The 57,671-nt window shown below is 53.3% G+C and carries 49 protein-coding genes (2 of these 49 cut by a window edge); 31 read left to right on the top strand and 18 right to left on the bottom strand.

Annotated features, from left to right (window positions below; translation table 11 throughout):
* Nucleotides 1-991: the 3' portion of a hypothetical protein gene (locus tag KOR42_RS12515; protein ID WP_231740898.1), read on the top strand. It extends 62 nt beyond the left edge of the window; 991 of the gene's 1,053 nt are visible here — the last part of the coding sequence; its start codon lies beyond the left edge, outside the window; the stop codon is at nucleotides 989-991.
* Between the two features lie 16 nt (nucleotides 992-1,007).
* On the opposite strand, the gene KOR42_RS12510 is transcribed toward KOR42_RS12515, so the two are convergent.
* Nucleotides 1,008-1,781 (bottom strand): VIT1/CCC1 transporter family protein, encoded by a 774-nt coding sequence (locus KOR42_RS12510; RefSeq protein WP_146510163.1) that lies wholly within the window; start codon nucleotides 1,779-1,781, stop codon nucleotides 1,008-1,010.
* Between the two features lie 197 nt (nucleotides 1,782-1,978).
* Here KOR42_RS12510 and KOR42_RS12505 point away from each other — a divergent pair, with 197 nt between their 5' ends.
* From KOR42_RS12505 to KOR42_RS12480, 6 genes are all read left to right on the top strand, one after another.
* Nucleotides 1,979-2,326 (top strand): ArsC family (seleno)protein, encoded by a 348-nt coding sequence (locus KOR42_RS12505; protein ID WP_146510162.1) that lies wholly within the window; start codon nucleotides 1,979-1,981, stop codon nucleotides 2,324-2,326.
* Nucleotides 2,327-2,455: 129 nt separating this feature from the next.
* Nucleotides 2,456-3,865 (top strand): MATE family efflux transporter, encoded by a 1,410-nt coding sequence (locus KOR42_RS12500; RefSeq protein ID WP_146510161.1) that lies wholly within the window; start codon nucleotides 2,456-2,458, stop codon nucleotides 3,863-3,865.
* Nucleotides 3,866-4,093: 228 nt separating this feature from the next.
* Nucleotides 4,094-4,765, top strand: a complete 672-nt coding sequence (locus KOR42_RS12495) for an ABC transporter ATP-binding protein (RefSeq protein ID WP_146510160.1) — start codon at nucleotides 4,094-4,096, stop codon at nucleotides 4,763-4,765.
* The gene (locus KOR42_RS12490; RefSeq protein ID WP_146510159.1) at nucleotides 4,762-6,123 is read left to right on the top strand and encodes an ABC transporter permease; all 1,362 of its coding nucleotides are present in this window, start codon (nucleotides 4,762-4,764) and stop codon (nucleotides 6,121-6,123) included. The genes KOR42_RS12495 and KOR42_RS12490 overlap by 4 nt, the downstream gene beginning before the upstream one ends.
* Nucleotides 6,124-6,262: 139 nt before the next feature.
* A complete protein-coding gene (locus tag KOR42_RS12485; protein ID WP_197441123.1) occupies nucleotides 6,263-7,117 on the top strand; it encodes an alpha/beta hydrolase in 855 nt (284 codons plus the stop codon).
* The gene (locus KOR42_RS12480) at nucleotides 7,114-8,067 is read left to right on the top strand and encodes a phytoene/squalene synthase family protein (RefSeq protein ID WP_146510158.1); all 954 of its coding nucleotides are present in this window, start codon (nucleotides 7,114-7,116) and stop codon (nucleotides 8,065-8,067) included. Before KOR42_RS12485 ends, KOR42_RS12480 begins: the two co-directional genes overlap by 4 nt.
* Here KOR42_RS12480 and KOR42_RS12475 read toward each other — a convergent pair.
* The 3 genes from KOR42_RS12475 to KOR42_RS12465 all read right to left on the bottom strand — a co-directional run bounded on the left by KOR42_RS12475 (nucleotide 8,015) and on the right by KOR42_RS12465 (nucleotide 11,924).
* The gene (locus KOR42_RS12475; protein ID WP_146510157.1) at nucleotides 8,015-9,367 is read right to left on the bottom strand and encodes a sulfatase family protein; all 1,353 of its coding nucleotides are present in this window, start codon (nucleotides 9,365-9,367) and stop codon (nucleotides 8,015-8,017) included. The two genes, KOR42_RS12480 and KOR42_RS12475, sit on opposite strands and share 53 nt — an antisense overlap.
* A 131-nt stretch (nucleotides 9,368-9,498) precedes the next feature.
* The gene (locus KOR42_RS12470; protein ID WP_146510156.1) at nucleotides 9,499-10,371 is read right to left on the bottom strand and encodes a hypothetical protein; all 873 of its coding nucleotides are present in this window, start codon (nucleotides 10,369-10,371) and stop codon (nucleotides 9,499-9,501) included.
* A gap of 173 nt (nucleotides 10,372-10,544) precedes the next feature.
* Nucleotides 10,545-11,924 carry a reverse transcriptase family protein gene (locus KOR42_RS12465; RefSeq protein ID WP_146510155.1) on the bottom strand — a complete coding sequence of 460 codons (1,380 nt, stop codon included), beginning with the start codon at nucleotides 11,922-11,924 and terminating at the stop codon, nucleotides 10,545-10,547.
* Between the two features lie 467 nt (nucleotides 11,925-12,391).
* Here KOR42_RS12465 and KOR42_RS12460 point away from each other — a divergent pair, with 467 nt between their 5' ends.
* Nucleotides 12,392-12,970: an RNA polymerase sigma factor gene (locus tag KOR42_RS12460; RefSeq protein ID WP_231740897.1), complete on the top strand. Its 579-nt coding sequence runs from the start codon at nucleotides 12,392-12,394 to the stop codon at nucleotides 12,968-12,970.
* Between the two features lie 69 nt (nucleotides 12,971-13,039).
* On the opposite strand, the gene KOR42_RS12455 is transcribed toward KOR42_RS12460, so the two are convergent.
* A complete protein-coding gene (locus tag KOR42_RS12455) occupies nucleotides 13,040-13,960 on the bottom strand; it encodes an aminotransferase class IV (protein ID WP_146510154.1) in 921 nt (306 codons plus the stop codon).
* A 197-nt stretch (nucleotides 13,961-14,157) separates the two neighbouring features.
* On the opposite strand from KOR42_RS12455, the gene KOR42_RS12450 reads away from it, so the two are divergent.
* The 5 genes from KOR42_RS12450 to KOR42_RS27655 all read left to right on the top strand — a co-directional run bounded on the left by KOR42_RS12450 (nucleotide 14,158) and on the right by KOR42_RS27655 (nucleotide 17,476).
* Complete coding sequence (locus KOR42_RS12450) at nucleotides 14,158-14,676, top strand: hypothetical protein (RefSeq protein ID WP_146510153.1); 519 nt, start codon at nucleotides 14,158-14,160, stop codon at nucleotides 14,674-14,676.
* 83 nt (nucleotides 14,677-14,759) lie between these two features.
* On the top strand, nucleotides 14,760-15,101 hold the full coding sequence (yidD, locus tag KOR42_RS12445) for a membrane protein insertion efficiency factor YidD (protein ID WP_146510152.1): 342 nt from the start codon (nucleotides 14,760-14,762) through the stop codon (nucleotides 15,099-15,101).
* Between the two features lie 417 nt (nucleotides 15,102-15,518).
* Nucleotides 15,519-16,184 (top strand): coiled-coil domain-containing protein, encoded by a 666-nt coding sequence (locus tag KOR42_RS12440; protein WP_146510151.1) that lies wholly within the window; start codon nucleotides 15,519-15,521, stop codon nucleotides 16,182-16,184.
* Nucleotides 16,185-16,239: 55 nt separating this feature from the next.
* Entirely contained in the window at nucleotides 16,240-17,112 is an 873-nt protein-coding gene (locus KOR42_RS12435) for a hypothetical protein (protein ID WP_146510150.1), read from the top strand.
* Between the two features lie 238 nt (nucleotides 17,113-17,350).
* The gene (locus tag KOR42_RS27655; protein WP_261342051.1) at nucleotides 17,351-17,476 is read left to right on the top strand and encodes a hypothetical protein; all 126 of its coding nucleotides are present in this window, start codon (nucleotides 17,351-17,353) and stop codon (nucleotides 17,474-17,476) included.
* A gap of 89 nt (nucleotides 17,477-17,565) precedes the next feature.
* Here the strand turns inward: KOR42_RS27655 and KOR42_RS12430 are convergent, their stop codons facing one another.
* Nucleotides 17,566-17,865: a MazG nucleotide pyrophosphohydrolase domain-containing protein gene (locus KOR42_RS12430; protein ID WP_231740896.1), complete on the bottom strand. Its 300-nt coding sequence runs from the start codon at nucleotides 17,863-17,865 to the stop codon at nucleotides 17,566-17,568.
* A 182-nt stretch (nucleotides 17,866-18,047) separates the two neighbouring features.
* Nucleotides 18,048-19,433 (bottom strand): asparagine--tRNA ligase, encoded by a 1,386-nt coding sequence (gene asnS, locus KOR42_RS12425; protein ID WP_146510148.1) that lies wholly within the window; start codon nucleotides 19,431-19,433, stop codon nucleotides 18,048-18,050.
* Between the two features lie 282 nt (nucleotides 19,434-19,715).
* On the opposite strand from asnS, the gene KOR42_RS12420 reads away from it, so the two are divergent.
* Nucleotides 19,716-22,916 carry a PVC-type heme-binding CxxCH protein gene (locus KOR42_RS12420; protein WP_197441122.1) on the top strand — a complete coding sequence of 1,067 codons (3,201 nt, stop codon included), beginning with the start codon at nucleotides 19,716-19,718 and terminating at the stop codon, nucleotides 22,914-22,916.
* Between the two features lie 451 nt (nucleotides 22,917-23,367).
* On the top strand, nucleotides 23,368-24,693 hold the full coding sequence (locus KOR42_RS12415) for a hypothetical protein (RefSeq protein ID WP_146510147.1): 1,326 nt from the start codon (nucleotides 23,368-23,370) through the stop codon (nucleotides 24,691-24,693).
* 48 nt (nucleotides 24,694-24,741) lie between these two features.
* Here the strand turns inward: KOR42_RS12415 and KOR42_RS12410 are convergent, their stop codons facing one another.
* Together KOR42_RS12410 and KOR42_RS12405 are read right to left on the bottom strand one after the other, a co-directional pair.
* Nucleotides 24,742-25,323 carry a class I SAM-dependent methyltransferase gene (locus KOR42_RS12410; RefSeq protein WP_146510146.1) on the bottom strand — a complete coding sequence of 194 codons (582 nt, stop codon included), beginning with the start codon at nucleotides 25,321-25,323 and terminating at the stop codon, nucleotides 24,742-24,744.
* On the bottom strand, nucleotides 25,311-26,366 hold the full coding sequence (locus tag KOR42_RS12405) for an NAD(P)/FAD-dependent oxidoreductase (RefSeq protein ID WP_146510145.1): 1,056 nt from the start codon (nucleotides 26,364-26,366) through the stop codon (nucleotides 25,311-25,313). The genes KOR42_RS12410 and KOR42_RS12405 overlap by 13 nt, the downstream gene beginning before the upstream one ends.
* Before the next feature lie 133 nt (nucleotides 26,367-26,499).
* Here KOR42_RS12405 and KOR42_RS12400 point away from each other — a divergent pair, with 133 nt between their 5' ends.
* Nucleotides 26,500-27,780 (top strand): tetratricopeptide repeat protein, encoded by a 1,281-nt coding sequence (locus KOR42_RS12400; RefSeq protein ID WP_146510144.1) that lies wholly within the window; start codon nucleotides 26,500-26,502, stop codon nucleotides 27,778-27,780.
* Nucleotides 27,781-27,946: 166 nt separating this feature from the next.
* On the opposite strand, the gene xylA is transcribed toward KOR42_RS12400, so the two are convergent.
* Nucleotides 27,947-29,260 carry a xylose isomerase gene (xylA, locus tag KOR42_RS12395; protein WP_146510143.1) on the bottom strand — a complete coding sequence of 438 codons (1,314 nt, stop codon included), beginning with the start codon at nucleotides 29,258-29,260 and terminating at the stop codon, nucleotides 27,947-27,949.
* A 252-nt stretch (nucleotides 29,261-29,512) separates the two neighbouring features.
* On the opposite strand from xylA, the gene KOR42_RS12390 reads away from it, so the two are divergent.
* The 3 genes from KOR42_RS12390 to KOR42_RS12385 all read left to right on the top strand — a co-directional run bounded on the left by KOR42_RS12390 (nucleotide 29,513) and on the right by KOR42_RS12385 (nucleotide 31,390).
* On the top strand, nucleotides 29,513-30,259 hold the full coding sequence (locus KOR42_RS12390) for an SDR family NAD(P)-dependent oxidoreductase (protein ID WP_146510142.1): 747 nt from the start codon (nucleotides 29,513-29,515) through the stop codon (nucleotides 30,257-30,259).
* 171 nt (nucleotides 30,260-30,430) lie between these two features.
* On the top strand, nucleotides 30,431-30,592 hold the full coding sequence (locus tag KOR42_RS27720) for a DUF6800 family protein (RefSeq protein WP_197441121.1): 162 nt from the start codon (nucleotides 30,431-30,433) through the stop codon (nucleotides 30,590-30,592).
* A gap of 51 nt (nucleotides 30,593-30,643) precedes the next feature.
* On the top strand, nucleotides 30,644-31,390 hold the full coding sequence (locus KOR42_RS12385; RefSeq protein WP_146510141.1) for an NIPSNAP family protein: 747 nt from the start codon (nucleotides 30,644-30,646) through the stop codon (nucleotides 31,388-31,390).
* A 14-nt stretch (nucleotides 31,391-31,404) separates the two neighbouring features.
* On the opposite strand, the gene KOR42_RS12380 is transcribed toward KOR42_RS12385, so the two are convergent.
* Entirely contained in the window at nucleotides 31,405-32,571 is a 1,167-nt protein-coding gene (locus tag KOR42_RS12380) for an N-acetylglucosamine-6-phosphate deacetylase (protein WP_146510140.1), read from the bottom strand.
* 230 nt (nucleotides 32,572-32,801) lie between these two features.
* Between KOR42_RS12380 and KOR42_RS12375 the strand changes: the two genes are divergently transcribed.
* Both KOR42_RS12375 and KOR42_RS12370 read left to right on the top strand, forming a co-directional pair.
* A complete protein-coding gene (locus KOR42_RS12375; RefSeq protein WP_146510139.1) occupies nucleotides 32,802-33,845 on the top strand; it encodes a DUF1559 domain-containing protein in 1,044 nt (347 codons plus the stop codon).
* A 68-nt stretch (nucleotides 33,846-33,913) separates the two neighbouring features.
* Complete coding sequence (locus KOR42_RS12370; RefSeq protein WP_231740895.1) at nucleotides 33,914-35,020, top strand: serine/threonine protein kinase; 1,107 nt, start codon at nucleotides 33,914-33,916, stop codon at nucleotides 35,018-35,020.
* Nucleotides 35,021-35,290: 270 nt separating this feature from the next.
* On the opposite strand, the gene KOR42_RS12365 is transcribed toward KOR42_RS12370, so the two are convergent.
* A complete protein-coding gene (locus KOR42_RS12365; RefSeq protein ID WP_146510138.1) occupies nucleotides 35,291-36,313 on the bottom strand; it encodes a glutamine synthetase beta-grasp domain-containing protein in 1,023 nt (340 codons plus the stop codon).
* A 557-nt stretch (nucleotides 36,314-36,870) separates the two neighbouring features.
* Here KOR42_RS12365 and KOR42_RS12360 point away from each other — a divergent pair.
* Complete coding sequence (locus KOR42_RS12360) at nucleotides 36,871-38,061, top strand: FG-GAP repeat domain-containing protein (RefSeq protein ID WP_197441119.1); 1,191 nt, start codon at nucleotides 36,871-36,873, stop codon at nucleotides 38,059-38,061.
* 140 nt (nucleotides 38,062-38,201) lie between these two features.
* Entirely contained in the window at nucleotides 38,202-38,804 is a 603-nt protein-coding gene (gene lexA, locus KOR42_RS12355) for a transcriptional repressor LexA (RefSeq protein ID WP_146510137.1), read from the top strand.
* On the opposite strand, the gene KOR42_RS26610 is transcribed toward lexA, so the two are convergent.
* Nucleotides 38,798-38,968 carry a hypothetical protein gene (locus KOR42_RS26610; protein WP_197441118.1) on the bottom strand — a complete coding sequence of 57 codons (171 nt, stop codon included), beginning with the start codon at nucleotides 38,966-38,968 and terminating at the stop codon, nucleotides 38,798-38,800. The two genes, lexA and KOR42_RS26610, sit on opposite strands and share 7 nt — an antisense overlap.
* A gap of 365 nt (nucleotides 38,969-39,333) precedes the next feature.
* Between KOR42_RS26610 and KOR42_RS12350 the strand changes: the two genes are divergently transcribed.
* Both KOR42_RS12350 and KOR42_RS12345 read left to right on the top strand, forming a co-directional pair.
* Complete coding sequence (locus KOR42_RS12350; RefSeq protein ID WP_146510136.1) at nucleotides 39,334-41,880, top strand: ATP-dependent Clp protease ATP-binding subunit; 2,547 nt, start codon at nucleotides 39,334-39,336, stop codon at nucleotides 41,878-41,880.
* A 261-nt stretch (nucleotides 41,881-42,141) separates the two neighbouring features.
* Complete coding sequence (locus tag KOR42_RS12345) at nucleotides 42,142-44,721, top strand: DEAD/DEAH box helicase (protein ID WP_146510135.1); 2,580 nt, start codon at nucleotides 42,142-42,144, stop codon at nucleotides 44,719-44,721.
* 1 nt (nucleotide 44,722) lies between these two features.
* Here the strand turns inward: KOR42_RS12345 and KOR42_RS12340 are convergent, their stop codons facing one another.
* Complete coding sequence (locus KOR42_RS12340; protein ID WP_146510134.1) at nucleotides 44,723-45,640, bottom strand: SMP-30/gluconolactonase/LRE family protein; 918 nt, start codon at nucleotides 45,638-45,640, stop codon at nucleotides 44,723-44,725.
* Between the two features lie 424 nt (nucleotides 45,641-46,064).
* Here KOR42_RS12340 and KOR42_RS12335 point away from each other — a divergent pair, with 424 nt between their 5' ends.
* The 6 genes from KOR42_RS12335 (at nucleotide 46,065) to KOR42_RS12310 (ending at nucleotide 54,736) form a co-directional block, all read left to right on the top strand.
* A complete protein-coding gene (locus KOR42_RS12335) occupies nucleotides 46,065-48,671 on the top strand; it encodes a sodium-translocating pyrophosphatase (RefSeq protein ID WP_231740894.1) in 2,607 nt (868 codons plus the stop codon).
* A 441-nt stretch (nucleotides 48,672-49,112) separates the two neighbouring features.
* Entirely contained in the window at nucleotides 49,113-49,562 is a 450-nt protein-coding gene (rsfS, locus tag KOR42_RS26605; RefSeq protein ID WP_231740893.1) for a ribosome silencing factor, read from the top strand.
* 202 nt (nucleotides 49,563-49,764) lie between these two features.
* On the top strand, nucleotides 49,765-50,886 hold the full coding sequence (locus KOR42_RS12325) for an esterase/lipase family protein (protein WP_146510132.1): 1,122 nt from the start codon (nucleotides 49,765-49,767) through the stop codon (nucleotides 50,884-50,886).
* A gap of 180 nt (nucleotides 50,887-51,066) precedes the next feature.
* A complete protein-coding gene (argS, locus tag KOR42_RS12320) occupies nucleotides 51,067-53,043 on the top strand; it encodes an arginine--tRNA ligase (protein WP_146510131.1) in 1,977 nt (658 codons plus the stop codon).
* Nucleotides 53,044-53,105: 62 nt separating this feature from the next.
* Nucleotides 53,106-53,603 carry a 5-(carboxyamino)imidazole ribonucleotide mutase gene (gene purE / locus KOR42_RS12315; protein WP_146510130.1) on the top strand — a complete coding sequence of 166 codons (498 nt, stop codon included), beginning with the start codon at nucleotides 53,106-53,108 and terminating at the stop codon, nucleotides 53,601-53,603.
* Nucleotides 53,597-54,736: a 5-(carboxyamino)imidazole ribonucleotide synthase gene (locus KOR42_RS12310; protein ID WP_146510129.1), complete on the top strand. Its 1,140-nt coding sequence runs from the start codon at nucleotides 53,597-53,599 to the stop codon at nucleotides 54,734-54,736. Before purE ends, KOR42_RS12310 begins: the two co-directional genes overlap by 7 nt.
* 49 nt (nucleotides 54,737-54,785) lie before the next feature.
* On the opposite strand, the gene dnaB is transcribed toward KOR42_RS12310, so the two are convergent.
* The 4 genes from dnaB to rpsF all read right to left on the bottom strand — a co-directional run.
* Nucleotides 54,786-56,165 carry a replicative DNA helicase gene (gene dnaB, locus KOR42_RS12305; protein WP_146510128.1) on the bottom strand — a complete coding sequence of 460 codons (1,380 nt, stop codon included), beginning with the start codon at nucleotides 56,163-56,165 and terminating at the stop codon, nucleotides 54,786-54,788.
* Between the two features lie 288 nt (nucleotides 56,166-56,453).
* Nucleotides 56,454-56,966: a 50S ribosomal protein L9 gene (gene rplI, locus KOR42_RS12300; RefSeq protein ID WP_146510127.1), complete on the bottom strand. Its 513-nt coding sequence runs from the start codon at nucleotides 56,964-56,966 to the stop codon at nucleotides 56,454-56,456.
* A 93-nt stretch (nucleotides 56,967-57,059) separates the two neighbouring features.
* Complete coding sequence (gene ssb, locus KOR42_RS12295; protein WP_146510126.1) at nucleotides 57,060-57,539, bottom strand: single-stranded DNA-binding protein; 480 nt, start codon at nucleotides 57,537-57,539, stop codon at nucleotides 57,060-57,062.
* Between the two features lie 38 nt (nucleotides 57,540-57,577).
* A protein-coding gene (gene rpsF / locus KOR42_RS12290; protein ID WP_146510125.1) for a 30S ribosomal protein S6 crosses the window boundary here: on the bottom strand, nucleotides 57,578-57,671 show its 3' portion. 296 nt of this gene lie beyond the right edge of the window; 94 of the gene's 390 nt are visible here — the last part of the coding sequence; its start codon lies off the right edge, out of view; it ends in the stop codon at nucleotides 57,578-57,580.

The raw sequence follows: 57,671 nt of genomic DNA, 5'->3' as shown, positions 1-57,671 counted from the left end.
GCTGACGGGATGCGTTTACGGACCAAACCCCTATTACGGCGGATATTCTCCCAGCCCATATGGCGGAGGTGCATACCCTGGGGGGCAGTATCAGGGTGGATATCCTGGATATCAGCCCGGAATGACTGTTCCGAATGGAACCGTTTCGCCCGGACTGGTCGTCCCGCAAGGGGGCTCCACGTACGAAGGATCTGGAGGAGGGCTACAGCCCATTCCAAACAATGGAACGGACGCCCCGCCTTACAATTCCGGGTCAAACGATCAGGTTCCCGTGCCTGGCCAGTACAATTCGAGCGGAACAAATTTCTACCCGAACAGTTCCGGTTCGTCGACGTATGAGTCCCCGATTTCGCCTGCCAACCATTCGCAGATTGACACAGCTCAGCCGGTCCAACCGGTTCAAATGCCTCTGCGCGAGAGCAATGCAGCATTCGGCAACACCGAGTTCCCACCGTACAGCCCGGCTCCGGAAGCCAGCCGTTCCTCTGTGAATAGTGCTCCCGTCCAAATGGACCCGATGTCGAATGCGGTTGAGATCAATAGCTTCCCCGCTGATGCTCCACAATTTATTCCTCCCGTCCAAGTATCGCCTCAAGGGGGATCGGTTCAGGAAGATCCGTTTGCCCAGCCGGCACCCAGTCAGTCAGGCGGGGGAACCGCACCGCAAGCACTTCCACTGGAGTTCAATGCTCAAAAGGTGCCTGACGCAGAGTTGGGAGTCTTTGATCACGAACAGAAGTTTCGCTGGATTCGGGGAGTGGCCAGTCTCGACGAGCCAACCGGAATCTGGGGTGTGACGTACTCGGAAAGGCCTGAGCAGAACGATCCGTTTTCAGGGCATTTGTCTCTCGCCAAAAGCCCAGCCCTGGAAAATCTTCAGGAGGGCGAGATCGTTCAGGTCTCCGGTGAAGTCGATCCGGTTATGAAAGATTCTCTCGGCAAGCCAATGTACTTTGTCACCTCGATCGACCGAGTCGGCTTGACCCGATAGTTGATTCGACGCACTCCTACTTCAGGCCTCCGAGAGCAAGCCCACAGAGATAAGCGAGCCCGGCGGCGAGTCCTCCCACGAGGAGTGTTTCAAGTCCCGCTCTCAACCAGTGTTGCTCGACAAATCGAGACTTGAAAGCGCCCACGGCGAAGAATGCGACTCCTGTCAGTGCGGTACTTGCCAGAAATGGCGTTTGGATGAGGCTGCTGCCCCCGAACGAGAACACGAATGGGATCAACGGGATCGCACCGACAAAAAGAAAAGCGACGAAAGTTGTCGTCGCTGCCCGCCAGGGAGATGTTCGAGTCAGAGAAACCCCGTGCTCTTCTTGAAGCATGGTTTCTATCCATCGGTGATCATCCGCAGTGATGACTTCCACAACGCGGTCGAGCAGTTCGCCTTCAAATCCCTTCTCGCGGAAAATCTGGCGAATCTCTTCTCGCTCCCCGTCCGGGACTTCGTTGATGTGTTGCTGTTCCATCTGACGAAGTTTGGACATCTGTTCGAGTTCTGCCTGTGTTCCCAGAAAATTTCCGGCCGCCATGCTGAAGCCGTCTCCAATGAGATTGGCGACACCGAGAATTAAGACAATGCTCGAGGACAGTCCGGCCCCCGCGACTCCTGAAACGACTGCGAATGTGGTCACCGCTCCGTCGATCGCTCCGTAAATGAAATCCTTGAGATAGGAAGGGTTCTTCTGAAGGCTGAGTCGAGTACGGATGTGTTTGGGGTGGTGTGCCGCAGCGAGAATCTCCGGGACGTTGGAGTCGTGTGCCGGTGGTCGGGCCATTCGGGGCGTTCCTGTCGAACAATTTTTCGCGAGTTCACTTCCTGACTGTTGCAGATTTCGACAGACCGAACAATCATTTCAGCGATACCGAGAACAAGAGATTCCGAATTGGCGATGGCTTCCTCATCCTGAAGGAAAAGAAGAGAGCGGCTTGCTCTCTCTGTCAGGATCGCCGCAACTCAGGACTGGAACAAGCGATGGCGAGCAAAGTCGACTGGTACTACCGTCGTTCGGGGTGTACGACGTGCAAGAAGATGGATGCGTTTCTCGAAGAGCACTCCATCGTTCCCAAAGAAACGTCGAGCGCCAACAAGGAACGACTCGGTCCCGAAGCAGCTTTTGAGATCGTCGAGACAGTCTCGAAAGTGATTGCGGCGCGCGGCAAATCGGTCGTCGAATTCAAAACGAAAGATGCGGACGAGGAACTGTTGAAAAAACATCTCCTCGGTCCCACTGGAAGTCTGAGATCGCCGATCGTCCGCAAGGGAAAAACGTTGTATGTCGGGTTTAATGACGAAGCGTTTGCAGACTCAATGGTAAAGTGATGTTTGGTGCTATTTGCGATTGTTTTGCGTCCGCAAGACGATTGTGTCGACGCTTTCAGGACTCTGAGCGTCCCTTCGATTCTTCTATGAACAGCGACTGGATCAAGTGATTCAGCGCTCCTCGATGTTATGGACACAGAGACCGCGAACAGTGACGGTGCCGCCGCGCCTGCAGGGTCTCTGCGGGAATTGCTATACGTTGCGTTTCCCCTCATTATCAGCGCCGGTTCGCTGTCGTTGATGAATGCTGTCGATCGCGCGTTCCTGGCAGTCCTCGATATCGATGCACTCGCTGCTTCGATGCCCGCTTCGATGATGCTTTGGACGTCTCTCAGTCTCCCGCTGGGGATTGCTGGATACACCAACGCTTTCGTCGCTCAGTACGAAGGGGCTCAAAGAAAAGATCGCGTTGCTTCCTCGATCTGGCAGGGACTTCTCGTCGCGACATTGGGAGCGGCTTTCATTTTGCCGTTTGTGATCTTTGCGAAAGATGTCTTCGCGTTCATGGAGCACGAGCCGAGGGTTCAGGTGCTCGAAGTGGAATACTTCTGCTACGTCGCCCCAGCTGCACTTCCGATGCTTGCCGCGACAGTCCTTTCGTCGTTCTTCGCAGCTCGAAAAGAGACGCTCGCAGTCATGTATGTGAACGTGGGGACATCAATCCTTAACGGAATTCTGGACTATCTCCTGATCTTTGGAGTCGCAGGTTTTCCGGCGCTTGGCATTCGCGGAGCCGCTGTTGGAACGGTCATCGCTCAGGTTGTGGCGGCGATCGTTTTCGCAGTCTTGTTGATTCGGACAGCCCGACGAGAATCGTATCCGTTCGGCGAGACGTTCGGATTCGATCCCCCTCTCTTGCGGCGTATGTTGTTCTATGGGTTTCCGAACGGCATTCAAATGGCGCTGGACGTCGGAGCATTCACCGCCTTTTTGGCACTAGTTGGTCGACTTGGCACACTCGAACAGGCAGCGACAAACCTTGCGTTCACACTAAATTCTCTCGCATTTGTTCCGATGCTCGGAATGGGAACCGCAGTGCTGACACTGGTCGGACGCCGCGTCGGTGAGCAACGGCCGGAACTTGCGACGAGAACAGTCTGGAGTGCGATGGCGATTTCCGGGCTGTATATGATCGGATTCGCAGCCATTTACCTGACAATCCCGGAAACGATTTTGTCTCCGTTTATGCACAGTCAGGAACGGGACATGTTCGCTGAAATTGAACCGATTGTGATTCATTTGCTGCGTTTCGTTGCGGTCTACACACTCTTCGATGCAATGGCGATTGTGTTTGGCTCTGCAATTCGCGGCGCCGGCGAGACGCGTTTCTCCATGATCTATACGGTGACCATGAGCTGGCTGTTGATGGTTCTCCCGACGTTGTGGATCGTGCAGACCAGTCAGAGTCTGTATTCCTGCTGGGTCGCAGCGACCATCTTCATCATCGTTCTGGGAATAGGATTTCTCGTCCGCTTTCTTCAGGGAAAATGGAAAACGATGAAGGTCATCGAGCATCAGGAAGAGTACACGCTCCCGTAAGACGAAGTGTCAGGACTTCAGTTCGATTCCCCATGTTGGGAGTGCCGAATCTCTCGTTTCAAACTGAAAGCCGGTCTTCAGGAGATCGTGTGATTCATTCTTTCCCCACCAGGAATCGATCCATACAATCCGCTACACTCACACACGAGAACCGATGTGCGCGATTCAAAGAATCATTATCAATCGTCACATGAAACCTGGCTCACGCAATAAGGAAGACTGGATCTCATGTCGCTGGAAATCGTGAATTTGAAGAAGAGCTATCGTGAACCGGGAGGCGGCTCGCTTCCGGTGATCAACGTTCCTCATTTCCAACTGACAGAGGGTGAACAGGTTGCGCTCGTCGGTCGCAGTGGAGGAGGCAAAACGACACTGCTGAATATTATTTCGGGAATTACGCGACCGGATTCCGGAGCGGTCATTGTCGGCGGCGTCAATATTACAGAGCTCTCCGAACCGGCTCGGGATCGGTTTCGAGCCGAGCGGATCGGAATTGTTTTCCAAACATTTCACTTACTGCCAGCGTTCTCTGCACTGGAAAATGTGTTGCTCGGGATGGCTTTCGCAGGCAAGCAGAGTCGGGCTCATGCTGTTGAGTTGATGGAACGCGTTGGCCTGAAAGATCGGATGCATCACCGACCCATGCAGCTATCAGTGGGAGAACAGCAACGCGTTTCGGTCGCCCGTGCATTGGCGAGTCGGCCGCGACTGGTGTTGGCAGACGAGCCGACCGCGAGCGTGGACGTCGCCAATCAGAAATTGATCCTGCAGCTCATTCGTGAAACTTGCGAGGAAAAGAAAGTCACGTTGATGTTAGTCACTCACTCCGAAGAGGTGTCGAGCCAGTTCGATCGAATCGAACAACTCAGCAATTTCAATCAGATTGAGGTGACCGCATGAATCTCATCACTATCGCACTGAAAAGTCTGAAACAGCGTTGGGTTCCGTCTTTCCTCACAGCCCTCAGTGTTGCACTCGGTGTCGCACTGATGGTGGCGGTGTTGATCCTCAACAATGTTATCACGGAAATGTTTCAGGAATCCGGAAGCGGATACGATCTGGTCGTTGGCCCCAAAGGCAGCGATCTGCAACTCGTGTTGAGCACGATTTATCGCATGGATCGTCCGATTGAGAATCTCCCGTGGAGATTTTACGAAGAACTCAAGGATTACAAAACGGTTGAACATGCAATTCCAATGAATCTGGGTGACACGACAGAAGTTGGGGATTTCCCAATTGTCGGGACGACTCCTCAGTTTCTGTTGCTGGAATATGCTCCGGGGAAGAAGTTCCGAATTGGAAATGAAGAACACGGTCTGCGGGGAACATGGGATGCTGTGATCGGCTCACAAGTCGCCCAACGCAATGGTTGGTCTGCTGGATCGAAGTTCAAGATGATTCATGCTGGCCAGGACGATCATGTTCATGATGAAGAGTTCACCGTCCGAGGTGTTCTGGCTCCAACGGGAACTCCCAATGATCGGACCGTCTTCGTTCATATTGATGGATTCTTCCAGATGTCGGATCACAGCAAACCGGTCCGCGAAGCCATCGAACGCGAAGCGAAGTTCTTCGGAGAGACGGAAGAAGAAGTCATCCAACGGCACAAAGATGACATCGATGAAATTTTGAAACACGAAAACGAATCAGCCGAAGAACATGCCCATCATGATCACGGTCCGCTCCCTGATATTCAGAAAGAGGTGACGAGCATTCTGCTGGTCATGAAGGGGAATGAGTTGCAGCGAGCGAATGCCACGATGTCGATGCAAACGATGTTGAAGGATGGTTTTCAGGCTCAGGGTGCAAACACGGTCCAGGTCATGGCGCGGTTAATGCGCAACCTCGTCGGAAACATCCGCCTCGCGCTTCTCTATCTGACCGCACTGATCATCATCGTTTCGGGAATCGGGATCTTTGTGAGTATCTACAACTCGATGTCGGATCGACGCCGGGAAATCGCTGTCATGCGAGCACTGGGTGCTCGTCGGCAAACGGTCTTCTCGTTGATTCTCGTCGAGTCCCTTCTGCTATGCCTCATTGGAGGGATTGGTGGACTGCTTCTCGGTCACGCGATCGTATTTGTCGCAGCTCCCATCATCGAAGCCCGAAGCGGATTATTGATCGATCCGCGTGCGTTCACGACAACAGAATTCATTGTGATCCCGGTATTGATTGTCATGGCGACACTGATCGGAATTCTGCCGGGACTGACCGCATATCGAACTGATGTTGCTGAAGGTCTTCAAAACTCCTGACAAGGATCGGAGCGACCTGAATTGGAATGAATGCGACATCTGTGGCGGCAGATCGTCGATTGCCTTCCAAGGGTTGCTCCGGGGACATATGATCCCATTTTGTTCTTTGAGAAAACTGCAAATTCGAGCGGCATCAATCATGAAGCATCGACTCTCACTTCTCGCGATCGTCATGACTCTCAATAGTGTCATTTGGGCTCAGGAATCGGAGACGGTTCAGAAGCCGGAGCCTGACCGCCAACAGGTTTACAAGACGATCGATGATGTTGAGTTGTCACTTCATATTTTTGAACCTGCTCCATCAGATGAACCGCGGCCTGCCATCGTCTTCTTCTTTGGCGGGGGATGGAATGGCGGTTCTCCATCACAGTTTTATTCACAATGCCGTCATCTGGCTGATCAGGGAGTGGTCGCCATGGCAGCGGATTACCGAGTGAAGAGTCGAAATCAAACGACACCCTTTCATTGTGTCCAAGACGGGAAATCGGCGATGCGATGGGTGCGGTCACACGCTGAAGAATTGAACATTGATCCCGACCGAATCGCCGCTGGTGGCGGGTCTGCCGGGGGGCATGTCGCTGCGGCTGTGGCCACTGTTCCGGAACTGAATGAGCCCGGCGAAGAGACATCGGTCAGCTGCGTTCCCAACGCACTGGTTCTGTTCAATCCCGTTTACGACAACGGCCCGGACGGTTACGGATACGAACGCGTCAAAGACCGCTATCTCGAGATTTCGCCTCTGCACAACATCCGAACAGGCATGCCGCCAGCGATTGTTTTTCTCGGGACCAAAGACAAGCTGATTCCTGTTTCGACTGCGAAAGCGTTTCAGAAAGCCATGCAGGATGTTGGAAGTCGGAGTGAGCTGATGCTCTTCGAAGGGGAACCGCACGGATTCTTCAATCTCGGACGCGGAAACGATGAAAACTATGAGAAGACGGTCGCAGGGATGGACGAGTTCCTCACGTCTCTCGGCTTCATTGAAGCGGAGTGAATCCCGCTCACCGTAAAGAATTGCTATTCAGTTTGACATCGACACAACTTGAAACAGCCTATCGGCACTGTGAACGTCTGGCCCGCAACAGCGGAAGCAATTTCTACTGCGCGTTTCTCTCATTGCCGCGACCAATGTTTCGAGAGATGTGCGTGCTTTACTCATTCATGCGCGTCACCGACAACATCGGTGACGACGAAGATCTTGAGTTAAGTCTCCGCCGACAGAAGTTGCTGGAATGGAGGACACAGGTTCACGAGGCCTTCGACACTGGCACTTCGAGTGAACCCATTCTTCTCGCTCTCAGAGATGTCGCAGCCCGAAAAGAGATTCCTCTTGAGCGGTTTCTCGATGTCATTGACGGAGTCGAGTCTGATCTTGTTCCGCGACGTTTTCAGACGTTCGACCAACTGGAACACTATTGCTATCAGGTCGCTGGGGCGGTCGGGCTGTGTTGTATCGGAATCTGGGGATACTCCGGTCAAGATGCCGAACAGTTCGCCATCGACTGCGGGACGGCGTTTCAGCTCACCAATATTCTTCGAGATCTTTCCGAAGACTCGGAACGCGGACGCCTCTATCTTCCGCTGGAAGACCTGGAGCAGTTCAACTATTCCCCCGACGATTTGGCCGACCAGCGGCAGAGTCCATCTTTTAAGCAACTGATGGAATTCGAAGTCGAGCGAGCGTGGAGCTATTACCGCAAGGCGCTCCCGCTTCTGGAATGTGTTTCCCCGGACGGTCGACGGATTCTGCGGGGATTCTTCGGGACCTACAGCGAGTTGCTGCACGAGATCGAACACCGCAACTACGACGTTTTCTCCGGACGAGTTCGGTTGAGCCGTTGGAAAAAATGGTCGGTTGCGATGCGATCTCTTCTCAGCCTGCCGGTGAAGTTTACGATCCCTGAGTTGCCGCAGCCCGCGAATTCACTTTCCACCAGCGATTGATGCGGCGGCGAAGACGCTTGACCAGTTCGGGATTGTCTTTGGCCAGATTGTGCTCTTCGTGTGGGTCATCAGCGAGGTTGAAAAGTTCGGTCTTCCCGTCTTCTTCGACCGGCTTGTGTGGGACGATCAGCTTCCAGTCCCCTTCGATAATCCATCGATAACGAAGGCTGGCGACCGGGTCTGTCATGTCGCGAATGTCATGTTCGAAGATCTCTCCGAAGATCACGTCACGTGCTTCAACGGCCTTTTCGTCAAGCAGGTTGATCCCGTCGAATGACTCAGGAACATCGATTCCCACAGCTGCGAGAACAGTCGGAACGAGATCGATCGAGCTGGCGAGGTGAGTGGTGTCCATCTTCGGAGTGACTTTGCCATTCCAGCGAACCATGATCGGTGTTCGGACTCCGCCTTCGTACTGTGACCGTTTTGAGCGAGGAGCGTAAGCGCTTCGTTCGGTTTGGTTGATCCAGCCGTTGTCGGTGACGTAAAGCACAATCGTGTTGTCAGCGACGTTTTTCTCTTCGAGGTGATTCAGGAGTTCGCCGCATGTTTCGTCGAACCATTCACACATCGCCCAATACTTGGCGACTGGAAGATGAGGCGTTTTGTCCTTGTACTTGTCAAGAAGTCGCTTCGGCGGATTGTGTGGAGTGTGCGGCAGGAACGGAGCGTAATAGACAAAGAATGGAGAGTCGTTTTCGACGGATTCGTCGATGTAATTCAGAACAGGCTCCATGCCGTCGCGGCCAATCTTCAGGCCGAGGTCGCCATGACGTCCCCCTTTGGTCCGGTCTCCGTGGGTCATCCCCTGTGTGAATCCGCCTCGCGAGAAGTGACCTTCCCACCATTTTCCGGACTGGTGAGATGTGTAGCCAAGGTTTTCGTGAAGGTAATCCGCGAGTGTGGTTTCGTCGTCAATATGTTCGATGTACTGATTGCGAATCGGCAAATAGCGAGGATCCGAAGTGATTGTTCGCTTTGGCTTGCCAACCAGATCCGACGGGGGAGGAGGATCGTTCCCGACGATTCCGTGCTGGTGCGGGTAACGTCCAGTCACGATTGTTACCAGCGACGGTCGGCACAAGCTGTCAGGCACATAGCCGCGAGTAAACGTCAATGACTCTTCGGCCAGTTTGTCCAAATTCGGTGTTTGAATGGCTTCATGGCCCATGAAGCCATAGTCTCCCCACGCCTGATCGTCAGAAATCAGCAGAACGACATTCGGCGGGGCGGACCATGTTTGAACAGGGAACGCGAAGAGGAGAAGGGACAATAAAGCAAGGAAGCGAGGTACTGGCATGTGCAGTTCCTAGGAATAGGGAGAGTTGGAGGGTAATTGATGCATCAACGATCCCTTCAGCATAGTTGAGGCGTCAGTTCAATCCAACAGTTCGGCGAGGCAGAGCATCCGCAACTAGACGGAATTCCTCGTCACGAAAGGTCTTCGTCTTCGACCTCGGGAAGAATCCTCGCAGGTTGTTCTTCGACTGCCACAATCCAGAAGATGAGAACAGTCAGAACAGCGCCGACATCCGCCGCTCGAACAAGTGTCGAGGGATACCCGTCGATCCCGAATGCAATAGTATAGCTGAATGCTGTCGCCAAGCCCCAGAGGGCAGCCCACAGAGCCACAAGTCGATTCCTCGAACTCAACAGCGCAACAGCAATCGCGACATCGACTGCTCCAACGATCGCCAACAAGTTCTGGGCCTGATCACTCGAAAGGTCTCTGCCTAAGAAGTTCTGAGACGTCAGGGTGATCAGTTCGACAAGGTTTCCGCCCCGCTGGAATTCGTACAGAGCGAGAAGTCCCTGTCCGATGAAAGTCGCTGCAATCGCGAAGCGGAGTAAACCGATCGACGACAGGCAGACCGCCAGTCCCGGTTTGACTTTCGGAGGCCAGAAGTCCACAAGTAACAGCGCAGTCGGCAATGTATACCGAACAGCCTGGCTGGCGGGTTCGAGAGCCGAAACAGCGCTGCTTCCCATGACAACGGCAGCGACGGCCATTCCGATTTGCCACCCAGCGAGGGGAAGGAGGATCAGCCAGATCGGTCGAATGAGAATCAGCAACCCGCTGACGATGAGAACGTAAGCTGTGATGTCGTTGACCTGTTGAACACGATCGACATCCCAGTCTTTAGCCTGAGCGAGGAGGTCAGTCAGAACATAATCCGCGTGATGATGAATTCTTTGGGCAGCGTACCCCCAGCATTGCAGGGCCAACGTCACTCGCAACGTTGCTTGCACGAGTCGAACGCCCCGTGGCGACGGAGTTTCGAAGGGGTTATCACTGACAGACATGCTGTGACCGCGAGTCCTTTCCGATCATCTGGCCCGAACGACGAACCATTCAATCACGCTGCGACCGACGTCTCGTCTCCACAATCTTGATCGCGATTGCAGTCGCTGAGGCCGAAAAAAGGCTGTCGTGATTCTGTTACAAGTCGTTCACACAGACCCCGGTCAGCCAATCCTTATGTCCAGCCGATTTGGCTGTACATTCGCATTAATTTCGCTCCCCGCCGCGGGTTTAACTGGGAAATGTGTGCAATCCGGCCTCGCAAATGTTCTGCGAAGTTCGCGATCTCTGCTCGGTTCTGCGATTGTGGTCCGTGCTTGATGCAATTGTACAAAATCGCTTTGAGTTGATCGAACTCTTTCCGGGAGACATTCGTCTTCTCGTTGACGACGACTCCTGTCACGATTTGGCGTTGAGAATTACGGATCACTTTCAGCTTGCGGCGATTCATCGTGAATCGCTCTTCACGGATGATCTTCTTTGCCAGCGGAATGAATTCGTTCAACGCGGGGATTGAAAGGCCAGGGCCGGAAAATGTCAGGTCGTCTGCGTACCGCGTGTATCGAATCCGGTAAGCGTTCGCCATTCCAGCGAGTCGAATGTCGAGGCCATATGCCGAAAGATTCGCGAGTGCGGGTGAAGTCGGAGCCCCTTGCGGCAAATGATGAGCGGTGTAAACCACGTATTCATGAGCGGAAACGGGCGATTTGAGACTCCACGGAAGCGCCGAGACGCTCAGGCGTGCCAGCCAGAGACTCACTTCCCGACTGAACCCGAGGCTTCGGTAAATTGCGACGACTCGTGAGTATCTGACGGTTGGGTAGAAGTCCTCAAGATCCATTTTGAGGATGAATTTGCTTCCGGAATGCGGAGTGGCATTTGAAACAATTGACCGTCCCGGCACAAAACCATGTGCGGCGGAGTGGGCGGGCACGGAGTCGAGAATGCCGCGAAGAATCTTTGTCTGGACGTCTTTGAGTTTCGACTTGGGAGCTTCAATGAGTCTCCACCCTTCGGAACGCTTGGCGATCCAACGGTAATGGTAGTGGCTGTCACGTTCATCAGAGGGACGATGCCCTTCGCGAAAACGGTGTGTCAGCCATGCGAGGGTGCCAGTCGTCACGCCGAGCCAGTCGGCGAGATCGTCCGGTGTTTTGAGACGCGGGAGTCCATAGTACTCAAGCCAGCGCTCGTCACTGTCACGGCTTAAGTCAAGAAATTCACCCGTTCTGGGGGCAGGAACCGCGAAACGATAGGGCTTCTCGGAAACAATCTCGCGATCGGGAGGTATCGGAACGGTACTTGGAACATAGTCCAATGGCCGCAGGTGGACGTCCGGTCGAGGAACCGTACTGTTGGGGCGCGGTTCCGCCTTCCGTTTCTCGGCCGGCTCCGAAACTTCTGAATCCGAAACATCTGAAGACGGAGACTCAGCGGCGGAAGACTCGGTAACCGGGGCTTCGGCAAGTGGCGCGTCAGCAACGGTTTGTGAGCCTTGACTGGATTCCGCGCGACCGAACCCGAAGATTTTCCGGAGGAAATCGAACCATCCCATGCTTCAATTCAATCCTGCGTGCGGCCGATTCGGATTCTGTGAGTGATCCTTCGAAGACGTATCGAAACGATCAGGTTCTCTGGAGAAGAAAGATGGTCTGTTGGCCGCACAACGCATCCTGTGGCGAAGGTTCTGAACGCAAACTTGCTTGGCGTTGAGAACCTTCATCCATCGAATCGGGAACAACACTTCTCCCGCGGGGTAACCCCGCAGTGTCCAACGGACAAGGCTTGTGCGACCATCAGACCATCTAAGTTGTTTGGGATTATGGTGAGACGAGTTAGAGTGCGTCAACACCGGAGTCAACGTGGACGAATATAGATACGGGAAGTTTTCCGACTCACCTTGATGATCGTAGTGGACAAAATGTCGCTGTTGTCGTTTTTCAGGTCGACGCGTAGAATGGTCGATAAGGGATTCTGCGGGGCAGACGGAGCCAACTATTTTCCCCAACTGGGATCAAACAGGTGCCTTTCATTGAAACAGATCGTCAGATCCTGACTCGGTGTCTCGAACGGGAAGCGGGTGCGTGGGAGGAATTTGTTGATCGTTTTCTGGGAACGTTCGTGCATGTCATCTCGAATACCGCACACGCCAGAAGTGTTCGGTTGTCTCAAGATGACATCGACGATTTGTGCTCTGAAATCTTTCTGACGCTCCTCAAAAACGAATTCGCTGTTCTGCGACACTTTCGCGGAAAATCCTCGCTGGCATCGTATCTCGTCGTCGTCGCTCGACGAATCGTCGTCAATTCGCTGGTGAAACGGAAACAGCTGGAAGCAATGGGCCATGTGAATGCTCATCAGTCTTCTCTCGATCAGGGTGGAGCGGATCATGTCCAGCGACTTTCGGATTCCGAAGAAGTCCGCGTTTTGATCTCTCAGCTCCCATCTTCGGAAGCGAGGATTGTCAGGCTCTACCACATCGACGGGAAAACGTACCGCGAAATCAGCAACGAGCTGGGAATCCCCGAGAACTCCGTTGGGCCGACACTTCATCGGGCGCGCGAACGGATGAAACAGCTCAAAGTGGCCAGCGACTCCTGAGAAAGAGTCCGCTCGCGGAATTTAGACAAAGCCACGGTCTGTGACTTTCTGCTTTCCCGATTGTTGCTGTCATTCATCGGTCGAAGTGCACTGTGAAACGAAATCGAGCCCAATTTGTTGGCTCCATTCCTCTTGAAGTCTTCGAGTCACTGGTCCCGGAGTCGATGAAAAACAGTGCTGCGAATTGACAGCCCGGACCGGGACGAGGCAATACGTTGACGAGGTTAGAAAGGCCTCTTCGACGTTCATTAAGTCAGACGGGCTGAGTTCTTCGAATGAGAACTTCAATCCCAGGCGGTCGCAAAGCTCAACGACTACATGCTGACTGATGCCATTCAGCGTCTTTTCTCTGGGAGGACTTTTCAGCTGATTGTCCCGCACGATAAACAGATTCCCGCTGCTGGTCTCGGTCAAATGTCCGTCGAGATTGAGGAGCAATGCCATCGCGTGCGGATCGACTTTTCGTGCTGCCTGATCGGCGAGCATCCAGTGCAGGCGGCTTCGCATCTTAATGCGAGGATCAAGACATTCGACCGGAATCTGCCGACGCTCAGGAATCACTAAGTGAACACCATCGCGATGCCAACGCGACCACTTTTGGAGTGGGAGAGGCGCCGAGTAAACGCAAACGGTCGGATGGGTTTCCGCAATGATCCCGTTTGCATCTCCCATGGCCTGACCGGCAGTCACAAAGACGACAATCGTTAAATCGGACTCTTTCGGAATGAAGCCTGTATTCGTTTCGGCGATGTGGTGAATGACATCGCTAAGGGAAGAAAGGGTTTCGGAAATGGGAAATTCTGCGAGCCGCAGCGACTCCTGCATTCGGAGAAGGTGTTCCGAGACGAGATAGGGGACGTGCCGGACAGTCCGCAGGCGTTCGGTGATCGTCGCTCCCTGCATGACTCCCAAGTCATAGATGGGAAGCTTGGCATCTTCGAACGGAATGACTTCTCCGTCGAGATAGCAGATCGGGGTTTGTCCTTGCATTGGCGAACGAGGGTGAGATACTTAATCGAGTGAGAAATATGGTCCGGTCAGTGTACTCAATTCACCCGTTGATCGGCGATGAGTTCCCAAGAGTAACGAGTTCCAAAGAGTAAACAGGGAACTGCAACACGCTCTCGGCCTGCAGTGTGGCTTCGGGACAGGTCGTGAATTGATTTTTATAAGAATGGTGAGATTGAATGACAGTCGCGCTTGTCCGCTTTGGAGCGGTTCCTGAAGTCGCCCGGGCGGGAATTCCGGATTCTCTGGCTGTGTCGAGAGGGGATGTCGTCGTTCTGCGAACTCATCGAGGCGAGGAAATCGGAACGGCCCTCGAATTCGTTCGACCACCTGTTGAGCCGAATCAGGAGTCTCCCGATCCAGAATTCGAAGTCGTCCGATTGGCGACCGATATTGATCGGAGCACGCAAGTTGAGTCGCAACGACAACTGGAGCAAGAGTTTGCGGCGTGGCATCAGCGGATCAGCGACTGGGGACTGGATCTTCAACTGATCGAAATGGAACGAACTCTCGATAACGAAATACTGATTTTGTACGTCTTAAATGAGCGGGGGCCCGAGTGCACGAAGCTCGCTCTTCAAGCTGCCGCCGCAGGGCTGGGGATCATTGAAGTTCAGCCAGTTGGAGCCGATGGCCCGGTGGCATTACCTGCACCATCCGGGGGCGGAGGCGGGTGCGGTTCCTGCGGAGCTCATTAGAACGTCTTACGCAACAATTTCGTGAAAGCTGCCAGATTCGTTGGCCATGGAGTCACGAATCTCATTCAAGGTAACACTGCTCGATGAATTCTCAATCGTCAACAGGTGATCCCGTTTCGGGAAGTCCGGTCGCCGAATTTGATGATCGCGATGTCGAGAAACCGATCGCAGCTGGCAAGAGTCTGTGGACCCGTTGTCGCGAGGCACTTTCCTGGAGTGCGTCTCTCGTCCTCATTCTGATGGTCAAACTCTATCAGGTGACGCTTGGCCCTTTTCTTGGGGGGCGGTGTCGGTTTTATCCCTCTTGCAGCAATTTCTTTATTGAAGCAGTTCGAAAACACGGGCCGATCAAAGGGGCATTGAAGGGATTGTATCGATTGTGTCGGTGCCATCCATTTTGTGAAGGCGGATACGACCCCCCTTAACTGATGGCATGAATTGCTCGTATAATCGGTACAGTCGCTGTCAGAAGCGTCGAAGAAGATTCACTCTGTGAAACTCAGTGACTTCTGTCTCCACATTTGTCAGCGAATGCCGAAACTGAAACAACTGGCAGAAGATATGTTGAACTGAAAGTTCGTGTTTTGAATTCGATATGAACTCGTGAGAATTTTCCCTTGCGAGTGGACTGTCGAATCAAGAGACTTGTATTTGAGTTTCAGACAGCACTTCCTTTGTCGATCATGTCCATACAAATTGCCGACACGCGGTTTGAAGAGACCACGGACGATTGAGATTTCTTCTTCTCCTCTTCTTTCCATGCTCGAATTTTCGGTTCCTGATGTTCCGAGAATGATCGAGGATGATTCGCGTCAGTCTCTCAACGTTGGATTCACTCCAGAATGACCTCGTTCAGCAAAATCCTTGCAGCTTTTGTGACAGTCGCCAGTCTGGGATTTGTCGGATTTGCCATTGCAGCAACATTCGGCGGACCGGACTGGTCGGGTGTGATGTCCGAAAAATACTTCAACGCCTACGAGATCACGCGTTCGCCAAGTGCAGACCGTGCCTGGCAGGCTGTTCGCGGAAGTGATCAGGGGCAAGTGGCCAGCTCGAAGGTGTTGCCAGAAGTCCTGACCAAAATCATGGACGAGGTTTATCAGAAGCAGCAGCAGGAGTTGCAGAACCTTCAACAGCGAGAACCGGCTCTCCGCGACAAAATCGCTGCACTGAAAAAACTGAACGAAATGGATGACGCAGCTTTGACCGCTTATGTGGATCAACTGCGAGCTCGACTGACAGCGATCAACAACGAATTCGACGAGCTGTCGAATAAAGTGACCGGAATGTCTGTCGAATCGAGCAAACTGGAAACTCAAGTTCAGGCCCGACGCGATGACGTGGTTCGGCTTGGGCAGCAGGTCAGGGAAGTTGAAGCGGACATGTTCCGCCTGCGGGAAGTCCTCGGACAGCTCCGAGATACCGATTATCAGTTGCAGGAGCAGCTTGATCGGGCGAAAGAACGTCAAAAACTATTGGAAGAATACAATCCCGCTCCGGTCAACTAATTCGGCCAGAGTTTGGTGTCAGTGAAGCTTTCCACGATCACGTTGGAGTTCGTTCATGTCATACGTCGGTAAAATCCTTGTCGTTGTGCAAGTGGTTCTCAGCATCCTTTTTATGGCCTTTGCCGGTGCTGTCTATTCAATGCATCAGAACTGGAAGGGACAGTATGAAGCGGTTCAGTCTGAACTCGCTCTGCAGCGTCAGTCGACTCAGGATGCTCAGGGACAGCTGACCATCGCCAAAACCGAGTTAGAAACGCAGCTGACAGCTGCGGAAGAACGGGCTGGCCGCCTGGCTGCACAACAGCAGGCGATGGAAATGCAGATCAAGAATCTGACGGAAGAAAGTAACCGTCGTGAAGCGTTGAGAGCGGAACAGACTGGCCTCGCGGAAGCGAAAGCTGCGGAAGCACGATTTCGCCAGCAGGAAGCAGAGAAGCAACGCATCGAAAACGAAAAACTCCGCGTCGCACTCGATAAGTCCGTCGCTGACAATCGTGATCTGCGAGACGAAAAATTCACTCTCGAAACCAATCTCGCTGAGTTGAAGACCAACTACAATCGACAGCTGGAAAAAGTTGGCTATCTGGAACGAGTGGTCGCAGCGAACGGACTGGAAACGGATCCCGACGTTGTTGAAAAGCTGAAGCTTCCCCCACCACCGGTTGAAGGACTCGTCCGAGAAGTTCGGAAGAATCGTGCCAATCGAGTGCAGTACGTCTCAATGTCAATCGGATCAGACGATGGCCTCATCGTCGGGCATGAACTGGATGTCGTTCGGTTGAAATCAGACGAAGCAAATTCCGAATGGCTCGGCCGCGTTCGAGTCGTCGATGTTGCTCCGGACAGTGCAGTGGGTGAAGTCGTTCTCCCTGCGAAGTACGGGATTATTCAGAAAGGCGACAACGTCACATCTCGCCTCGGAACTTAGAGCGTTTTCTGATTTTGTATGCACGATCTCGCACGAGCAAGCACAGCCTTTTTAACTTATGAAACAGTGCAAGCGAGTGCACAGGAAAGAGCAACTTGCTCTAGTCTGCCAAGACTGAGTGATCATTGAAGTATTCGGGGACGGTTTTCAGTTCCCTTTTGACAAACCCGCAACGTGACAGACATTCTCAGCATCTCAGCGAGAGCGACTCACTGAGAGTCAGACAGGGAGAGAAACTATGGCGAAAGAAGATCCCGCACCAGATATCTATGTCGGCCTGCTGTTTGTGGCAGTCGCCTCGCTCATTACGGGATGTATTTTCCTCGTGCTTGAGCTCAACAGCTACGGCTGGCAGTTCAATTAATCGAGCAGGGGCCTCCTGCGATTGAACTCACGGCGATTTCAAAAACGTCCGGAGCGAATATGAACTTCGCTGCGGACGTTTTCTGTTCATCACGGTTTCTCTTCAATCCCGCAAGCACAAACCATCTCTCCGCAGCCCGGGCAGCCGTTTCCATACTTTTCACGAACAGCTTTCTGCAGGTCGATGTTGCCGACATTGGCAATCGTTGCGAGCCAGGCCAGCACGTCGGCAAACTCACGGGCGATCTCTTCTTGCGTTCCTTCACGGAGCGCTCCGGCCAGTTCTCCGACTTCCTCCATCAACCACATGAATGTTCCGTCAATTCCTCGTTGTTCATCTTTCGATGAATACATCACCTCAATGAGGTCTTGAAGTTCACGGAGAGTCATTGGCGAGTCGCTGTTGGACATAAGATGTTGGAATCGGGAGTTGGAGCGGACGGTACGAGCAGTGCGAAGTCAAACGCGACGAGAACACTTTCTGATTGAGTTTACACTCACTCGCACGAGCAAGCTCAGCGTTTTGTCGAATGAAACATTGCAAGCGAGTGCACTGGAAAGAGCAACTTGCTCTAGAATTCCGCGTTCTTTGGGGTTCGCGGAAACGGGATTACGTCACGAATGTTTTGCATCCCCGTGAGCAGCAGGATGGCTCGTTCGAGACCGAGTCCGAAACCGCTGTGAGGCACGGAACCAAACCGCCGCAAATCGAGATACCACCAGTATTCTTCCGCGTCGAGGCCGCATTCGACGAGCCGTTTTTCGAGAACATCGAGACGGTGTTCTCGCTGACTGCCACCGATAATTTCTCCGACGCGCGGAACGAGAACGTCCATCGCCCGCACGGTCTTTTCGTCTTCGTTGCAGTACATGTAAAACGGTTTGATCGTCCGGGGATAATCGTAAACGATTAACGGTTGGCCGAAATGTTCTTCGGTGAGCCAGCGTTCGTGCTCTGCCTGAAGATTGGTTCCCCACGAAACGGGATACTCCCACTTTTTCCCGGAGGCGAGCAGAAGATCGACAGCTTCGGTGTACGAAATCCTTCGGAATTCATTGTCGAGAATATTCCGAAGCGTGGTCATGATCTCCTTGTCGATCCGCTGATTGAAGAACGCCATGTCTTCCGCGCATTCGTCGAGGCACTTCTGGACCAGAGTTTTGATGAACTCCTCAGCCAGTTGCATATTGTCGTCCAGTTCGAAGAACGGGACTTCCGGTTCGATCATCCAGAATTCGGACAGGTGGCGCGTTGTGTTGGAATTCTCCGCGCGAAACGTCGGGCTGAATGTGTAAACCGGACCGACAGAGCAAGCGTAGATCTCTGCTTCCAGCTGACCGGAAACGGTGAGCGATGCCTTCTTCCCGAAGAAATCTTCGCTGTAGTCTCCCGCCGAACTGGGCGTCTGGTCCAGCGTGGTGACGGTGAACATTTCCCCGGCGCCTTCGCAGTCGCTGGTCGTGATGATGGGAGTGTGAACGTAAAGGAATCCTCGCTCCTGAAAGAAGTCGTGGATCGTTCTGCACACGCAATTGCGGACTCGGGCAATGGCTCCGAACGTATTGGTTCGAGGTCGGAGATGTGCGATTTCCCGAAGATACTCGAAGCTGTGACGTTTCTTCTGCAGCGGATAGGTGTCGCCATCAGCTTTGCCGAGAAGCGTGAATTCGCTGGCGTGAAGTTCGACACGTTGCTTCGATCCGGGGGACTCCTTGAGTTCTCCGCGAACCTCAAGGCTTGCGCCTGTGCCTGCTTCTTTGATGTGCTCCTCGTAGCCGGGCACGCTGGCGTCGATCACGATTTGCAGATTGGACATGCAGGACCCGTCGTTCAGTTCGATGAACGAGAAGCCATTCTTCGAATCACGTCGGGTTCTTACCCAACCTGAAGCAACGACTTGTGATCCAGGGTCGATTTCATACAGTAAACTGGCAATGCGGTGGGATGGACGCGCCATTGTTTCAGGACCTTCCTCCATGGGGATGAATGCCGGTATCCTATTCAATGCAAGCGATTCAGTCACCGGACACATGAGTGGATACTTGACTGCTTTGTCTGTTTTTTCCGTCCGTTCGCCTCTTCGTCGTCGTGAACACCTCCCTCCCCGCAATCTGGTTTGGAAAAATCCATGTCTCACGCTGTTTCTCATCGAGAGCATTTTCCGAGATGGGCTCCGCGAATTCCCACGAGCAAGCGAAAAGAAAACCAAGATCAAAAGCACCGGCGAGTGAACTGGAACGTGCCACGCGCGCTGATGACAGGCAGTCTCTTGATTCTCCTGTTCAGCGGATCGATGCTGAAGGGGCAGGAATCCGACAACTCAAGAGATCGATACAAGGACGATCTGGCAGGAAACGAAGACGTCGCACGTGTCATTCGTTCCTTCGAGGGACGCGGCGAAGTCGGTGACGACAGCCAGCCGACTCCAGCAGCGATTGCCGTCGAGCAGTTTCAATTGGACGACGGTCTCGCGATGGAACTTGTTGCTTCGGAGCCTGAGATTGAGCAGCCGCTCTCTCTTCACTTCGATGACCGAGGGAGATTGTGGGTCGTCGAATACCGACAGTATCCATTTCCGGAAGGGCTGAAGGTCATTCGCTACGATCAGCATCTCCGGGCAGTCTTCGACAAAGTCCCAGCTGCGCCTCCGAATCACGTTCGAGGCCGTGATCGAATTTCCCTTCTTGAAGATACGGATGCGGACGGCGTCTATGACTCGCATCGCGTGGTGATCGACGGCCTCAACATCGCCTCTTCTGTGTTGACAGGTCATGGCGGAATTTGGGTGTTGAATCCTCCCTATCTGTTGTTCTATCCGGACGCTGATGGAGATGCTGTTCCCGATGGAGATCCAGTTGTGCATCTCTCCGGGTTCGGATTGGAAGATACACACTCCGTCGCCAACAGCATGAATTGGGGACCGGACGGCTGGATCTATGCTGCAAACGGATCGACAACCACTGGAAAAGTGACATCCGGGGCTGGTTCAAGCGTGCAATGGGAAGGCCAAAACATCTGGAGATACAATCCCAAAACAGAAGTCTTCGAAATCTATGCCGAAGGGGGAGGCAATACGTTTTCGACAGAGATTGACTCTGTCGGACGAGTCTTTTCTGGCACCAATCATGGCAATACTCGCGGGATGTATTATCCGCAGGGCTCTTACGGAACCAAGAACTGGGGGAAGCATGGACCACTGACGAATCCGTTTGCATTCGGATTCTTCCAGCACATGGGACATGAGGGTGACCGCGATCGTTTCGCGCAGACGTTTGTGATTTATGAAGGGGGAGCACTTCCAGAGCGGTTTAACGGACAGGTCATCGCGGCGAATGCGTTGCACAATCGAGTATGGGCCAGCGAACTGATTTCCGAAGGATCGACTTTTCGAACCGTCGATCTCCCCGAAGTTGCCACAACCGAAGATCGATGGTTCCGCCCGGTCGATTTGAAAGTTGGACCGGACGGAGCGGTGTATGTCGCTGACTGGTACGACACGCGACTCACACACGTTGATCCTCGCGACAACTGGCACAAATCGAGCGGAAGAATTTACCGCATTCGAGCTGCCGATTCGCCCGCGAGCAAACCGGAATGGGATCTCGCACAGCTATCAAATCTTGAGTTGATCGAGCACTTCGATCATCCCAACAAGTTCATCAAGCAAACGGCAGTTCGGGTGTTGGGAGAACGTTTATTCTTCACCGGCGGAGAACTTGATCAAAGCGATACGGTCGATCAGTTGAAAGACCTCGCATCCGGTTCGGCTCCGGGGGCACTGGAAGCACTTTGGGCATTGCACTGGGCTGGGGAATTTGATGAAGCAGCGGCGCGACAACTCCTCAGCCACGAAAACCCGCACATCCGTCGGTGGGTGATTCGACTGCTTGGGGATCAGCGAAAGGTTTCACCCGCAACTGCGAAAACGTTGGAGCAGCTGTCGTCGACGGAACCGTATGTTGGCGTTCGGTCACAACTCGCCTCGTCGGCACGGAGGTTCGAAACTGCGGTTGCGATTCCGTTGATCGAAAACCTCCTCAAGAACGAGGACGACCGACTCGACCTGCACATGCCACTGTTGTTGTGGTGGTCGCTTGAAGCACACACGGGACAGGTTCCATTGAACAATGCCCCGCAGGTGGGTGTTTCACTGACGCCATCAAATCCGGAGCCGCCTCGTGATCAGCTATTCGACTGGCTGGAAGATTCGTCCCTTTGGGAAATTCAGATCGTCCGCGAGACAATCTTGCCGCGACTCATGAAGCGATTTGCCCTGAGTCAATACGCAACTCTCGTCGAAGAAACCGAAGCATCTGGGCTTGCTGACTGTGAGCGGTTACTGGCACTGGCTCCCGATTCTGAAATGAGAGGCATCCTGCTCACGAGTTTTCTGGAGTCTTATCAGGGGCGAGATTTGACGGGAATTCCGGAGCAGCTGCGCCGTCAGATTTTGGAACATCAACAACTCGTTGGAAAATCCGATTTGCTTCTTAATTTGAGATTGGGAGAGAAGAAGTCACTCGATCAAGCGTTGAAGGCCGTTGAATCGAGTCAAACGGACAACAGCCTTCGCCTTGCATTGATTGAGGAATTTGGAGAAGGTCGACATCCTGAATCGGTCGCTGTCTTGCTCAAACTCTTGCGAGGTTCACACGGAAGCACGATCAAAAACGCTGCGATGAATTCGCTGATGTCGTTTCCCGATCCGAAAATCGGAACCACGATCTGTCAGCTCTATCACTCATCTCTTCCCGACGAACATGGAATTCGCGAGACAGCCCACCGAGTCCTCGCCAGTCGACCGACCTGGAGCGAGCAACTCTTGAAGGAAGTGGACACCTTTCGCATTCCGGCGGAAGCTATTGGGTTCGATGTGGTCAATCAGATGCGACTGCACGCGAATCCCGAAGTCGATCGGCTGATACAAAAGCATTGGGGGCGAGTGCGTTCCACTCCTGAAGAAAAGCTGGGAGAGATCGAACGGTTGAAAGCATTGCTCACGCAGTCAGATCAAAAAGGAGATTTGACCCGTGGACAGGCACTCTTCACGAAGCACTGCGGCGTTTGCCATACGATCTTTGATCAAGGAGGGATCATTGGCCCCAACCTCACAGGCTATGAGCGAGACAATCTTGATTTCATGCTGTTGGCGATTGTCGACCCCTCCGCAGGAATTCGGGAGGAATTCACTCAGTATCAGATCGCGACAGTCGACGGGCGGATTTTGACTGGCCTGATTGACGATCAGACTCCCGCAACGGTCGTGATGCGTCATGCCGACAATTCGTTAACCGAAGTCTCTCGGGATTCGATCGATGTGTTGCAGGCGATTCCAACGTCCATCATGCCTGATGGCGTGACGAAACAGCTATCGGATCAGGATCTGATCGATCTGTTCACGTTTCTCTCGCAGCCAACACCCGTTCGCCCGACACGCTGAATGCAGCGAAATGGCCGGAATCTCAGTGAATGTGTGCGGTCAATTCATTCGAATCCATGAAACTTGAATCGGAGCAGAGTCTCATTTGTAACTGTTGATAAGATCATAACCGGAGAGAGAAGTGCGTCGATCAAGGGCGCATCTTGCTTTGATCCTTTGAAACAGATGGAAAAAAATGTATCATGAACGATGCAAATTGTTAAGAAGTCTGGTTGGGGAATCGGTTTCTCAGCAGTTCGCGTAATACAAATTGGTTCGTGATCCAGGACGGAAGTGGGAATTTTCGTAACGACTGGACTCGATTTTAGATTCGTGCACTGATGATCCGTAGTGATGATTTGGGTTGCAGTCATTAGGTCTGCAATTCGATTTCGCACAAAGTTGGTCGATGCGTTGATCGCATCGACGTTGTGCCATGGCCACGTGATGATCATGTTTTTGCAGGTGTCGAATGGACCTGTTGCTGCCGAATTTTGACGTCAATCAACCGACTTGGTTTTATCTTTCTCTGCTGTTGATCGTAGCTGTCTACTTCAGGTTTATGCGCGTGTTTTCGTTGCGGAACCTGGATTTGGCACTGCTGCTGTCGGCGTCGCCCGGATTGTTGTTCGTGGCGGCAGAGAGTGATGTGACCCAGACGTTGGGGCACGTCTGGTTGTTTGTTGTGGCATGCACCTTTCTGGTGCGGATGCTCGTCGATCCGCTATTGGGGCGCAGGCCGTACCTCGGTCAGAATCTGAACACACACGGTCTGGCTTTTCTGTGTTTCTCAGTCTTCGCGTTTTTGATGACGCAGGCGATTACGTCGTCGCTGCCAAGGACGACGGAAGTAACGATTGAGCGAGCCGAGAAACTCGTCAGCCGGACAGCGACAGATCCAAGTGAAGATGCGGCTCAACAAGTGGCGAGTGGGCCAGCGACAGCCGTTCTCGCGACGATTGCACTCATCTTCGAAGACTTTGGCCCGCCATTTCTGGCAATTCTCGCCCACGCGGCAGTGATTAGCGGATTGTGGTTCGTCGGACGGAACTTATTTGGAGATAAGAGTATTGGCGTAGCGATGGCGACGCTCTATCTCTTGTTGCCGTGTACCGCTTACAACGTTGGCGAATTCAATCACGTCTTGCCAGCTGCCTTGATCACCTGGGCATTTGTCGCGTTTCGCAAGCCGATCGTCTCCGGCGTTTTGCTGGGGTTGGCCTGTGGGACGTTGGTGTTTCCGCTGTTCTTGCTTCCGATTTGGGCAGCGTTCTATGGACGCAAAGGGGCACCGAAATTTGTCATGGCTTTGACGGGAGTGGCAGTTGTTTTGCTCTTCAGTCTGGCACTGACATCGATTGACTCAGAATCATTCTTTCAGAAAACGATTGGGACGATCAACGTGCCGCTGGCGGTGCTTTCCCAAAGCGAGTTTTCATCAGGGTTCTGGAAAGAAGCGAATTACGTGTCGCCGTATCGGTGGCCCGTCATGGCTCTCTACTTCATTATGGTCACTCTCATGACGCTCTTTCCCGGGCGTCGAAATGTCGAGGTGCTGCTTGCTCAATCGGCAGCTGCTGTGATTGGGACGCAGCTTTGGTACACGCAACAGGGAGGGGTTTATCTGTTGTGGTATGTTCCGTTGCTTCTGATGGTGATCTTCCGACCGAGATTGCCGCATCTTCAATTCACTCAAGACCTGGACGATGAGGAGTTGTCCGTGTCGAAGAGCACCGTTCGGTCCGCTCACAATGCGAGCAGTACGCAACCAAGCCGTCGGCTTCAATTGTTTCGGTAGCTCTTTTTACGGCTTCTCTGAACTCGCGTTGCGTTCGTGGATGTCGACTCAATCGACGGAATCGGGTCGTCGCATGATCGTAAAAAGCCGCGGTGCCTTGTCGTTTGCGTTGGTCGTGGCTTCGTGGAGCGATTCGAACTCGGTCGACTGAATGAGCTTCTGAATGAGTCCTTCGACCTGTATCGATTCTTCGAGCCCTCCCGGGTGTCCAACGTATGCAGTCACGGTGAGGACTCCATTCGGTTTCAACAGTCGAGTCGCTGCCTGAATCGCGATGAGTGTCGAATCAGCTGTTGTTGTGCGGGTTTTGTCTCCGCCCGGCAAATACCCGAGATTAAACATGATGGCCGATGCAATCTGAGCAGCTTCTTCTGCGAGACGAGGAAGCAAAGTCGCGTGGCTTTCGAGAACGAGATCGACGTTCTCGCTCTTGTGTTTTTGAAGTAAATCGTGAGTGGAATCCAGTGCGTCCTGCTGGACGTCGCACGCAACGACTCGGCCGATCGAACCGACCAGCTGGCTGAGAAAAAGTGTGTCGTGGCCGTTTCCTGAAGTGGCATCGATGACCAGATCGCCAGTTCGGACGACGTCGCGAATCAGCGAGTGAGCAAGTTCGGTCAGTTGTACCATCGGGAGAGGGAATCCTTTTCGGGAATCGGTGTTTGATTCAGCATTTGCCCGACGAGAGCTTGAGCAAGTCGGGGAGCGGTAAGTGATCCTTTCGATCCCAACCCGTTCAAGACGCCAACATTCGGCAAGTGCGGATGGATCCCAACGACCGGATGAAAATCATGCATCGTTGGGCGAATGGCAGCCTGTTGCCCAATGACTTTCGTCTCAGGAGCGAAGAACTCGGCGAGTCGGTTGAGTAGCCATTGGCGTCCTTCCGGAGTAGGGACATCGCTCAGATCGTTCCACTCGTAGGTTGCGCCGACACGGATTGCATCGAGTGGCTGGGGAGCGATCCAGATTCCGCGATGGATTACCTGAGACAGAGAGATCTCGGCCGGTTCAAGGTCCAGGATTTCACCTCTTGCGGGATTGAATTGAATCGGCGAGAGGAATTCCGCCGGAGAGGGCACGAAGCCAGTGCAGTAGACGATCCAGCGAGCAGACAAGTCGAGTTCGCACAATTGAACCCGCCCTTCTCGGATCGTCAAAGGTGTGTTCAGTTCGACATTGACGGGAAGAAAACGGTTGGATTGCTGAAACCAGTCCCGCGACCGGCTGAGATACTCGGGGACGTTTAGCTGTCCTCCCGGCATTTGGAATCCGCCGTGAAAATCGCGAATCAGTCTCGGATCGTCGGTGGCAGGTTCGCAGGAAACAGCCCCGCGAAGTCGTGATTCTGCTTTCGAATGGAATTCTAAAGCTTCGGAATCGGAGCGGAAGAGGCGTGTCATGGGGACGTGATGGAAAAATCGCGGAGTGTTGATGCGTTTTTCAATGGAGCGATAAAACCTCGAGGCAATTCGCCAGTTATCATCCCATTCCGGATGGAAAGCGAAGCAGCGTCCCGTGATGGGAGTCATCAGTCCGGCAGCGACTTCAGAGGCTGAAGTTCGGGATTTTCCGTCGAGAACAACGAAATCGAGCCCAGCTTCGAGCAGCGTCCACGCCAGCGTCGTCCCGGCGAGTCCCTGACCAACGATGATGGCGTCCACATTCTTCATGAGGTTGTGAGGGTTAAACGCCGGATATCGGCTCAGCGGAGGAAGTCTTCAGAAATTCCTGACGATCGATTTGCCGTGAAGGCGGCTGTTGGATATGTTCGGGTTTCGGCAACTTATGTCAACACGATCGACCATGTCTCAGCCACTCTTCTCCGGTGATCTCTCGTCCACCGACAGTTCTCCCTGTCTGCAGGGGGAGCGTGTGGCGTTTACCGGGACTCTTGCTTCGATGACTCACTCCGAGGCAGCTCGTCTCGTTGAGCAAAATGGAGGAGCGGCGGTCGAACACGTCAGTCGTCAGTTGACGATGATCGTCATTGGTGAAGAAGGGTGGCCACTCGATGATAACGGGCAACCGTCCGTGAAGCTTCAGCAAGTGGATCGCTTGCTGGAAGCGGGAGCAGAGATTCAGGTCATCAATGAATCCCAGTGGCTCACATTGCTCGGGTTGAATGATTATCGAGAAGAAGTTCACCGCCTCTACACTCCGGCGATGCTGTCATCCATTCTCGGGGTTTCCGTGCATGTGATTCGGCGTTGGGAGCGAATCGGTATGATTCATCCTGTTCGTCGGGTGCATCGGCTTCCCTATTTCGATTTCCGTGAAGTGAGCAGTGCCCGGCGACTGAGTGAATTGCTCGATGCCGGGATTCAACGTCAGGAGTTGGAAGACGGACTGAAGAAGCTTCCGTCGGTTCAACGGGGAGACGAACGTCCACTAGAACAGCTTGAAATTCTCGCTCACAGCCTCGGCGTTCTGGTTCGCGATGCGCACGGTCTTGTGATCCCTGAATCAGGGCAGCGCGTTTTCGATTTCGATGATCCCACTCCGGAACAGCCTGATCTGGCGACACTCGACGAACCTGAGTCGATTCTGTTTTCGGAAGTGGTGAAGGATGCGACTGAGTCCTCTGTCGATTTGACCACCAAACGGGATTGGCTGGTTGAAGGCTGTCGACTGTATGACGCTGGGCGAGTGAAAGATGCCCTTGAGGCATTTCGGCTCGCAGCGATGGCATCTCCCGCAAGCTCGGATGTTCATTTTCAGATCGGCGAGTGTCTCTATCGTCTCGGAAGTGTCGAAGGGGCACTGGAGCGCTACTACACCGCCGTCGAGCATGATGATGAATTTCTGGAAGCCTGGACACAGATCGGCTGTCTGCATCGCGAATTGAATGATCTTCAGGCAGCGAAAACCGCGTTTCTGGTTGCGCTGACAATTCTCCCTGAATATCCCGATGCGCATTATCATCTCGCCGAAACGCTTTTCGAGTTGGACGATATCAGCTCCGCTCGGGAACATTGGACCGAGTATCTTAAGCACGATCAACGAGGCCCGTGGGCGGATGTTGCCCGTCAGCGGCTCGAAGTGTTTGACATCGATTCCATGTCGACGACATCACCGATTCTCTGAGATGCCCATTCCCTAAGATCGTCGGGGCGAGATTCCACACGTAAGCACTGCCGTCGCAAGCAGTCATTGCGATCCCAAGAACTGATCGAATAGAAGAAAACCGCCCGTCGACGCTTGTGGCCAACGGACGGTTTTGCATTCCGCCTGATCGAGAATCGCCGTTCCCTTACAGATATTGGTTGACCAGATTCTCGAGGTATTCCTGACGTCCGGAAGTGTTGGCGTCCGCTTCACCTTTCTCGAGCATGTAGGCTTCGAGATCAGCGAACGTCGCTGAACCGTCTTCAATTTTGGCTCCGACTCCGGAATCGAAGCTTGAGTATCGCTGCTTGACGAACTCGTCAAGGAGTCCATCTTTGCGGATGGCTGCGGCAACTTTGGCTCCGCGAGCGAATGCGTCCATTCCTCCAATGTGAGCATGGAACAAATCGATTGGTTCGAAGCTTTCGCGGCGAACTTTCGCGTCGAAGTTTGTGCCCCCGGTGCCGAGGCCATTTTGCTTCAGGATGACCAGCATCATCTGCGTCGTCAGGTAGATGTCCGTTGGGAACTGATCCGTGTCCCAACCGAGCAGCATGTCACCGGTGTTTGCGTCGATTGAGCCGAGAGCATCGTGAATACGAGCGTATTCCAGTTCGTGCATCATCGAATGCCCGGCGAGTGTCGCATGGTTTGTTTCGATGTTGAGCTTGACGATTCCATCCAACCCGTTGCGTCCGATGAAGTTCAGACAGGCAGCTGCATCGAAATCGTATTGATGTTTCGTGGGTTCTTTCGGCTTGGGCTCGAAGAGGAACTGTCCGTCGAAACCGATCGACTTGGCGTGGTCGTGCGCCATGTGCATGAATTTCGCGAGGTGGTCGAGTTCCCGATTCATATCGGTGTTGTACAAGTTCATGTACCCTTCTCGACCGCCCCAAAAGACGTAGTTCTCCCCGCCCAGTTGATAAGTGACCTCAATGGCCTTCTTGACTTGTGAAGCGGCGTAAGCATAGACGTCTGCATTGCAGCTGGTTGCTGCTCCGTGCATGTATCTTGGATGGCTGAAGAGGTTGGCTGTACCCCAAAGCAGTTTGGCTCCGGTTTCGTCCTGTTTTTCCTTCAGTCTGGCTGCGATCTTGTCAAAGTTCGCATGGCTTTCTTTGAGAGTGCTGCCTTCGGGAGCAACATCGCGATCGTGCCAGCAATAGAATGGGACACCGAGTTTGGTGATGAATTCGAATGCCACGTCGACGCGTTTCAGTGCGTTTTCGATCGAGTCGCTTCCGTCATCCCAAGGGCGCTGCAGAGTTCCCGCTCCGAACGGATCGCTGCCGGTTCCGCGGAATGTGTGCCAGTAGCACACACTGAAGCGGAACAGATCTTTCATCGATTGACCTTCGATGATCTCGTCTGGATTGTAGTGCTTGTAGGCAAGTGGGTTTTTGCTCTCTGGGCCTTCGTACTGAATTGTGGGGATTTCTGGAAAAAACTCGGCCATGACGATGATCTCTCTGACTCGGATAAGAATTCTCTGAATTGGCTGAGGAGTGTAATGGACTCGAAATAGAGAAGAAAGGATGTCGATTCAATCAGGGAGACCGGGGACGAACAGCCTCAATTTGTCTGAGTGATTGAATGCGCGTCAGTGGTTCCTTACCGTGTCTGTGCATGCTCATTGATGGATTCCGATCCGGGGAACGCCTTGTTGGCACGGACCAGGCATTGAAGTTTTTATGAAGAGGGTGGATTGATGGCGGATCATAAAGTTGCACTGGTTACCGGCTCAGCGACCGGAGTTGGAAAAGCTTGCGTGCTGGAATTCGCCAGACGCGGATTTCATGTGGTCGTCAATTACTCAAGAAGCGAAGAAGAGGCTCAGCAGACGGTCGACGAAGTCCAGGCCTGCGGGGTCGATGCACTTCTTGTTCAATGCGATATCAGCGACGACGCTGCCGTGAAGTCGATGATCGAACAGGTTTCCACACGCTTTGGAAGGCTCGATGTTCTCGTCAACAATGCCGGGTGCACTCACTTCGTCGAACACAAAGATCTCGACGGAATGACTGAAGAGAAGTGGGATCGGATTCTGGACGTGAACCTGAAAGGGACGTTCTTTGTGTCGCGGGCTGCGGCGGAAACGCTGAAGGCGTCAGGAGATGGGGCGATTGTGAATATCAGCTCCGTAGCGGGGATTAGCGGTTTCGGTTCATCAATCGCCTATTGTGCCAGCAAGGGAGCGATCAACACGATGACGAAATCCCTGGCGAAGGTGCTGGCCCCCGAAGTGCGTGTGAATGCTGTTTGTCCGGGGCCAATCGATACGCGATGGCTTCGAGATTGGATGTCGGCAGAGCAAATCGAGAAGTTCACCTCGGAATACCCAATTCCTCTATGTTCGACTCCCGAGGATGTCGCCGATGCCGTGATGTACCTGGCGTTGGGGACCAAAATGACGACCGGTCAATGTGTCGTCATGGACGGCGGACGGACCATGTGACATCACGGGTTACGCCGATCTGCGCGCAGAGAAACCATGAGATTGGTCGAGAGATTGAATCACTGAAGCGTTGACCGGACAGCGGGCGACTTGTATTCTGTTGCGTTCCGCGTCTCAATCCTGTTTTGAGTGCTGTGAACATTTGTTACTTCTGAAAGTTGAATTGCCACAATGGGGCGAATTGAAAGATCACGTGAACTGGCTCGCCGTCGAGCACGTCGCACGAAATTGAAGGCACTGAGAAAACGCTACGCAGAAGCAAAAAGCGATGCGGAGAAAGCAACGATTGTTGAAAAGGCTCAGCGAGTGAGCCCGTTTGCAACCTTCGAGTAGAGTCTCGGCGAAGTCAGTCTATTCTGTTGACGCTATCCGGAAAGAGGTCCGATGATGCGAGTGGTTTTGGCTGCGCTGTTTGTCTGTTTTGGTTTTCTCTCGGCAGCACAAGCCGATGATGGGCTCTATGAATTGCGTGTTTACACATGCGAGCCGGGAAAACTGGAAGCGCTCAACTCGCGATTCAAAAACCACACCATGCGAATTTTCGAGCGTCACGGCATCGAAAACGTCGCGTATTGGACACCGGTCGACGAAAACGACGAACGCCTGATCTATCTGATCAAGCACAAGAGTGCCGAAGCAGCAAAGGCTTCCTGGGATGGTTTTCGAAACGATCCAGAGTGGAAAGAAGTCGCTGCGAAGAGTCGTGCTGACCACGGAAAAATTCTGTCAAAGGCTCCCGAAGTCACAGACATGACGGAAGTTGACTATTCGCCGGAAGTCGTATCTCCCGGTTCCGATCGGTTGTACGAACTTCGAATTTACACCACGCTTGAAGATCGCCTTGATGCATTGAATGCTCGGTTTCGAGATCATACGAAACAGATCTTTGCTCGCCATGGGCTTGAGTCGTACGGGTATTGGACGCCGACGGATGAACGGTCTCAAAACACGCTTGTTTATGTGTTGAGCTTCGACGATGCCGAGACAGCCAAAGCCGGCTGGAAGGCATTCGGTCAGGATCCCGAATGGCAGGCAGCCCGTGCAGCTTCGGAAGCCGACGGAAAGATTCTCGCTGAACGACCTCTCAGCGTTTATATGAAGTTGACCGACTACTCACCTCAGAGCAAGTAGTCTTCCCGGCTCATTCAGTTGTCTGAGTGGGATGAATTGCAGTCGAAGACGGTTCTACCTTGCGCAATTGTTGACCGAATGTTCAACTGATGCGTTTCTGTCGAGTGGTCGAATAAGGTCAAATCTGCTTGCGCTCCTGCTGTGAGGGAAGCGCATTGAACGCCACAAACGCGTGCCGGGTTGGTCGTGGCCATCGTCCATGCCTGCTCAAGTGTGCAACCGGTCATTTCGATCATTTTCGCGACGCAGACATCGGTCTGCACGCCTGAACCTGCGAGAAGTTGTCGCTGACCAGCGATGACAATTGGACCTTCGGCGAGGACTTCAAATCGGCCGCCGTGGTAGTCGTATTCTCCGGGAGGGCATCCCGCCAGGCCAGATGCGTCGCAGGTGAGAATTGTTCGGGCTGGTCCTTTTGCATAATAGATCGACCGGACAACCGAAGCGGGCAGGTGATGTCCATCGGAAATGATGCTGGCAGCTAGGCGTTCTTCCCCGAGTTGGTCCCAAATGTAATTCGGGTGGCGGCGGAGAGTGCCGTGTGCTCCGTTTCCAAGATGCGTGCTGAGCGTTGCTCCAGCCTCGACTGCTCGAGCAATCTCTTCGCTTGTCGCTGCGGTGTGTCCAATGGAAATGGCGATGTTCGAATTCACCGCTTGTCTGATGAGTTCGACAGCCCCTTCTGACTCCGGGGCAAGGGTGACGAGTCGGATGCGGTTACCGGACGCCTTTCGAAGGGCTTCGACTTCTTCCCAGCTGCATTTTCGAACATGGTCGATCGGATGGGCGCCTCTTGGGCCGTCTTCGCTTGAGATGTAAGGCCCTTCGAGGTGGCACCCCAGGATCATTCTGTCTGCCCACTGTTCCTGTTCGCAGGCTTTCCGAATGATCGAAAAACCATGCTCAAGAGCGCCTTGAGAGTTCGTAATCAGCGTTGGAAACAGATGGGTGATTCCATGTTGAAAGTGTTGCTTCAGAGTCTTCAGGACTTGCTCGACAGTCAGGTTTTCGTCGCTGAACCAGATTCCGCCGTAACCGTTCACCTGAAGGTCGAACAGGCCGGGAGCGACGAATGGAAGGTCTTGAGCTGAGTCGATTGCCGTGATCTTTTGGATGGTTTCGCCAACGATCGTGATTTCGATCGGTGTCCCGGTCCGGTAATCTCTAGCGAGGATTTGCATGGGGAATCGGTTTCTGTGTTTCGTGAACGGCTTTCTCCAACACGAGCGACGTTCGCATCGTAGATACTCCAGCCCGACGGGAACACCCACGGCCAGGTCTCGCCGATTGAGTTTCGGCTTCCTGGAAGTCTCGTTCCAAGGCGGTTTTGAGACTTCATGGGAATCGCGGCGAATTATTCGATTCAGAGGCTTTGTAATCATTCATCAAGGCACAAGGTGAAAACTTGAACGTGACAGATTCGAAGCGAGCGTCGATTGCCCTACGGAATAAGGGGGCGTGGGCCGGATTTACGCTTGTGGAGTTTCTTGTCGCGATTGGAATCATCATGGTTCTGATCAGCATGTTGGTCCCTGCGATTAATCGGGCTCGGGAGGTCGCCCGGGCGACCCAATGCAAGAATCAGCTCCGACAGATCTCGCTTGCGATTCATGGGTATCATGATGCTCACGAAACGTTGCCGCCGGGATATATTGACAGCCCGGGGGCAATCACGTCTTCAGTCGAGAGCGGATGGGGCTGGTATGCGATGTTGCTGCCTCATCTGGATCAGCAGCCGCTTTATGAGAAAATTGACTTCCATGACGGACTGCGAAGAACGAAGTGGGACTCCGGAGATGTCGATGGGCTTACGAATAATCTTGGCAATCAGAGTGCTGTTGCGATCGACCTGCCAAGCGCACGTTGTCCGTCGGACTTCTCGCCGACATTGATCGCACGCATTGAGCCAGGACTTGGGGCCATCAGTTATGCAACCACAAGCTACGCAGCGATGACCGGTCCGGAGTGGATGTCGTTGCCGTGTCGAATCCCTGGGGTCTTGAGTGAAGAGGAGCTGGATGTCTCGGAGTTCGGGCAGTGTGAGTTGCCGGGTGGAGCGTTTTTTCTGAATAGTCGAACGCGATTCGTTGATCTCACGGACGGGATTTCGACGACGTTGCTCATCGGGGAAGTGAGTGGCAAGCTTGATCATATTGAAGATGCTCCAAGTCTTCCGTCGGGGTTGTCGCACGGCGGTTCGCACTGGGCGCGTGTTTCGGATCCTGTTCTTCAGGAGCACGTTTTGACATCGACTCACGAGCGGGTGAATCGTCCCTCGATAGGAACCTATTCTCCCGGGTTGAGCAGTGGGCATCCGGGAGGTGTTCAATGTGGGTTCGCTGACGGATCGGTCAGGTTTTTATCTGATGAAATCGATTCCAGTGAAACTGCTCCGTATGGAGTGTTGCAGCACCTCTCGACGATTGACGGCGAAGAGGCGATTCCGAGTTTCTGACCAAATTGGTGATGCTGGCAGAGAGGCTGAACTCACCGAAGAGTGGTTCAGCCGCGTGTTGAGGCGCCATGAAAAAGGTCTGGAGTTGCTTTATGATGGGGGCTGTGGGACAGTCAACTTCGGGCCATCTCCCCAAAAACTTACACGGCGCTCAATCAGCAACATATAAGGAATCAGTCGTGGCGAATCCAAGTCAAGGATATCCTCAGATCATTCTCTCCGGAACTGATCGGGATCTTCCTGAAATGTTTCAGGAAGGGTACTTGAGGTACACCGATGAACGGCTGTTGTTCAACGGGCGTAAGGCCTATCTCGAAGCTGTCTTTGATAATATTGTGGGGCGAATGGTTGCGAGAAAAACGCTCCGGTACGAATTGAGAAACGACGAAGAAGAACGGCGTCGATTCTTGCGGGAAGCTCGCGTGACGGCACAGTTGGCGCATCCCAACACGATCCCTGTCTATGAGATTGGAACGACCAAAGGGGATTCAATTTTCTTCACGATGAAGTTGCTTCGCGGCGAAGATCTTTACGAAGCCATCAAGCGGCTGGCCAATCGTGATCAGAGTGCTGTTCAAGCCTATCCAATGTCTGAGTTGGTCGAGATTTTCCTGCAGGTGAGCCAAGCTCTGGCTTTCGCTCATGCGCACGGTGTGATTCATCGTGACATCAAGCCGGAAAACGTCTGGCTGGGGCAGTTCGGGGAAGTTGTTCTTCTCGACTGGGGTGTGGCCAAAGTCTGGGGCGTCGAAGATCCACCCTGGGAGCCGGAAGACTTTAAGCCTCATCCTGACTCCAAGACGAACGACAAAGAGCAACTGAGGACATTGACCCGGTCGGGACAACTGCCCGGGACACCACTCTACATGTCACCGGAACAGATCCTCGGACACAAAGGGATTGATGAGCGGTCGGATGTTTTCAGCATGGGTGTGATGCTGTATGAGTTGATGACTCTCAAGGAGCCGTTTCGGGGAGAGACAGTGCGCAAGACATTCGATTTGATTATCCATGACGACCCCATTTCTCCACGGGAACGTGCTCCGGAACGGCATATTTCGGAAGCGTTCGAAGCGATCATTCTCAGAGCGATCGAGAAAGAGAAGAAGGATCGGTATCAGTCCGTTCAGGAAATGATGGCCGACGTCCGTGACGCCAGAGACGCGCTGCTTTAGTTCGTCTGAGGTTGTTGTCTGTCGATTTCTGGAAAGCTCCGAAGCTGGGATTTGCAGACGCAGTGTTCCTCGGCGGAATCGAGTGAGTGCCTGTATTTGTGGCAAAACGGTTTCTGAGGCAGCACGTGTTTTGGGAAACCGCTCGCATCGCAGTAGAGATGGATCTTCCTGGCTTTGGTCGCTGGACGTAGGAGAGCGCAAAAGAAAAACGCCCGGCGGATTGCCGGGCGTTTCTCGTATTGGTGAGAGGTGAAAACTCACCTCACTGAATTACAGGTTTTTGCATGCTTCTTTGACAGTCTTGATGATGACTGCGGCGACCTTGTAAGGATCGGCGTTTGAAGCTGGGCGACGATCTTCGAGCCAACCTTTCCAGCCGGATTCGACTGTTGCGATTGGGATTCGGATCGATGCACCACGGTCTGAGATTCCGTAGCTGAACTCGTCGATTCGTTGAGTTTCATGGAATCCGGTCAGGCGCTGATCGTTGTCAGCACCGTAGACTGCGATGTGATCAGGGACGGTTGGGGCGAACGCTTCGCAAATCTTTTCGTAGACAGCTTTGTCGCCTGCGGTTCGGAGGATGGAGTTCGAGAAGTTGGCGTGCATCCCGGAACCGTTCCAGTCCCCTTTCATTGGCTTACAGTGCCAGTTGATCTTGTAACCGTAGCGTTCTCCGCAGCGTTCCAGGAGATAGCGAGCGATCCAGATTTCGTCGCCGGCTGTTTTGGCTCCCTTGGAGAAGCACTGGAACTCCCACTGGCCCATCATCACTTCGGCGTTGATTCCCTCGACGTTCAAGCCTGCTTCGAGGCATTCTTCGAGGTGTTCTTCGACGAGGTCACGACCGATCGCGTTGGTTGCTCCGACGGAGCAGTAATAAGGACCTTGAGGGCCAGGGTAACCTTCGGCGGGGAATCCGATCGGTCGGTTAATACTGATATCCCAAATGGTGTATTCCTGCTCGAAGCCGAACCAGAAATCTTCGTCGTCGTCTTCGATTGTCGCGCGACCGTTCGAGGGGTGAGGAGTTCCATCGGGGTTCATCACTTCCGTCATGACCAACCAGCCGTCTTTACGGGCTGGGTCTTTGTAAAGTGCGACGGGTTTGAGCAAACAGTCGGACGAACCACCTTCGGCCTGCATGGTTGAGGAGCCATCGAAACTCCACATCGGGCAGTCTTCGAGTTTGCCGCTAAAGTCTTTGACGATCTTGGTTTTTCCGCGAAGGCTCTGGGTTGGTTTGTATCCGTCCAGCCAGATGTACTCGAGTTTTGCCTTTGAGCTGCTCATTCTTGTTTGTTCCTTGAAAAAATCGTTCACCTGACGTCAACCAGGAATCTGCAGGAGGGCCTGCAACCGAAGTGACTTCCGATTTTCGAGCGCGGACGTCAGAAGTGAAACGCCCGAAGTAGTCGGAGGTGTTCCCGACTCTCAATTTCTATGGGATTTTGAAAGAGGGACTACCTGAATTGCTTCCTGCAAGAGATTGGGGAACAGGTTGCTGTTCCGTTTAGCAGTATTGCTTAAAAAAGGTGCAAGCTGCTGGCTGTGCTGACTAAGTCCTTGCGTGAAACGCCTAAATGTACAGCACCCAAGTCTCTGGCTCTCAGTGTAGCAAGTCGCGTACCACACGGATCTGCTGACGTCGAGGAGCTGGCAGCGATCATACCTTGAAGCATTTTGCGAATCCAGTATTCGCCGCGATTGGACCCGTTTCAGAGAGACAGTTTCGAATGTGTTGGCACGGGAACGCAAGAAAGTTTTCTGATGAGTTGATTCTTTCCGCTGAAGTCGGCGAAGATTCGGTTCGGAGATTCTGCAAGAAGGCACCACTGAGGAACTGTTGAATGAGACGCTTTGCAATCTGCCTGGTTATGTTCTTGATGTCCGTCGCTCCCGCGCTCGGTGATCATCCCGTCAAATTTGAAGTGCGGCAGCTTGCCGTCGACGCCAACGAAGGATGTGCAGTCGCAGACTTCGATGGCGATGGGTTGTTGGACGTGGTGGCAGGTCGCTTCTGGTTTCGAAATGGAGACTGGATTGCCCGTCCGGTTCGCGGGTTTGAGGATGTCAACGGGTACGTTCATTCCAATGGCGATTTCATTCACGACGTTAATGGTGATGGTCGGCCCGATATTGTGGCGGGGGGATTCTTTCAAACTGAGGTTTACTGGTACGAGAATCCCGGGAGCAAGAAGTTGCAACAGGGGTTTCAGTGGCCAAAACATTTGCTTGTCGATACTGGCTTCGGACAGAACGAAGCGAGCTTCTTGCACGACTTTGATAAAGATGGTGTTCCGGAGTGGGTTTCCAACTCGTGGATTCGCGACAATCCGCTGATCGTCTGGAAGTTCGGAACAGAAACTCAAACTGCTCCCGGAAAAGGTGGAGCAACGCTGGAGTTCGAGGTGCCGGTTTTGACGCGACACCTCATCAGTGAAGGAGGACAGGGGCACGGATTCGGAATCGGAGACATCAACAACGACGGACGAGATGACATTCTCACCGGGACCGGCTGGCATGAGTGCCCGGAAGGTGATCCGCTGGTGGGGCAATGGCGGTATCACGCGGACTGGCAAAAGCAGTGGAGTGATCCGGTCATCGTTCGGGATATGAATCAGGACGGGCGGAATGATGTCGTGTGGGGGAATCCGCACGATTACGGCTTGATGATTTCCTATGCGGAAGAAACCGATGAAAGCGGCAAGATCAAGTTTCGAACGGAAGTGATCGACGACGAGTTTTCACAATTGCACTGCATTCACTTTGCTGATCTCGACGGTGATGGACGAGAAGAGTTGATCACAGGTAAGCGTGTTCGTGCTCACAACGGCAAAGACCCCGGCGGATCTGATCCACCACTCATCTGCTACTACACAATTGATGATCAAGGCCACTTCGAAAAGCACATTATTGAGAGTGGAAGCGTTGGCATCGGTCTGCAGATTCGAGCAGCTGATCTCGAAGGGGATGGCGACATCGATATCGTCGTCGCTGGCAAGGACGGAACGCAGGTCCTGTTTAATCAGTCGAAGTAGTTTCTGCGTCGGCGAGTTGCGGTCTGCATGAAAATTGCCAAATGTTCAAGTCTAGGGTACACTTGAACCGTGGACAGGAGTATATTTCCTGAATTAACGAACACTATTCCGGATGTGGCTTTCCTCAAAGGGAGAACGCGATGGGCGATCAGTCAAAGCTCACGCCTCGTCAGCAGGCGATTTATGAGTTCATCAAAGATCGAATTGTAAATCGCGGCTACGGGCCGACCGTCCGTGAGATTGGTGGGAATTTCGGGATTAAGTCGCCCAACGGCGTGATGTGTCACCTGAAAGCCCTCGAGAAGAAAGGGCTCATTACTCGTGAACAAAACATGTCGCGGGCGATTCGCCTGACGGAATCGATTGGCCGGGACAAAGTCTCGCTGCCGCTTGCTGGTCAGATTGCGGCAGGGTCGCCGACTCTCGCAGTGGAAGACCTTGAAGAAATTGACTTCGCGCATCTTTTCAATGACGACGATCATTTTTGTCTGAAAGTGCGCGGCGAGTCGATGATCGATGATCATATCGCGGATGGGGATTTCGCGGTGATTCGAAAGCAGTCGACAGCTCATCAGGGAGAAATTGTGGCTGCGCTGGTCGATGGAGAAGAAGCGACCCTCAAGCATTTCTTTCGAGAAGGAGGTCGTTTTCGTCTCGAGCCTGCGAATTCCATGATGAGTCCGATCTTTTCTGACAATGTCGAGATTCTCGGAGTTCTCGTGGGGGTCATCCGGAACTATTGATCCGGGGCTCGACTCGCTTTCCTGAGCGGCACCAATTCCGTTGTTTGCTGGCGTCGATTCAGGTGTTGATTCGGCGGAGTGAGAACTTCGAACGGGGTCCCTTCGGACAGCGACAAGACGGGAGCGGATTGACCGGAACCGGCATGCCCGGTTCGAGGAAGCATTCGCTGACGGGAGCCTCATGCAACTGGTGACGTTGATTCGAGAGCAACTTTGAGAGTGTCTCGAAACGTTTCAATTGCTTCCGGGTAACGAAGGTTCCGGCGGGCGTTGTTCCATTCGAGCCCGTTTTTCGCGGTTTCTTTGTGATATTCAATGCAACTTCCGTGTGCAGCCGTGGGCAAATCTTGTCCCGTTCATTTCTCGGGACTAGAATCCAAGACGGATCAGCATTCTTTCCCGGAGACACAATTCAAGCTGGAGGCCTCTTCAGCATGATGCATCGAGGTCGATTTCAAGCTTTCATTCGTGCCGAAACCGTTTTTTGGCGGAATTGAAAGGGCTGGGTCAGAAGAACAGGAGCGAATACATGTACGAACGATTTACCGATCGAGCCCGCAAGGTGATGCAACTCGCCAACCAAGAGGCTCAACGGTTCAATCATGAATATATTGGTACCGAGCACATCCTGCTCGGTCTTGTCAAAGAAGGATCAGGTGTTGCAGCGAATGTGCTGAAGAATCTTGATGTCGACCTGCGAAAGATTCGGCTCGAAGTCGAGAAGATCGTTCAGTCCGGTCCTGATCTCGTCACGATGGGAAAGCTGCCACAGACTCCACGTGCGAAGAAAGTGATCGAGTACGCGATGGAAGAAGCGCGGAACTTGAATCACAACTACGTGGGAACAGAGCACCTTCTGCTGGGGTTGCTGCGTGAGCAGGAAGGAGTCGCTGCGCAGGTTTTGATGAATCTCGGATTGAAACTCGAAGATGTCCGGGAAGAAGTCTTGAACTTGCTCGGTCATGGACTCGAAGGCGCCGAACAGTCGGAACGAGGTGGCGGAACCGCTGCCAAAGGAGCCAAGAGCAAAACTCCGGCTCTCGACAGCTTCGGACGCGATCTCACCGAACTCGCTCGTCAAAGCAAGCTTGATCCAGTCATCGGTCGGTCTGACGAAATCGAACGTGTGACACAGGTTCTTTGTCGCCGCCAGAAAAACAATCCTGTTCTTCTCGGTGAAGCAGGGGTCGGAAAAACAGCCATCGTCGAAGGCTTCGCTCAGATGGTTGTGGATGGCAACGTTCCTGAGTTGCTTCGCGATCGTCGAATCGTCGTGCTCGATCTGGCGATGATGGTTGCCGGAACGAAGTATCGCGGACAATTCGAAGAGCGAATCAAGGCTGTGATGAACGAAGTTCGTCGCGCCAAGAACGTGATCCTCTTCATTGACGAATTGCACACTCTTGTTGGAGCCGGTGGCGCAGAAGGAGCGATCGATGCTTCCAATGTGTTGAAGCCAGCCCTCAGCCGCGGTGAGTTGCAGTGTATCGGTGCGACGACACTGGATGAATATCGGAAGTACATCGAAAAAGATGCAGCTCTTGAGCGACGATTCCAGATGGTGCTCGTCGATCCTCCCGGAAAGAGCCAGGCTGTCGAGATTCTCAAAGGTCTCCGCGACCGATACGAGCAGCATCACAAAGTGCAATACACTGACGATGCTCTCGAAAAATCTGTGGAGCTTTCGAGTCGGTATATCACCGGACGTTGCCTGCCGGACAAAGCGATCGATGTGATCGACGAAGCAGGTGCCCGCGTTCGACTGAAGTCCATGGTTCGACCACCAGACTTGAAAGAACTCGAAGAAGACATCGAGCGGCTGAATACTCAGAAAGAGGAAGCAGTTGCCAATCAGGATTTTGAGAAGGCCGCGAATCTTCGAGATCAGGCGGACAAACTCAAAAAGAAGAAAGAGTCCATCACCAGCGAGTGGCGACAGAAGTCACAAGAGACAGACGGTGTCGTTGACGCCGAAGTCATCTCCGAAGTTGTCGCGAAGATGACCGGAGTGCCACTCACACGACTTTCCAGCGAAGACACAGTCCGTCTGCTGGAAATGGAAAAGGTGATGCATGAGCGAGTCGTCAGCCAGGACGAAGCGATCAAGCTCGTCTGTAAAGCTGTGCGTCGTAGCCGTAGTGGATTGAAAGATCCTAAACGTCCGACAGCGACGTTCCTGTTCTCCGGACCAACCGGGGTCGGAAAGACGTTGCTTGCGAAAACGCTCGCCGAGTTCATGTTCGGCGATGAGGAAGCACTCGTTCAAATTGACATGAGTGAGTACCAGGAGCGGCACAACATCAGTCGTCTGATCGGTGCCCCTCCGGGATATGTCGGTTACGAAGAAGGCGGTCAGCTGACCGAAAAAATTCGTCGACGTCCTTACGCGGTTGTGTTGCTCGACGAAATCGAGAAAGCACACCCGGACATCTACAACATGCTGTTGCAGATCATGGAAGAAGGACATCTGACGGACAGCTTCGGTCGTAAAGTCGACTTCAAGAACGTGATCCTGATCATGACCACAAACGTCGGTGCGAAATCGATTGCAAACTCTGCATTCGGATTCGGTGGACAGAACGAAGACGCTGCTCATGACGACATGAAGAAAAACGTCATGGCTGAGGTGAGCAAACGGTTCAAGCCGGAGTTCATCGGTCGACTTGATGAAGTTGTCGTCTTCCACAAACTGACCGACAACGACATGAAATCGATCATCGACTTCGAACTCAAGAAAGTCCGGGAACGTCTTGGCGAACGCGGATTGCTGCTTGAGTTGACCGATGAAGCGAAACAGTTGATCGTCGACAAGAGTAAATCGGATCAAGGCGAGCGAGATCACACCGATTACGGTGCTCGTCCGCTTCGCCGTGCCGTCGAGATTTACGTCGAAGATCCACTGGCCGAAGAGTTACTCCGAGGTCAGTTCGACGGAAAGAATCAGATCAAAGTCTCTGTTCGAGAAGTCGGTGGCGAAAAGCAACTCGACTTCCAGGGAGACTATCGGGAATCAACATCGTCGGAAGATCTTGCTCCCGTCGGGGCGAGTGATTCAGCGAATGAATCTGATGCCTGATCTTGTCTGATTGAAATGGAACGAGAACCGAACCCCGCGCCCAGCGCGGGGTTTTTCTTTATGTCGGCACCCGGCATGTTTGATTGGGTGATCTTCGTTCGTCGTTCAAATTCGCGGAGTCCATCTCGATAGAAGCTTGAGAGCAAGTTGCTCTTTCCTGTGCACTCGCTTGCGCTGTTTCGTTAGATCAAAGGCTGAGTTTGCTCGTGCGAGTGGGTGCAAACTCAATCCGAAAATGCTTTAGAAACGGAAAGTTGGCCAGTGACGTCCGATTCCGCAGAAGTGCCGTCCGTTGATCGCGGAGATCTGGTTTCACTCTGTCTCGATCAGATTCCCTTCGATCCGTATCCCGTTCAGGAGGAAGCACTCCTCTCATGGTTCTCGGACTCGGAAGGAATTCTCCTGTGTGCCCCGACGGGAACGGGAAAAACGCTGATTGCCGAAGCAGCGATGTTCGAGGCACTGCATACGGGAAAGGTGGCCTATTACACAACGCCACTGATCGCACTGTCGGAACAGAAGTTTGATGAGCTTCAGGAAGCCGCTGTTCGCTGGGGATTTTCACCGGACTCGGTTGGACTCATCACCGGAAACCGGAGAGTGAATCCGGATGCTCCGATTCGGGTTGTCGTGGCGGAAATCCTTTTGAACCGACTGCTGACTCAGTCAGAGTTTGACTTCGATCAGGTCAGCTCTGTCGTGATGGATGAGTTTCACAGCTTCAACGATCCGGAACGCGGGGTCGTCTGGGAGCTTTCACTTGCCCTACTTCCGCAGCATGTTCGATTGATGCTGCTCTCTGCGACAGTCGGAAATGCCGTCGAGTTTCTGATGTGGTTGCGCAAAGAACACAACCGCAAAGTCCAGTTGATTCAGAGTTCAGATCGTAAGGTTCCGCTGAGTTTTCACTGGGTCGGTGATGCGCTTCTGTCTGAACAGCTTGAGCAGATGCAAGACGGAACGGACGTCACCAAGCGAACGCCCGCACTTGTCTTTTGTTTCAACCGGCAGGAATGTTGGACGATCGCTGAAACACTCAAAGGGAAGTCGCTGCTTGCCAGTGGGCAGCAGAAGCAACTTGCTGCGAGGCTTGATGAATGGGACTGGAAGGTTGGAGCCGGTCCGAAACTCAAACAACTGCTGATGCGGGGCGTTGGAGTTCATCATGCTGGGATGCTTCCGAAGTACCGGCGACGTGTTGAAAAGCTCTTTCAGGAGAAGCTTTTGTCGGTGTGTCTGTGTACGGAAACGCTTGCGGCGGGGATTAATCTTCCGGCGCGTTCGGTCGTTCTCACATCTTTGTTGAAGGGACCACCCGGCAAGAAAAAAGTAGTCGACGCAAGTTCAGCGCATCAGATTTTCGGGAGAGCAGGACGGCCTCAGTTTGATGACGCAGGTTATGTTTTCGCGATGGCTCATGAAGATGATGTCAAAATCGCTCGCTGGAAAGCTCAGTACGATCAGATTCCGGAAGACACCAAAGACCCGAATCTGATTCGGATGAAGAAGAAGCTCAAGAAGAAGATGCCGACTCGTCGGAAGAATGAGCAGTATTGGAACGAAGATCAGTTTCAGAGTGTGATCGCTGCGCCGCCAGCGAATCTTTCGAGCCGAGGTGATTTGCCGTGGCGACTGCTTGGATACCTGTTGAAGATCTCTCCGGAGGTCTCGCGGATTCGGAAATTCGCACATAAGCGACTGTTGCCACCTAAGGAGAAAGAGAAAGTCGACGCGCGACTGACTCAGTTGCTGTTCACCCTCTATTCCGGCGACTTTATCGATCTTGAGCCGGAACCTCCTGAGCATGTCAAACGTGTGTTTCGCGATTGGCCGATTCCTGATGAGTCGATTGAAGTCAGCGACGGATCGGAATCAGCTGCTGAAGATGACGGCTTCGGTGCCGGGCTTCTGGACGACGAAGAGCCAGCTGTCGCAGATGATGTGAATGACGATCAGAGTCCTGAAGCGGAAGTCGAAGAGTCGGAAGATGAATCAGAGTCAGAGGCTTCAGTCGGAACGTTTGGAGCATTGCTCCAGGAAGCACTCTCTTCAAATTCGGAATCTGATGGAGGCTCGAAAGAAGCTGTTCCGAAAGTTGTTCATCCTTCGCAAGCCGATGAGCGAAAAGATTATCTCCCGGTGACTGCGACTCCAACGGATCGAATTGACCTTCTGATTTCGTTTCGGGGGTGTCATCCGCTTTACGGAACCTTCCTGCTTGATCATCTCGGGATTGCTGACACGGCAGAGCGTATTCAGATTCTGGAGAGTCTGCTGGAAGTTCCCGGATCGGTGGTTCCACTTGTTCGCGTCCCGCCACCGAGTGAACTTCCTCCCGGGCCCCTCGCGCGATTTCGTCTCGATCGAGAACTGATCTCACGCGGTCTGGTGACACAGTCTGATCTCGATCCTGATTCTGCGGAACCGGAGCTTGATAACTTTGGTCGAGAGATTCGGAAGTACGCACTCCCACTTGGGGATAAGTTGCGTCGACTCTTCGACTCAGACTATCCGGGGATTCAAGATCTGAGAACGCGGGCTGTCTGGGTCGTCGGAGATCTCCTGCACGATGGGGGAGACTTTCACAAGTACGTGACGAGTCGTGATCTGACGAAACAGGAAGGAGTCATTTCCCGGCACTTGTTGAGAATGATCCTTCTCTGTCAGGAGTTCAAGCAAACGTGTCCTGTGGGAGCCGATCAGGAGGAGTGGGAGGCGGAACTGGATTCCATCTCCGAAAGACTCACAGAGACCTGTCGTGAAGTTGATCCGGAAAGCACGGACAAGGCTCTGGAGTCGATGAATGATCTTCCAGATGTTGTGCAGGAAAACCCCGCTTGAATCACTTTGAGGAAGCACGATTCAGGAACGGGTCCGATCCGTCGGTCACGTTCAATTTGACGAAGTAAAGTCCTGTACGGGCTGTGATGAACAACGTCTTTCCATCGGCGCCTCCGAAAGTCATGTTGGCTGCATTTTCGGGAACGGGGATGGATGCGATTTCCTGAGCGTCTGTGTTGAAGACGCGAATGGAGGGGCCGGTCACATACAGGTTGCCGAGTGAATCGACCGAGAGTCCATCGGAACCGCTGTCGGCAGCGAGTGTTCTCTTTCCAAGAACGCCCGGGGCGGTGATTTCGTAGGCATAGGTTTTTTGGGCCCCTGGGTCTGCGACGAACAGCTTCTTTCCATCGGCAGTTCCGATCACTCCGTTCGGTTTGACGAGATCGTCGATGACTCGTTTGATCGGTGACCCATCGGCCGGAATGTAATAGACATGGAATCCACCTTGTTGCAGGTCGTCCATACTTCCATAGCGAGGATCAGTGAAATAGATACCTCCGCTGGGATCGATCCATAAATCATTCGGGGAGTTCAGACGTTTTCCCTCATAAGAGCTGGCAAGCGTCTCGACTTCACCGTCTCGTGAAATGCGAATGACAGCACGGCCTGTTGGTTGGCAAACGAGAATCCTTCCTTCGCTGTCGATCCGCAGTCCATTACAGCTTCCGTCGAGCACTCGAAACGATTGCACACCGTCAGTGGCTGTCCAGGAGTGGATTGTCTGGTTGGGGATGTCAGAGAAGTAAAGAGTCGATTCTCTGTCCCAGACAGGACCTTCGGTGAACTTGAAGTCTCCCGAGATCTTTTGGACTCTCGAGTCATTGTCGATGATCGTTTCGGTTTGGGCTTGGCAAGTACTTGATGACACCAAGCAAATGAGTCCCGCCATGAAGACGGAGAAGATGGAAGCACGCATTTCATTGACCTCAGCAAGGGACAAGTTGGAATGATTGATGTCATTGTGACAGGCTTGAGCGTGATTGAAAATGCGGACAGGCTGTTGCTGTGAATGACGGACTTCTTGAACCGCGAACAATCCTGCGATCAGCTGGAGGCCATTGACATTCTGTTTTCATCAGATTTAGACTTCGAGCATCGACGAGCGACTAAGTGTATGATGTTCATTTGGTCGAATTCGAATCACGTCCTTTTGGTTCATCGAGACTCATGGTCATTGTCGGTTCCCGATGATTTCCAAAGTGATCCTGAAACGTGTGAAGCAATTTGTGGTCAATCCACTTGTTGATTCACAAACCGTTTGAGGACGAGATCGAATCAACGCGGTCAGAGACCCAGCCAAGCTGGGATGCACTGAATCTGTCACAGAACAGTGGAGCACGATGCGTATGTCAATGTTCGGTGTTGAGTCGTACTGGTTAAAACGCCCGCAGAATCTTTTAAGGGGGGGCACCGCAGTCTCAGCTGCGTTATTCTCGGGGCCGGTCTTTGGAGCAGAAACAACCGAAGCAGCTGCCCCTGTTTTCAGCGTCGTGTTCAGTTGGCTTCTCGCGGTCGCCGGATCAATTGCTGCTTTGTACTACGCGTACTTCTTCTTTAAGTGGATGCTGGAACAGGACGAAGGCGACGACCTGATGGTCAAGATCGCTGGTTATGTTCGCGATGGAGCGGATGCTTATCTCTGGCGACAGTATCGTGTGGTCGGGATTTTCTTTGCAGTGACAAGTGTCCTGCTGATGATTGTTGCCTTTGGATTCAATGCGTTGTCGGGAGTCGTTCCGATTGCGTTTTTGAGTGGAGGATTTTTCTCGGCACTTGCGGGCTGGTGCGGGATGAAGACGGCGACACTGGCAAGTTCACGGACAGCTCAAGCGTGTAAGACCAGTCTGAATTCCGGGCTTCAGGTTGCGTTTCGGAGTGGAGCGGTAATGGGCCTGACGGTGGTCGGGTTGGGTCTTTTGGATATCTGCCTCTGGTTCGGCGTGTTGTACTGGATCTTTCCTCTCTTCGGTGCGGACATGACTCTCGAAGAGATCACCGTGACGATGCTGTGTTTCGGAATGGGAGCGAGCAGTCAGGCGTTGTTCGCCCGTGTGGGTGGAGGAATCTTCACGAAGGCTGCCGATGTCGGTGCAGACCTTGTGGGGAAAGTGGAAGCTGGAATTCCTGAGGATGACCCGCGAAATCCTGCGACGATTGCTGACAACGTGGGAGACAATGTCGGCGATGTGGCGGGCATGGGGGCTGACCTTTATGAATCGTATTGCGGTTCAATTCTGGCGTCTGCTGCGATTGGCGTGGCTGCGTATCACGGTCACATCAAAATGCAATTGATGTTGTTACTCCTTCCGATGGTGCTGGCCGGACTCGGAATCGGGCTGTCCATCGTGGGGGTGTTTCTCGTTCAAACGGATGAAAATGCTGATCAGAAAAAGCTCTTGCGCGCATTGGGAAATGGGATTAATGGAAGCAGCATCGGCGTTGCCCTCGTGGCAGCTGTGCTCGTTTATCTGATGCTTGTGATTCCCTCTTCGTCGATGTCGGAAGAACTGGCTGCAGACGGACTCCGCTACGGTTCGCAGATGTTCGGAGTTTTTGCCGCTGTCCTGGTCGGGCTCTTTTCGGGAATTGTGATTGGCTGGTGGACTGAGTATTCGACCAGTGACGTCTATTCCCCGACGAAACGGATCGCCGATCAGGCTGTCACGGGGCCTGCGACTGTGATTATCGCTGGTGTCGCCGAAGGACTTTACAGCGTCTGGGTTCCGATCGTTGTGATCGGGGTGGCCATTATTCTTGCGTTTGGTGCGTGCACGGGGTTTCAGTTTAGCGATTTGTCCGTCTTCGCGATGGGCTTGTACGGCGTCGCCATCGCAGCGGTTGGGATGTTGAGCACTCTCGGAATCACTTTGGCCACGGATGCCTACGGACCAATCGCAGACAATGCGGGCGGAAACGCGGAGATGAGTAAGCAGGACCCACAAGTCCGTCAACGTACTGATGCCTTGGACAGTTTGGGAAATACAACCGCAGCCACTGGAAAGGGATTTGCAATCGGTTCCGCGGCATTGACTGCGCTGGCTCTGCTCGCAGCTTATCTGGAGGAAGTTCGAGTCGGGTTCGATCGATGGGCTGACAGTGTTGAAGTTGCGATGACGGAGGACTTGACCGAAGGACAGGCCCATGTGGTCCGTTCTGGAGTTCTTGCGGTACGGACCACTGATGATGCCAAAGACAACGAGGCTTACCTCGTGTTCCCTCCGATCTCTCGGGTTCAGACTGAGCAAACACAAGACATGATTGGTTCTGAGGCAAAAGTCGGGGAAGTCGTCACGCTCGATCTTGTTGATCTGGTCGATCGTGGAATCATCGTGCCAGCACGAACCGCCCGGATGCCTGATTTCGTCAGGTACTATGACGTCACGATCATGAATCCGCGTGTTCTCGTCGGAATGTTCATGGGGGTTATGCTTGCTTTCGTTTTCTGTGCCATGACGATGAAAGCTGTCGGGCGTTCGGCCAAGACCATGGTTGAAGAAGTCCGGCGCCAATTTCGCGAGATTCCCGGGATTCTTGAAGGGACAGGTGAACCGGATTATGCAGCATGTGTCGACATCAGTACCGGAGCTGCCCAACGGGAGATGATCGTGCCTGCGTTGCTTGGACTTCTCGTGCCAGTCGCAGTCGGTCTGGTTTTGGGAGTCGGTGGTGTGATGGGAATGCTCGCTGGCGGACTTACCAGTGGGTTTGCCGTGGCGATCATGATGTCAAATGCCGGAGGAGCCTGGGACAACGCGAAGAAGTATATCGAGTCGGGAGCCCATGGCGGAAAAGGGACGGATGCTCACAAAGCTGCGGTTGTCGGAGACACCGTTGGGGATCCGTTCAAAGATACTTCCGGACCCAGTTTGAACATCCTCATCAAATTGATGAGCATGGTGAGTGTTGTTTTCGCAGGTTTGATTGTTCAATACGCCCTGAACTTCTGATGGAAGAGAGTTCCTTGCGGGTGGTTTGGTAAGCGTATCGAAGAATCGCTCAACTCACGCGTTTTCGGAAGACTTGCCGAGCAAACCCGAAATCGTCCGAACATCAGCTCCGCGAACTTCAGAGTCTTGATTGTTAGAATGGTCCTTCACTGACCGGAATAACAGTAAAAACGGCTCTGAGAGTTCCGGATGGACAATCGGTGGACGCATTCACTGGACATTTCGGTGTCAAAACCGAAAGATAATGTCAGAGGATTATTTCGAACAGTATTTCAAACCACTTGTGCGAACGAAGGGAAATCGATTCCGAGTCGATCTGTTCAGTCGATTGCACAAGAGGCCAACTTGTTCCATGCAAGGCAGCATTTCGTGTGGTCGACAACCGTGTTCGGTCATTCTGAACGGAGCATTCAAAGGCGAAAGAGAATAAAGGGGTCGAATTTGGTCGACACAACCGGAACACGTGTCAGTAAATCTGGCGGGAATGTCACAGGGATTCGGAGCGAATCCGTCATACAGACCGCCCTGGAAAACGCCTGCCGGATTGCTCAGGTTTGTGAAGAATTTCGAGGGCAGGATACTGTTGTTCTGGATGTCACTCACATTACTCCGCTGTTTGACTACTTTGTGATTACGACTGGCCGGAGTCGCCGGCAACTTCACGCCATCGCCGATCAGTCCGATGACGTGATGGATCAGCAAGGTTCAAAGCGTCGAAGCACAGCAGGATATGAGACAGAGTGGATCTGCCAGGATTACGGAGATGTGGTGCTTCACGTCTTCTCCCCAGCTGCCCGAGAACAATATTCTCTGGAAGATTTGTGGGCTGACGCGATTCGAGTCGAATGGTCAAACGGGAAGACTCCTGAGAGTGACACCAGCGGCGAATAGCAGAATCCCACGGACCTCAAGTCAGAGATCGAGTGAGAAGTCAGTCATTGCGTGAAGCAAGTTCATTGCGTGAAGTCATTCAATGAGCATTCCGATTGAACTTCACATGTTGAACTGAAGAGTCATCGCCATAAAATGGCTGACGGCTCACGGGCGTGTGAGTTTCGATGACAAAATTCTGTGCGTCGTGATGAGTCGAAAAATGCCATCGCTTCGGCAACCTGACGTTCGCCTGCAGACAGCTCTTTCGTTGTTTGTTGTGTGGGTTGCAGTGTCAGGCTTTGCGGAGCGTGGGGCTGTCTATGCACAGGAAGCAGAAAGTTTCTGGGACAATTCACTTTCGGAGATTTCGACGCTGATTCCAGGCAAACTTGCGATCCCCCAGTTCGATTCGAAAACCCTTGGAGGACGCCTCTTCTGGGGCGACGTCCGCTTCTTTCGTGGGTATCGAATCCAGCACAACGTGCTCACCGGGCATTACCGATTGCTTGATCCCTTCGATGTTCGCCGCAAGGCGGGGTCACGGGAAGAGTGCGATCGTGCGCTCGAAGAAATCATTCTCGAGAAGCAACTCGAACCGATGACCGGGACCGCCGTCGTGGTCATTCACGGGATTGCGAGATCGTCAAAGTCGATGACGAAGATGTGCCGTGAACTCGAGAAGGCGGGCTATGTTGTTGTCAATTTTGACTATCCGAGCACGCGACTTCCGCTGGCCCAGTCGACTTCGTACCTGTCGCAGACTCTGGCCTCACTCGAAGGTGTCGAGAAGGTGCATTTCGCCTGCTGGAGCATGGGGGGATTGCTCGTCCGGTCCTATCTTCGGGATTACGCGGAACAACGAGATCCCCGAGTCGGGCGGATGGTGATGATGGGGACGCCCAATCAGGGGGCCGAACTCGCCACTCTCCTCCAAAAGAATTTTGCATTTCGGTTCGTCTTCGGACCGGCAGGCCAGGAATTGATCGCTCACCCGGACGGACCGGTGAAGTCACTCCCGGTTCCGGATTTCGAATTCGGGATTATTGCGGGAGCACGCGGCAATGAACGCGGCTGGAATCCATTCATTCCGGGAGACGATGACGGAACTGTTTCCGTCGAGAGTACACGCCTTGAAGGAGCGAGCGACTTTCTGGTCGTCAAGGCATTGCATTCGTTTATCTGTTTGCAGCCGGAAACCATTGAAGCGGTCAAGAATTTCTTCGAGACCGGAGCGTTTCGGGAAGACGGGGAACGTGATCCCGTTTTGAAATTGACCTCTGACGTCGACCAATCGGAAACGGTGGATCCGTTGGGCGAAAACAGTCAGGACCGATCAGCTTGACCATCGCTTCGTGAAGAGCAGATTTCGGCAGCGGGGAACTTTGCGGTTTTCTGAAGGATCAAATCTGCATCACATGCGGACAAATCTCTCGCGGACTATCCCCTCTGTGAATTTGACGTGCTAACCTAGTCCGCTTGTGATCTAAATTTCGACCCAATCCGTTCAACGCTGACTTCTTCGATGAACATTCTTCACGAGCTCCAGTCTCGCTTTGCAGCAGCGCTTGCTGATCTGACAGACAATCCCGAACCGTTTGCTGCGATGGTGAGGCCGTCGCAAGATGGGAAATTCGGCGATTTTCAAGCGAATTGCGCCATGCCGATGGCGAAACAGAACGGGGTGAACCCTCGCGAACTCGCTTTGAAGATCTGTGAGCGGCTGAACGTTTCCGATCTGGTCGAGCCCCCTGAAGTGGCAGGACCGGGATTCATCAATCTGCAACTGAAAGACGATTTCCTTCTGGCGGAGGTTCAGCGCAGCTTCTCTGATGAGCGATTGGGCGTTGCACGAGTTAATACGCCCAAGGACATCGTCCTCGACTTCTCTTCTCCGAATGTCGCCAAGCCGATGCATGTCGGACATTTGAGAAGCTCGGTGATTGGTGATGCGCTCCAGCGAACACTCAAGTTTCTCGGCCATCGCGTGATCAGCGACAATCATACCGGAGACTGGGGAACCCAGTTTGGAATGATCATCTACGGGTATAAAAACTTCGTCGATTCAGCGGCGTATGAGAAAGATCCCGTTGCAGAACTTGCTCGACTCTATCGACTTGTCAATTCGCTGAGCGAATACCATTCAGCTGTCAGCGGTCTTCCGGGCTTGGAAGAGAGGCTCAAGGCTGCGAAGTCCGAGTTGCTTTTCAATGAAGGAAACGCGGACCCGGCCGACAAGAAAGCGAAGAAGGCTCTGAAGAAACAGCGATCCGAGGTGCAGTCGCTGGAAAGCAAGATTGAAGGGCAACGTGCGAAAATTGCTTCCGTGGAGAGTGATCCGGAGCTGAAAGCTCTGGCGGATGCTCATCCCGGAATTGCTCGTTCCGCACGCGATGAAACGGCAAGGTTGCACGCAGGGGATCCGGAGAATCTTCGTCTCTGGAAAGAATTCGTCCCGGAATGTGTTGAGTCTCTGAACCGCGTTTACGAGCGACTCGATGTTCACTTCGACAAGACATTGGGCGAAAGTGCCTATCAGCCTCTTCTTTCGGATGTTGTTGCGGATTTGAAAGCGAAAGGGCTCGCGAAAGAGAGTGATGGAGCCATCTGTGTTTTCATTCCGGGGAACGCGGCTCCGTTTATTGTTCAAAAAGCGGACGGAGCATTCACCTACGCAACGACCGATTTAGCAACGGTACAATTCCGTGTTCGCGAGTTCGATGCAAATTCGATGTTGTACGTTGTCGATGCTCGGCAGAGTGAGCATTTCAAACTCTTGTTTGAGACAGTCCGGCTCTGGTTGGGAGTTGAGGTTGAGCTTGTGCATGTCAGTTTCGGGACAGTCATGGGAGACGACCGGAAACCGTTCAAAACCCGCTCCGGCGACACGGTTGGTCTCGAAAGCCTGCTCGACGAAGCAGTCTCCAAAGCTCGCGAAATTGTCGCCAGCAACGACGATTCCAAAACAGACGAAGACGGCCGGCCAACACCGGAGCTTGATGAGTCGACGCGGGATGAAATCTCGCAAATCGTGGGCATTGGCGGCATCAAGTATGCCGATCTGCATCACAATCGAGAGAGCGACTACGTTTTCGACTGGGACAAAATGCTCGCCAAGACCGGCGACACAGCGACGTATATGCAATACGCGTATGCGAGAATTCAGGGGATCTTCCGAAGGGGAGAAGTCGATGTCGAAGCGTTGAGACAACACGATACGCCGATTCTCATCGAAGAGCCCGCGGAGCGTTCGCTGGTCCTGAAGCTTCTTCGATTTGAGGAAGCACTCGATGCGATGGCGTCTGAGTATCGTCCCAATATCCTCACGCAATACCTGTTTGAACTCGCTGGCGAATTGACGACATTTTACGACCGCTGTCCAGTGTTGAAAGCAGAGGAAGAGCGCGTTCGAACCAGTCGACTGAAGCTGATTGATTTCGCGGGACGAGTCATCCGACAAGGGCTCGACTTGCTGGGAATTCAAGTATGCGATCGCATGTAACTTTAAGTGAGTGGTGACCGGTAAGGTGCTGGCGTTGTTCGTGTCGCAGATCGAGAGGACTGATGATGTCTGAGGAAAAAGTGCTGGTGGGAATCATTATGGGAAGCACTTCCGACTGGGAGACGATGAAGCCCGCGTCGGAGATTCTCACACAGTTCGATGTGCCGCATGAATGCCGAGTGGTCTCTGCTCACCGGACACCGGATCTCATGAACGAGTACGCGAAGACCGCAGAAAGCCGAGGGTTGGAAGTCGTGATCGCCGGGGCAGGGGGGGCTGCTCATCTGCCGGGAATGGTCGCGTCGCAAACAGTTCTTCCTGTGCTTGGCGTTCCAGTGAAAAGTCGGGCGCTCAATGGGCTCGATTCATTGCTTTCAATCGTTCAGATGCCGGGAGGAGTTCCAGTTGGGACTCTTGCGATCGGTGATGCTGGCAGCAAGAACGCTGCGCTTCTGGCAATTCGAATTCTCGCAACGACTCGTCCCGAACTACGCGAGAAGCTTCACGCTTTTCAAACCGAACAAACTCAGAAAGTCCTGGAGAACTCAGAGCTATGTTGACGGAGATTTCCCCCGGATCTGTGCTGGGTGTCCTCGGCAGCGGACAGCTGGGACGCATGTTTGCCATCGAGGCTCGCAGGCTGGGATACCGAGTTCACGTTTTCTCCCCGGACAAAAACACACCGGCCGGGGCAGTCGCTGATGCCGAGTGGTGTGCTGAGTACGAAGATTTCGATGCGCTCGATGATTTCGCGAAGAGCGTCGATGTCGTCACACTTGAGTTCGAGAACGTATCCACTCAGGCATTGAACCGGCTTGAACGTTTCGTGCCTGTCCGTCCGGGACCGCAAGTTCTTGAAGTCGCGCAGAATCGACTTGCCGAAAAAACGCAGATGCAAAAGTTCGGCCTCGCAACGGCTCCGTTCAAACGCATCGATTCACTGCCGGAACTGGAAAGCTCGCTGCAGGCGTTTGGCGGCCAGGGGATTCTCAAAACAGCCAGCTGGGGGTACGACGGAAAGGGGCAGAAGTTCGCTGATTCCAATGACGATCTGGAAGCGATCTGGTCGACCTTCGAAGGGCAACCGGCGATTCTCGAAGGAGTGGTCGACTTTCAACGCGAACTCTCAGTGATTGGTGTGAGAGATTCTCGCGGGAACTTCATCAGCTACGCTCCGATCGTCAATGAGCATTCGAATCACATCCTCGACTTTTCGTCGTCTGCGACCGGTCTCGTCGATCAGAAACTCGTCGATGACGCAGGGGAAATTGCTCGTACGGTCATGGAATCTCTTGATGCGACCGGCGTCTTATGTGTGGAGTTGTTCGAGACAAGCGACGGGCAATTGCTCGTGAATGAGATCGCGCCGCGACCTCACAATTCCGGCCATTTGACGATCGATGCACATCTGTGTTGTCAGTTTCAGCAGCAAGTCCGGTCGATTTGCAATCTTCCACTCGGATCAACGGCGCAGCGACAACCTGCCGCGATGGTGAATCTACTCGGTGATCTTTGGCCAGACGGTGGGCAGCCTGAGTGGTCACGAGTCTTGGGAACGCCAAATCTGCGAGTGCATCTGTACGGGAAGGACGATGCAAAACTGGGTCGGAAAATGGGACATATGACCGCGGTGGATGACACCATTGAGAGCGCTCGAAACACCGTCAAGGAAGCGCGCGAAGCACTCGCTTGATCGACCAAAAGCGAGCAATAAGCTGATTCTTTGAACCGATGAAAATGGCCTAAAAGTCCATTCCCTCAGGCAGCCCCATCGGGCTCTTGTCACCGAATTTGAGCATCTCACGAAGCCAGGTCAGCTCGACGGTTCCAATGGGACCGTGACGGTTTTTCGCGATGATCAAGTCAGCTTCACCGGGGCGGTCTTCCGGATCATAGGCTTCCGGTCGGTGAAGAAACATGACGATGTCGGCATCCTGCTCGATCGCTCCACTTTCACGCAGGTCGGAAAGACGCGGCCGTTTGTCTTCGCGCTGTTCCACCCCACGGTTGAGCTGTGCCAGTGCGATGACAGGGATGTCGAGGTCTTTGGCGAGAAACTTCAGTCGCCGAGTGATCGAAGAAATTTGCTGCTCACGCGGCATGTTCTTGTCTTCAGTCTCAATGAGCTGAAGGTAGTCGATGATGACGATATCGAGTTGAGATCGACGCTTCAGTCTTCGCGCGATGGCAGCGATTTGTGACATGGTGCGGCCGGCGGTGTCGTCGATGAAGATATGAAACTTCCTCATCTCGTCCGCAGCTTCCATGAGCATGCTCTGCTCGAACTCATCGAGTTCACCTTGTCTCAGTTTGTGCCCACTCAGCTTGGCTTTGATGCAGAGCAGACGTTCAGCAAGTTCGATTTTCGATTGTTCCAGACTGAAGAGAAGCACGCCCTTATTCGCATGTGACACCGCCATCGCGAAGTTACACACGAGTGCGGTTTTTCCCATACTCGGACGGGCTGCAAGCACAATCAATTCGGAAGGTTGGAATCCACTGGTGTAGTCATCGAGGCCATTGAACCCGGTGTGGAGTCCACTGACGTTTCCTTCCTGGTCCATTCGTTCGAAAATACGCTGGAAGGTGGCATCGAGAATGTCATCGATGGCAATTTTGTCGATGTTCTCCTGTTGCTCGGCAATCTCGAAGACTCGTTTCTCAGCCCGAGTCAGAATGTCTTCGATGTCTCCGGAGTCGTGATAGGCTTCGCGCAGGGAGTCTGTGCAGGCATCGATCAAGCTGCGCTGCAGCCACGTATTGTGAACGATCTTCGCGTAGTACTCTGCATGGGCAGCATGCGGGACGGACCCCATGACATCATTCAGGTACGCCGCTCCCCCGATTTCTTCGAAGTCTCCTCGCTTTTGCAGTTCGTGAGCCAGAGTGACGACATCAATGGCCCGCACACCTTTTTCGTACATGTCGTGAATGCACTTGAAGATTCTGCGGTGAGCGTCTGCGTAAAAGCAATGCGATTGAATGTGCTGGATGACTTCATCGAATGCTTCGCTCGAAAAGAGCAGGCTTCCCAATACGCTTCGTTCGGCTTCGAGATCCTGTGGAGGGACTTTGCCAAGCAGATCGAGAGAGGATCCGTTCTCAGATTTAGATTTTGCCATCACACCCTCCGTGATCGTATTGCATGCGTTCGGGCAGCTTCATCTCGAGTCTGCAGCGATCCGCACAGCAAACGGGATGAAAACCGTGTCGGTCAGCCAAGGCAGTTCTACAGGCAAAGCACTTGGCTCCGGAGAGATTCTGCAAATGCGCCCGAGCTGTTGATCGAAAAATCTGTAGGCCAAAATGCCAACATCCCGCCAATGAAAGACGGGATGTTATGCGTCGCTGATCAACCTGTGAAGAGTTGTCTCGCTCGAAGTGAGAAGCAACTCTTGCCGTTGGTTGGTTTATTTGATCGAAGCGGTTGGGACCACCCAGACTTTCACTTCTGTGTTGATCTGTTTGTCGAGTTCGATCGGAATGGTGTACATTCCCAGGCCTTTGATCGGGCCGTCCATGCGGATGTGGCTGGCTTCGACAGGGAATCCTGCGGTCTGCAGCGATTTGGCGATATCGGCCGCCACGATCGATCCGTAAAGCTGACCTTCTTCGGTGGCGTTCGCTTCCAAAGTGACGCTGTAGTCCTTGATTTTGTCAGCGATGGCTTTGGTCTGCTTGCGTCGAGCGACCATGAGCTCGTCCTGACGCTTGCGATGGCTTTCGACCATCTGCTTGTTGGCTTCCGTTGCGATGGTCGCCAATCCCATCGGGACGAGATAGTTGCGTGCGTATCCGGGTTTCACACGGACGATTTGTCCTTGATCGCCGAGTTTATCGACATCTTCCGCGAGGAGCAGTTCAACTCCACCGTTGCGATCTTTGGAACGAATTCGCTGTCCACGTTTGCGCTTAACGACCATTACCTGTGTACTCCTCAAACCTCTCGTGTGACCGCTAATCGTAGTTGATTGTCACAACGTCTATGATTCTAAAGCGTCGCTGATCACGACAAACTAAAATGGAACATCATCATCTGAGAATCCGGACCCTGACGAAGAGGAGTCGGAATCGTAGAACGAATCGACAGAACTGGATGGGGCCTTGGACTCGTAATTGGATGAACCGCGGCCGCCTCCGCCTCCGCCACCAGAACCGGAGCCTCCGCCGAGCATCGTCATGTTTTCGCCGACGACTCGGAGCTTGGACCGTTTCTTTCCCGATTCCTTGTCTTCCCAGGAGTCGAGTTGAAGCCGTCCCTCAATCAAGACGGAACGCCCTTTCCCGAGGTACTCTCCGGCGACTTCCGCCTGGCGTCCCCACAGGGTGACGTCAACGAAAGTAGTTTCTTCACGCTTCTGATTCTGCTGCTTGTCATACCAGGTACGGTTCACAGCCAGGCCGATTTCAGCCACGGCTGTCCCGCCGGTTGTGTATTTCACCTGTGGATCACGTGTCAGGTTTCCAACAAGAATCACTTTGTTGAAGCTGGCCATCGAACCCTCCTCTTGTCTTCAAAATTCAGGGTGCCGGTCTACGATGCACTCGCTTCTGCAGGTTCACCCTCGGCTTCTTCACCTTCACCCTCATCGTCGTGAGTCGCGAACTGTTGAGTCAACAGCTCGAAC

It is taken from the genome of Thalassoglobus neptunius, from assembly GCF_007859735.1.
Taxonomy (GTDB): domain Bacteria; phylum Planctomycetota; class Planctomycetia; order Planctomycetales; family Planctomycetaceae; genus Thalassoglobus; species Thalassoglobus neptunius.
Note: the sequence above shows the minus strand (reverse complement) of the source record. Positions and strands in the feature narration are given on the sequence as shown.

Bases quoted from the DNA above. Each gene is read 5' to 3' on its own strand.
- ssb (WP_146510126.1), bottom strand. From the start codon at position 57,539: ATGGCCAGCTTCAACAAAGTGATTCTTGTTGGAAACCTGACACGTGAT.
- KOR42_RS12385 (WP_146510141.1), top strand. From the start codon at position 30,644: ATGATGCGAGTGGTTTTGGCTGCGCTGTTTGTCTGTTTTGGTTTTCTC.
- KOR42_RS26610 (WP_197441118.1), bottom strand. From the start codon at position 38,968: ATGCTTCCTCGAACCGGGCATGCCGGTTCCGGTCAATCCGCTCCCGTC.
- KOR42_RS12370 (WP_231740895.1), top strand. From the start codon at position 33,914: ATGAAAAAGGTCTGGAGTTGCTTTATGATGGGGGCTGTGGGACAGTCA.
- KOR42_RS12485 (WP_197441123.1), top strand. From the start codon at position 6,263: ATGAAGCATCGACTCTCACTTCTCGCGATCGTCATGACTCTCAATAGT.
- asnS (WP_146510148.1), bottom strand. From the start codon at position 19,433: ATGGCGCGTCCATCCCACCGCATTGCCAGTTTACTGTATGAAATCGAC.
- KOR42_RS12380 (WP_146510140.1), bottom strand. From the start codon at position 32,571: ATGCAAATCCTCGCTAGAGATTACCGGACCGGGACACCGATCGAAATC.
- KOR42_RS12495 (WP_146510160.1), top strand. From the start codon at position 4,094: ATGTCGCTGGAAATCGTGAATTTGAAGAAGAGCTATCGTGAACCGGGA.
- KOR42_RS12360 (WP_197441119.1), top strand. From the start codon at position 36,871: ATGAGACGCTTTGCAATCTGCCTGGTTATGTTCTTGATGTCCGTCGCT.
- KOR42_RS12465 (WP_146510155.1), bottom strand. From the start codon at position 11,924: ATGGGATGGTTCGATTTCCTCCGGAAAATCTTCGGGTTCGGTCGCGCG.
- yidD (WP_146510152.1), top strand. From the start codon at position 14,760: ATGAATTCTCAATCGTCAACAGGTGATCCCGTTTCGGGAAGTCCGGTC.
- KOR42_RS12335 (WP_231740894.1), top strand. From the start codon at position 46,065: ATGCGTATGTCAATGTTCGGTGTTGAGTCGTACTGGTTAAAACGCCCG.
- rplI (WP_146510127.1), bottom strand. From the start codon at position 56,966: ATGGTCGTTAAGCGCAAACGTGGACAGCGAATTCGTTCCAAAGATCGC.
- lexA (WP_146510137.1), top strand. From the start codon at position 38,202: ATGGGCGATCAGTCAAAGCTCACGCCTCGTCAGCAGGCGATTTATGAG.
- dnaB (WP_146510128.1), bottom strand. From the start codon at position 56,165: ATGGCAAAATCTAAATCTGAGAACGGATCCTCTCTCGATCTGCTTGGC.
- argS (WP_146510131.1), top strand. From the start codon at position 51,067: ATGAACATTCTTCACGAGCTCCAGTCTCGCTTTGCAGCAGCGCTTGCT.
- xylA (WP_146510143.1), bottom strand. From the start codon at position 29,260: ATGGCCGAGTTTTTTCCAGAAATCCCCACAATTCAGTACGAAGGCCCA.
- purE (WP_146510130.1), top strand. From the start codon at position 53,106: ATGATGTCTGAGGAAAAAGTGCTGGTGGGAATCATTATGGGAAGCACT.
- KOR42_RS12340 (WP_146510134.1), bottom strand. From the start codon at position 45,640: ATGCGTGCTTCCATCTTCTCCGTCTTCATGGCGGGACTCATTTGCTTG.
- KOR42_RS12350 (WP_146510136.1), top strand. From the start codon at position 39,334: ATGTACGAACGATTTACCGATCGAGCCCGCAAGGTGATGCAACTCGCC.
- KOR42_RS12455 (WP_146510154.1), bottom strand. From the start codon at position 13,960: ATGCAAGGACAAACCCCGATCTGCTATCTCGACGGAGAAGTCATTCCG.
- KOR42_RS12490 (WP_146510159.1), top strand. From the start codon at position 4,762: ATGAATCTCATCACTATCGCACTGAAAAGTCTGAAACAGCGTTGGGTT.
- KOR42_RS12415 (WP_146510147.1), top strand. From the start codon at position 23,368: ATGGACCTGTTGCTGCCGAATTTTGACGTCAATCAACCGACTTGGTTT.
- KOR42_RS12450 (WP_146510153.1), top strand. From the start codon at position 14,158: ATGACAGTCGCGCTTGTCCGCTTTGGAGCGGTTCCTGAAGTCGCCCGG.
- KOR42_RS12435 (WP_146510150.1), top strand. From the start codon at position 16,240: ATGTCATACGTCGGTAAAATCCTTGTCGTTGTGCAAGTGGTTCTCAGC.
- KOR42_RS12440 (WP_146510151.1), top strand. From the start codon at position 15,519: ATGACCTCGTTCAGCAAAATCCTTGCAGCTTTTGTGACAGTCGCCAGT.
- KOR42_RS12400 (WP_146510144.1), top strand. From the start codon at position 26,500: ATGTCTCAGCCACTCTTCTCCGGTGATCTCTCGTCCACCGACAGTTCT.
- KOR42_RS12505 (WP_146510162.1), top strand. From the start codon at position 1,979: ATGGCGAGCAAAGTCGACTGGTACTACCGTCGTTCGGGGTGTACGACG.
- KOR42_RS12410 (WP_146510146.1), bottom strand. From the start codon at position 25,323: ATGGTACAACTGACCGAACTTGCTCACTCGCTGATTCGCGACGTCGTC.
- KOR42_RS12500 (WP_146510161.1), top strand. From the start codon at position 2,456: ATGGACACAGAGACCGCGAACAGTGACGGTGCCGCCGCGCCTGCAGGG.
- KOR42_RS27720 (WP_197441121.1), top strand. From the start codon at position 30,431: ATGGGGCGAATTGAAAGATCACGTGAACTGGCTCGCCGTCGAGCACGT.
- KOR42_RS27655 (WP_261342051.1), top strand. From the start codon at position 17,351: ATGGCGAAAGAAGATCCCGCACCAGATATCTATGTCGGCCTGCTGTTT.
- KOR42_RS12365 (WP_146510138.1), bottom strand. From the start codon at position 36,313: ATGAGCAGCTCAAAGGCAAAACTCGAGTACATCTGGCTGGACGGATAC.
- KOR42_RS12430 (WP_231740896.1), bottom strand. From the start codon at position 17,865: ATGACTCTCCGTGAACTTCAAGACCTCATTGAGGTGATGTATTCATCG.
- KOR42_RS12475 (WP_146510157.1), bottom strand. From the start codon at position 9,367: ATGCCAGTACCTCGCTTCCTTGCTTTATTGTCCCTTCTCCTCTTCGCG.
- KOR42_RS12310 (WP_146510129.1), top strand. From the start codon at position 53,597: ATGTTGACGGAGATTTCCCCCGGATCTGTGCTGGGTGTCCTCGGCAGC.
- KOR42_RS12325 (WP_146510132.1), top strand. From the start codon at position 49,765: ATGCCATCGCTTCGGCAACCTGACGTTCGCCTGCAGACAGCTCTTTCG.
- KOR42_RS12470 (WP_146510156.1), bottom strand. From the start codon at position 10,371: ATGTCTGTCAGTGATAACCCCTTCGAAACTCCGTCGCCACGGGGCGTT.
- KOR42_RS12510 (WP_146510163.1), bottom strand. From the start codon at position 1,781: ATGGCCCGACCACCGGCACACGACTCCAACGTCCCGGAGATTCTCGCT.
- KOR42_RS12405 (WP_146510145.1), bottom strand. From the start codon at position 26,366: ATGAAGAATGTGGACGCCATCATCGTTGGTCAGGGACTCGCCGGGACG.
- KOR42_RS12390 (WP_146510142.1), top strand. From the start codon at position 29,513: ATGGCGGATCATAAAGTTGCACTGGTTACCGGCTCAGCGACCGGAGTT.